General features: G+C 60.5%; 46 protein-coding genes, 1 tRNA gene, 14 pseudogenes and 1 other annotated feature (2 of these 62 cut by a window edge). Of the genes and pseudogenes, 26 read left to right on the top strand and 35 right to left on the bottom strand.

Annotated features, from left to right (window positions below; genetic code table 11):
• Positions 1-1291: pseudogene (locus N7E02_RS23020) on the bottom strand (GumC family protein); it reaches 996 nt to the left of the window's first position.
• Between the two features lie 160 nt (positions 1292-1451).
• On the opposite strand from N7E02_RS23020, the gene N7E02_RS23015 reads away from it, so the two are divergent.
• The 10 genes and pseudogenes from N7E02_RS23015 (at position 1452) to N7E02_RS22970 (ending at position 8155) form a co-directional block, all read left to right on the top strand.
• Positions 1452-2027 (top strand): polysaccharide biosynthesis/export family protein, encoded by a 576-nt coding sequence (locus N7E02_RS23015; protein WP_286579902.1) that lies wholly within the window; start codon positions 1452-1454, stop codon positions 2025-2027.
• Positions 2027-3186 (top strand): annotated as a pseudogene (locus tag N7E02_RS23010) (glycosyltransferase family 4 protein). Before N7E02_RS23015 ends, N7E02_RS23010 begins: the two are co-directional and overlap by 1 nt.
• Before the next feature lie 77 nt (positions 3187-3263).
• A pseudogene (locus N7E02_RS23005) lies at positions 3264-4812 on the top strand (undecaprenyl-phosphate glucose phosphotransferase).
• Positions 4809-6047, top strand: coding sequence for an O-antigen ligase family protein (locus tag N7E02_RS23000; RefSeq protein ID WP_286579900.1), 1239 nt, complete (start codon positions 4809-4811; stop codon positions 6045-6047). Before N7E02_RS23005 ends, N7E02_RS23000 begins: the two are co-directional and overlap by 4 nt.
• Before the next feature lie 45 nt (positions 6048-6092).
• Positions 6093-6383 carry a helix-turn-helix domain-containing protein gene (locus N7E02_RS22995; RefSeq protein WP_286579899.1) on the top strand — a complete coding sequence of 97 codons (291 nt, stop codon included), beginning with the start codon at positions 6093-6095 and terminating at the stop codon, positions 6381-6383.
• A 73-nt stretch (positions 6384-6456) separates the two neighbouring features.
• Positions 6457-6606, top strand: a complete 150-nt coding sequence (locus tag N7E02_RS22990) for a hypothetical protein (RefSeq protein ID WP_286579898.1) — start codon at positions 6457-6459, stop codon at positions 6604-6606.
• A gap of 91 nt (positions 6607-6697) precedes the next feature.
• Positions 6698-6886 carry a hypothetical protein gene (locus N7E02_RS22985; protein ID WP_286579896.1) on the top strand — a complete coding sequence of 63 codons (189 nt, stop codon included), beginning with the start codon at positions 6698-6700 and terminating at the stop codon, positions 6884-6886.
• 162 nt (positions 6887-7048) lie between these two features.
• Entirely contained in the window at positions 7049-7405 is a 357-nt protein-coding gene (locus N7E02_RS22980) for a hypothetical protein (RefSeq protein ID WP_286579895.1), read from the top strand.
• 189 nt (positions 7406-7594) lie between these two features.
• Positions 7595-7671 (top strand) — tRNA-Pro (locus N7E02_RS22975).
• Between the two features lie 97 nt (positions 7672-7768).
• Positions 7769-8155, top strand: a complete 387-nt coding sequence (locus tag N7E02_RS22970; RefSeq protein WP_286579893.1) for a c-type cytochrome — start codon at positions 7769-7771, stop codon at positions 8153-8155.
• 80 nt (positions 8156-8235) lie between these two features.
• On the opposite strand, the gene N7E02_RS22965 is transcribed toward N7E02_RS22970, so the two are convergent.
• The 7 genes and pseudogenes from N7E02_RS22965 to N7E02_RS22935 all read right to left on the bottom strand — a co-directional run bounded on the left by N7E02_RS22965 (position 8236) and on the right by N7E02_RS22935 (position 13274).
• Positions 8236-8706 carry a BA14K family protein gene (locus tag N7E02_RS22965; protein WP_286579892.1) on the bottom strand — a complete coding sequence of 157 codons (471 nt, stop codon included), beginning with the start codon at positions 8704-8706 and terminating at the stop codon, positions 8236-8238.
• Positions 8707-8812: 106 nt separating this feature from the next.
• Positions 8813-9349 carry a MerR family transcriptional regulator gene (locus N7E02_RS22960; RefSeq protein ID WP_286579890.1) on the bottom strand — a complete coding sequence of 179 codons (537 nt, stop codon included), beginning with the start codon at positions 9347-9349 and terminating at the stop codon, positions 8813-8815.
• Between the two features lie 158 nt (positions 9350-9507).
• Positions 9508-9845 (bottom strand): annotated as a pseudogene (locus N7E02_RS22955) (integration host factor subunit alpha).
• A 118-nt stretch (positions 9846-9963) separates the two neighbouring features.
• Positions 9964-10934 (bottom strand): annotated as a pseudogene (locus N7E02_RS22950) (beta-ketoacyl-ACP synthase III).
• 19 nt (positions 10935-10953) lie between these two features.
• Positions 10954-12000 (bottom strand): phosphate acyltransferase PlsX, encoded by a 1047-nt coding sequence (plsX, locus tag N7E02_RS22945; protein WP_286579889.1) that lies wholly within the window; start codon positions 11998-12000, stop codon positions 10954-10956.
• A 144-nt stretch (positions 12001-12144) separates the two neighbouring features.
• Complete coding sequence (locus N7E02_RS22940; protein WP_286583995.1) at positions 12145-12711, bottom strand: YceD family protein; 567 nt, start codon at positions 12709-12711, stop codon at positions 12145-12147.
• Positions 12698-13274, bottom strand: a pseudogene (locus N7E02_RS22935) (ubiquinol-cytochrome C chaperone family protein). The gene N7E02_RS22940 and the pseudogene N7E02_RS22935 overlap by 14 nt, the downstream one beginning before the upstream one ends.
• Positions 13275-13377: 103 nt before the next feature.
• Between N7E02_RS22935 and N7E02_RS22930 the strand changes: the two are divergent.
• Positions 13378-13689, top strand: a complete 312-nt coding sequence (locus N7E02_RS22930) for a hypothetical protein (protein WP_286584116.1) — start codon at positions 13378-13380, stop codon at positions 13687-13689.
• Positions 13592-14084 (top strand): annotated as a pseudogene (locus N7E02_RS22925) (outer membrane protein assembly factor BamE). The gene N7E02_RS22930 and the pseudogene N7E02_RS22925 overlap by 98 nt, the downstream one beginning before the upstream one ends.
• A 68-nt stretch (positions 14085-14152) precedes the next feature.
• Here N7E02_RS22925 and N7E02_RS22920 read toward each other — a convergent pair.
• From N7E02_RS22920 to N7E02_RS22850, 15 genes and pseudogenes are all read right to left on the bottom strand, one after another.
• Complete coding sequence (locus N7E02_RS22920; protein WP_286579887.1) at positions 14153-16294, bottom strand: sodium-translocating pyrophosphatase; 2142 nt, start codon at positions 16292-16294, stop codon at positions 14153-14155.
• A 244-nt stretch (positions 16295-16538) separates the two neighbouring features.
• On the bottom strand, positions 16539-17702 hold the full coding sequence (locus N7E02_RS22915; RefSeq protein WP_286579886.1) for an MFS transporter: 1164 nt from the start codon (positions 17700-17702) through the stop codon (positions 16539-16541).
• 17 nt (positions 17703-17719) lie between these two features.
• Entirely contained in the window at positions 17720-18214 is a 495-nt protein-coding gene (nusB, locus tag N7E02_RS22910; RefSeq protein WP_286579885.1) for a transcription antitermination factor NusB, read from the bottom strand.
• Positions 18214-18675, bottom strand: a complete 462-nt coding sequence (gene ribH, locus N7E02_RS22905) for a 6,7-dimethyl-8-ribityllumazine synthase (protein ID WP_286579884.1) — start codon at positions 18673-18675, stop codon at positions 18214-18216. Before ribH ends, nusB begins: the two co-directional genes overlap by 1 nt.
• A 170-nt stretch (positions 18676-18845) precedes the next feature.
• On the bottom strand, positions 18846-19460 hold the full coding sequence (locus N7E02_RS22900) for a riboflavin synthase (RefSeq protein ID WP_286579883.1): 615 nt from the start codon (positions 19458-19460) through the stop codon (positions 18846-18848).
• Positions 19460-20517, bottom strand: a pseudogene (ribD, locus tag N7E02_RS22895) (bifunctional diaminohydroxyphosphoribosylaminopyrimidine deaminase/5-amino-6-(5-phosphoribosylamino)uracil reductase RibD). The gene N7E02_RS22900 and the pseudogene ribD overlap by 1 nt, the downstream one beginning before the upstream one ends.
• Positions 20518-20543: 26 nt before the next feature.
• Positions 20544-21023, bottom strand: coding sequence for a transcriptional regulator NrdR (gene nrdR / locus N7E02_RS22890; protein WP_286579882.1), 480 nt, complete (start codon positions 21021-21023; stop codon positions 20544-20546).
• An 11-nt stretch (positions 21024-21034) separates the two neighbouring features.
• The gene (gene glyA / locus N7E02_RS22885) at positions 21035-22324 is read right to left on the bottom strand and encodes a serine hydroxymethyltransferase (RefSeq protein WP_286579881.1); all 1290 of its coding nucleotides are present in this window, start codon (positions 22322-22324) and stop codon (positions 21035-21037) included.
• A gap of 178 nt (positions 22325-22502) precedes the next feature.
• A pseudogene (locus N7E02_RS22880) lies at positions 22503-23832 on the bottom strand (L,D-transpeptidase family protein).
• 246 nt (positions 23833-24078) lie between these two features.
• Positions 24079-24723 (bottom strand): phosphoribosyltransferase family protein, encoded by a 645-nt coding sequence (locus tag N7E02_RS22875; protein WP_286579880.1) that lies wholly within the window; start codon positions 24721-24723, stop codon positions 24079-24081.
• Positions 24720-25394: an energy-coupling factor transporter transmembrane component T family protein gene (locus tag N7E02_RS22870; protein WP_286579879.1), complete on the bottom strand. Its 675-nt coding sequence runs from the start codon at positions 25392-25394 to the stop codon at positions 24720-24722. The genes N7E02_RS22875 and N7E02_RS22870 overlap by 4 nt, the downstream gene beginning before the upstream one ends.
• A complete protein-coding gene (locus N7E02_RS22865; RefSeq protein ID WP_286579878.1) occupies positions 25391-26779 on the bottom strand; it encodes an ATP-binding cassette domain-containing protein in 1389 nt (462 codons plus the stop codon). The genes N7E02_RS22870 and N7E02_RS22865 overlap by 4 nt, the downstream gene beginning before the upstream one ends.
• Before the next feature lie 146 nt (positions 26780-26925).
• The gene (locus N7E02_RS22860; RefSeq protein ID WP_286579877.1) at positions 26926-27495 is read right to left on the bottom strand and encodes an aminotriazole resistance protein; all 570 of its coding nucleotides are present in this window, start codon (positions 27493-27495) and stop codon (positions 26926-26928) included.
• Positions 27496-28090: 595 nt separating this feature from the next.
• Complete coding sequence (gene ldtR, locus N7E02_RS22855; RefSeq protein ID WP_286583994.1) at positions 28091-28603, bottom strand: transcriptional regulator LdtR; 513 nt, start codon at positions 28601-28603, stop codon at positions 28091-28093.
• 233 nt (positions 28604-28836) lie between these two features.
• A complete protein-coding gene (locus N7E02_RS22850; protein ID WP_286583993.1) occupies positions 28837-29274 on the bottom strand; it encodes a DUF6163 family protein in 438 nt (145 codons plus the stop codon).
• A 132-nt stretch (positions 29275-29406) separates the two neighbouring features.
• On the opposite strand from N7E02_RS22850, the gene hemB reads away from it, so the two are divergent.
• The 5 genes and pseudogenes from hemB (at position 29407) to N7E02_RS22825 (ending at position 33044) form a co-directional block, all read left to right on the top strand.
• Positions 29407-30417, top strand: a complete 1011-nt coding sequence (hemB, locus tag N7E02_RS22845; protein WP_286579875.1) for a porphobilinogen synthase — start codon at positions 29407-29409, stop codon at positions 30415-30417.
• A 64-nt stretch (positions 30418-30481) separates the two neighbouring features.
• A complete protein-coding gene (locus N7E02_RS22840) occupies positions 30482-30940 on the top strand; it encodes an RDD family protein (protein WP_286579874.1) in 459 nt (152 codons plus the stop codon).
• Positions 30941-31088: 148 nt separating this feature from the next.
• Positions 31089-31871, top strand: coding sequence for an arginyltransferase (locus N7E02_RS22835; RefSeq protein WP_286583992.1), 783 nt, complete (start codon positions 31089-31091; stop codon positions 31869-31871).
• A pseudogene (locus N7E02_RS22830) lies at positions 31864-32747 on the top strand (DMT family transporter). Before N7E02_RS22835 ends, N7E02_RS22830 begins: the two are co-directional and overlap by 8 nt.
• Before the next feature lie 60 nt (positions 32748-32807).
• Positions 32808-33044, top strand: a complete 237-nt coding sequence (locus tag N7E02_RS22825; RefSeq protein WP_286579873.1) for an AbrB/MazE/SpoVT family DNA-binding domain-containing protein — start codon at positions 32808-32810, stop codon at positions 33042-33044.
• 12 nt (positions 33045-33056) lie between these two features.
• Here N7E02_RS22825 and parC read toward each other — a convergent pair whose 3' ends face one another.
• Complete coding sequence (gene parC / locus N7E02_RS22820; protein ID WP_286579872.1) at positions 33057-35312, bottom strand: DNA topoisomerase IV subunit A; 2256 nt, start codon at positions 35310-35312, stop codon at positions 33057-33059.
• A gap of 206 nt (positions 35313-35518) precedes the next feature.
• Here parC and N7E02_RS22815 point away from each other — a divergent pair, with 206 nt between their 5' ends.
• Positions 35519-36709 carry an aq_1923 C-terminal domain gene (locus N7E02_RS22815; protein ID WP_286579871.1) on the top strand — a complete coding sequence of 397 codons (1191 nt, stop codon included), beginning with the start codon at positions 35519-35521 and terminating at the stop codon, positions 36707-36709.
• Between the two features lie 72 nt (positions 36710-36781).
• On the opposite strand, the gene N7E02_RS22810 is transcribed toward N7E02_RS22815, so the two are convergent.
• The 3 genes from N7E02_RS22810 to N7E02_RS22800 all read right to left on the bottom strand — a co-directional run bounded on the left by N7E02_RS22810 (position 36782) and on the right by N7E02_RS22800 (position 40930).
• Positions 36782-38269, bottom strand: a complete 1488-nt coding sequence (locus N7E02_RS22810) for a SulP family inorganic anion transporter (RefSeq protein ID WP_286579870.1) — start codon at positions 38267-38269, stop codon at positions 36782-36784.
• A 70-nt stretch (positions 38270-38339) separates the two neighbouring features.
• Positions 38340-38397, bottom strand: a sequence feature (sul1 is cis-regulatory element that is thought to sense ions involved in sulfur or methionine metabolism; They are found in Alphaproteobacteria).
• A 144-nt stretch (positions 38398-38541) separates the two neighbouring features.
• Complete coding sequence (locus tag N7E02_RS22805) at positions 38542-38862, bottom strand: DUF1236 domain-containing protein (RefSeq protein ID WP_286579869.1); 321 nt, start codon at positions 38860-38862, stop codon at positions 38542-38544.
• A 172-nt stretch (positions 38863-39034) separates the two neighbouring features.
• Positions 39035-40930: a methyl-accepting chemotaxis protein gene (locus N7E02_RS22800; RefSeq protein WP_286579868.1), complete on the bottom strand. Its 1896-nt coding sequence runs from the start codon at positions 40928-40930 to the stop codon at positions 39035-39037.
• A 6-nt stretch (positions 40931-40936) separates the two neighbouring features.
• Here N7E02_RS22800 and N7E02_RS22795 point away from each other — a divergent pair, with 6 nt between their 5' ends.
• Positions 40937-41185, top strand: a complete 249-nt coding sequence (locus N7E02_RS22795) for a hypothetical protein (protein ID WP_286579867.1) — start codon at positions 40937-40939, stop codon at positions 41183-41185.
• 173 nt (positions 41186-41358) lie between these two features.
• Here N7E02_RS22795 and aspS read toward each other — a convergent pair whose 3' ends face one another.
• Both aspS and N7E02_RS22785 read right to left on the bottom strand, forming a co-directional pair.
• Positions 41359-43149 carry an aspartate--tRNA ligase gene (aspS, locus tag N7E02_RS22790; RefSeq protein WP_286579866.1) on the bottom strand — a complete coding sequence of 597 codons (1791 nt, stop codon included), beginning with the start codon at positions 43147-43149 and terminating at the stop codon, positions 41359-41361.
• A 171-nt stretch (positions 43150-43320) separates the two neighbouring features.
• Positions 43321-44253, bottom strand: coding sequence for a hypothetical protein (locus tag N7E02_RS22785; protein ID WP_286579865.1), 933 nt, complete (start codon positions 44251-44253; stop codon positions 43321-43323).
• A 200-nt stretch (positions 44254-44453) separates the two neighbouring features.
• On the opposite strand from N7E02_RS22785, the gene N7E02_RS22780 reads away from it, so the two are divergent.
• The 3 genes from N7E02_RS22780 (at position 44454) to N7E02_RS22770 (ending at position 47924) form a co-directional block, all read left to right on the top strand.
• The gene (locus tag N7E02_RS22780) at positions 44454-45692 is read left to right on the top strand and encodes an MFS transporter (RefSeq protein ID WP_286579864.1); all 1239 of its coding nucleotides are present in this window, start codon (positions 44454-44456) and stop codon (positions 45690-45692) included.
• 81 nt (positions 45693-45773) lie between these two features.
• Positions 45774-46919, top strand: coding sequence for a ribonuclease D (rnd, locus tag N7E02_RS22775; protein ID WP_286579863.1), 1146 nt, complete (start codon positions 45774-45776; stop codon positions 46917-46919).
• Between the two features lie 24 nt (positions 46920-46943).
• Positions 46944-47924 carry a DUF2891 domain-containing protein gene (locus tag N7E02_RS22770; protein WP_286583991.1) on the top strand — a complete coding sequence of 327 codons (981 nt, stop codon included), beginning with the start codon at positions 46944-46946 and terminating at the stop codon, positions 47922-47924.
• Between the two features lie 10 nt (positions 47925-47934).
• Here the strand turns inward: N7E02_RS22770 and N7E02_RS22765 are convergent.
• Positions 47935-48117, bottom strand: a pseudogene (locus tag N7E02_RS22765) (DUF2000 family protein); the annotation flags it as partial.
• Between N7E02_RS22765 and N7E02_RS30125 the strand changes: the two are divergent.
• The 3 genes and pseudogenes from N7E02_RS30125 to N7E02_RS22755 all read left to right on the top strand — a co-directional run.
• Positions 48118-48207: pseudogene (locus N7E02_RS30125) on the top strand (AraC family transcriptional regulator); the annotation flags it as partial.
• 189 nt (positions 48208-48396) lie between these two features.
• A pseudogene (locus N7E02_RS22760) lies at positions 48397-49727 on the top strand (esterase-like activity of phytase family protein).
• Between the two features lie 184 nt (positions 49728-49911).
• Complete coding sequence (locus N7E02_RS22755) at positions 49912-50355, top strand: SRPBCC family protein (RefSeq protein ID WP_286579862.1); 444 nt, start codon at positions 49912-49914, stop codon at positions 50353-50355.
• 30 nt (positions 50356-50385) lie between these two features.
• Here N7E02_RS22755 and N7E02_RS22750 read toward each other — a convergent pair whose 3' ends face one another.
• From N7E02_RS22750 to N7E02_RS22730, 5 genes and pseudogenes are all read right to left on the bottom strand, one after another.
• A complete protein-coding gene (locus N7E02_RS22750; protein ID WP_286579861.1) occupies positions 50386-50976 on the bottom strand; it encodes an SMI1/KNR4 family protein in 591 nt (196 codons plus the stop codon).
• Between the two features lie 60 nt (positions 50977-51036).
• Positions 51037-52557, bottom strand: coding sequence for an exopolyphosphatase (gene ppx / locus N7E02_RS22745; protein ID WP_286579860.1), 1521 nt, complete (start codon positions 52555-52557; stop codon positions 51037-51039).
• A gap of 19 nt (positions 52558-52576) precedes the next feature.
• Positions 52577-54781, bottom strand: coding sequence for an RNA degradosome polyphosphate kinase (locus N7E02_RS22740; RefSeq protein WP_286579859.1), 2205 nt, complete (start codon positions 54779-54781; stop codon positions 52577-52579).
• Between the two features lie 19 nt (positions 54782-54800).
• Positions 54801-55566: pseudogene (gene hdaA, locus N7E02_RS22735) on the bottom strand (DnaA regulatory inactivator HdaA).
• Between the two features lie 6 nt (positions 55567-55572).
• The gene (locus N7E02_RS22730) at positions 55573-56760 is read right to left on the bottom strand and encodes an AI-2E family transporter (RefSeq protein WP_286579858.1); all 1188 of its coding nucleotides are present in this window, start codon (positions 56758-56760) and stop codon (positions 55573-55575) included.
• A gap of 197 nt (positions 56761-56957) precedes the next feature.
• Here N7E02_RS22730 and purM point away from each other — a divergent pair, with 197 nt between their 5' ends.
• A protein-coding gene (purM, locus tag N7E02_RS22725; protein ID WP_286579856.1) for a phosphoribosylformylglycinamidine cyclo-ligase crosses the window boundary here: on the top strand, positions 56958-57671 show its 5' portion. The gene runs 360 nt beyond the window's last position; only the first 714 of its 1074 coding nucleotides appear in the window; its start codon is at positions 56958-56960; its stop codon lies beyond the right edge, outside the window.

The following is a 57671-nucleotide window of genomic DNA, read 5'->3' as shown; positions in this document are numbered from 1 at the left end:
GAAATACGGTTCGGCAGGTTCGACCGCCTGCGACACGACACGCGCATCTGCAGGCGTCGCGTTGCTGTCGAGCCTCGATGTCGCCTCACGATAGCGGGCGAGATAGGTTTCCAGGAGTTGGCGCTGGGCGGCAGCTTCGCGCTCCAGTGCACGCAGACCGACTTCTTCTTCGCCCGCGCGGGCAGAATCGGCCTTCAGATTGTTGAGCTGCGTCATTAATTGACGCTCACGCAGCCGCGAGACCTCCGCCTCGCTATCGAGGCTACCGAGTACCTTACGCGTTTCAGCGTCGATCTGCTGACGAATACCGGCAAGCTGCGCTCTCAGCCCCCGCAGCCGAGGGTGATTATCGAGGAGCACGACGGACTGATCAGAAATTTGCGCCTGCAAATTGGCCTCGGCCTCCTTGAGGCGCTGGATCACCTGGGAACTCACGACATCAGAAAGAGTGTCGGAATCCCTGCCGGCAGCGAGCGCAGCGCGAACATTTTCCGCCCTCGCCTCCGCGTTTGCCCGTTCGCCGCGCACACGCGCGAGTTCGGTCGAGATGTCGTTCAGCTGCTGGGTGGAGAAGCTGTTCGTCTCGGTTGTCTGGAAAAGACCGTTTTGCGCCCGGTATTCCGCGACCTTCGTCTCGGCCTCTTTGACCCGCTGCGTCAGGTTGGCGATTTCCGGTTCCAGCCACTTGGCAGTTTCGGAGTGGTTGTCGAGCTTGGCACCGCTTTGCAGCCGTAGATAGACCGCAGCCATCCTGTTCGGGATCGCAGCCGCCAGCGCCGGATCATGCGACGAGAACTCGATGGCAATGACGCGGGAATTCTCGACCGCGTAGACATTCAGTTTCTCACGGAACTCCTTGATCACCCGGTCTTCCGGATCAAGCGCCATCGGATCGAGCTTCAGGCCGAGCATGACCAGGATATCTGGAAACAACGATTGGCCGGCCGGGTCGAATTCGGGGTATTGCGACAGCTTCAGATCACGCGCAACCTGCCGGATGAGATCGGTCGACTGCAGCAACTGAGCCTGGCTGGTGACGTTGAGCAGAATCCAGAACGGGATCGTTTGCAGCCGCGACCGCATCCCCGCTGTTCAGGTTCGGCGAGCGCGACTCGATCAGCAGTCTAGTCTCTGCGCGATAGCTCGGCTTCATCAAACTGGTAGAGCCGAGTGCGACCACTGCGGCCAAGGCGGTGATGGCAAGAACACGTCCCTTGCGCTCCCACACCGCTGCTATCACGCGGCCGAGATCGATATCCACGTCCTGATGATTGCCGTTTACGCCTGACATGACGATCTCCGCCTCTTTATCGCGAGAAACGTAAAGGACCGTAGTAACTCTCAGGTTAATGCCCGTCCAGATTTAGCACTCTCTGATTTTTACCGCCTATTAACCCTAACGGACCGATAATGCATCCGATTGGTATGAACAGCCGGAGCCTGCAGCGAAAATGGCCTTCGCACGACCCAACAGAGCCTTGGGGCTCGCCCTTGCTGCCGCTGTCGCCTTGCTCAGCGGATGCGCTGCACACGCGCCAGCCTCTAAGGGCTTCGATGACGCGGCCATCCAGCCCTACAGGCTCGACAGCGGCGACCGTCTCCGCGTTACGGTGTTCGAGCAGCCGGGCCTGAGCAACACCTACACGGTTGATCAGGCGGGCTATATCTCGTTCCCTCTCGTTGGTCAGGTTACCGCCCGTGGCCAGACTTTGCCGGCGCTGGAAGGTTCGATCGCAAGCCGCCTGAAGCAGGGCTACCTGCGCGACCCCGATGTCAGCATCGAGATCGACCGCTATCGTCCCGTCTTCGTGATGGGCGAAGTCGGCAGGCCGGGACAGTATTCCTATGTGCCGGGCATGACGGCGCAGAACGCCGTGGCGATCGCCGGCGGCTTCACCTCCCGCGGCAACCAGCAGGACGTCGATGTAACCCGCAAGATCAACGGCCGCGTCATCACCGGGCGGACCGGCACGACGGCGCCGGTGCTTGCCGGCGACACGATCTACGTCCGCGAGCGCCTGTTCTGATACTCGATGGCGGCCGCTCCCTGCGCATCCTGCATTGCTTTCGCTCTCCGGTGGGAGGGATCTTCAGGCATGTGCGGGATCTGGTGGAGGAACATCGCGCAGCCGGACACGACGTGGGCATTCTCTGCGACAGCTCTACGGGCGGCGCATATGAGGATGCATTGTTCGACAGCATCAGGCCGCAGCTCAGCCTCGGGCTGACGCGGCTGCCGATGCGCCGGGCGATTTCGCCCTCCGATATGGCGGCTCTCTACCGGAGCTACCAGCATATCAAGAGTTTGCAGCCGGATATTCTGCACGGTCATGGCGCCAAGGGCGGCGCAGTGGTGCGGATGATCGGCTCAGTGTTGCGGGTTGGTAAGTCTCGCGTCGCCCGCGTCTACTCCCCCATGGGGGCAGCCTGCACTTCTCGCGTTCGTCGCTCTCCGGTCAGGCCGTGCTGCGGCTCGAACGACTGCAGGAACGTTTCGCCGACGCGACCGTCTTCGTCTGCGACTATGAGCGACGGACCTATTCGGCGAAAATCGGCGAGCCCAGGAAGCGCACGCAGGTCATCTATAACGGGATCAAAGAGGCCGAGTTCATGCCGGTGGAAGCCGTGCCCGAGGCAGCGGATTTTCTCTACATCGGCATGATGCGGGATCTCAAAGGTCCCGATGTCTTCATCGACGCCTTCGCCCGCACCGAACGGGAAATCGGCCGCCCACTATCAGCCCTGATGGTGGGCGATGGTCCGGATACAGGGCGCTATCACCTGATGATCTCGCAGCTCGGTCTCAGTCGCAGGATCAAGATGATGCCGGCCATGCAAGCCCGAAAAGCCTTCGCGCTGGCAAACACGGTGGTCGTACCCTCGCGGGCGGAAGCAATGCCCTATATCGTTCTGGAGGCGCTGGCGGCCGACAAATCGGTGATCGCCTCACGCGTCGGAGGCATTCCGGAAGTTCTCGGAGAAGCCAGCAAAGCGCTTGCCATTCCAGGTGACGCCAAGGATCTCGCCCGCATCATGACCGCTGCGGCGACCGAACCTGACTGGCACGAGCGCGTCATGCCTGATCCGGCTGATTTCAAGGCCGTTTTCTCGGCACCGGTCATGGCGCGGGACATGCTGGCGCTCTACGAGAGCCTCGTTCGATCCGAGGTGATTGGGGCTCGCTAAAGGCTTCCTTAGCATCTATTTGTTATGGAAATACCATTGCCTTCCCGTCCTCGACCGGAAGAACAAGGGGCCGATGGATGAATCAGCAACGCAATTCCGATGATCTCGATCTCGAGTCGCTGCGCCGTAAGGTCTCCGAAATCCGAGCGCGCGGCGAAGATGTCCAGTCGTCGACGGAACTCAACCCTCTCGCAAAGCAGATCGCGGCACAGTTCAGCGACAGCAACTATTCGCCGACCATGCTGATCGGCCTCTTCCGGCTGTTCGAACTGATATCGCTGCTCATCATTGGCCTGATCGCCGGCTACGTCCTGTCTCCGCATCCGGAAGGCATGTTCGCCGCCCGTCTTGCGGTGGTCGCCGCAGGCTCGGCATTGACGGTTCTTCTGCTGCAGGTCGTGGACGCTTACCAGATCCCGTCGATCCGCGCCGCGAGAAGCACCGGGGCACGTGTGCTTGGGGCGTGGTTCGTCGGATTTGGCCTTATGCTCGCCGGCCTCAGCCTGTCGGAAGGCATCGCTCCCAGCACTGTCGGCGCGCTGTTATGGTTTGCGATTGGCGCGGCCTACCTCCTGGCCGAGCGCCTTCTCACAGCGTTCGTAATCCGCCACTGGGCACGCAACGGAGTTATGGAGCGACGGGCGGTCATCGTCGGCGGCGGCGAGCCCGCCAAGCTGTTCATCCGCCGGCTGGAAGAACAGCCGGACAACGACATCCGAGATCTGCGGCATCTTCGACGACCGCGGCCATGACCGTTCGCCGACCGTGGTCGCCGGCTATCCGAAACTCGGCACATTCGCCGAACTGGTCGAATTCGCCCGACTGGCGCGCATTGACATGCTGATCATCGCCCTGCCCCCGACAGCCGAGGCGCGCATTCTGCAGCTTCTGCGCAAGCTCTGGGTCCTGCCGGTCGACATCCGCCTTGCTGCCCATGCCCATCGCCTTCGCTTCCGGCCGCGTTCCTATTCCCATGTCGGCGCCGTGCCGATGTTCGATATTTTCGACAAGCCGATCCGCGATTGGGATTCGGTCGCCAAGCGCGTCTTCGACATTGCCTTCACGCTCATTTCCATCGTGCTGCTTTGGCCGATCATGCTGGCGGCGGCGGCGGCGGTGAAGTTCACGTCCGAAGGACCTGTCCTGTTCCGGCAGAAACGCCACGGCTTCAACAACGAGACCATCGAGGTTCTCAAATTCCGCTCGATGTATACCAACATGGGCGACCAGACGGCGGTCAAGGCGGTGACCAAGGGCGATCCGCGCGTCACGCCGGTCGGTCGTTTCCTGCGCAAGTCCTCAATCGACGAATTGCCGCAGCTCTTCAACGTCCTGAAGGGCGAGCTGTCGCTCGTCGGCCCTCGCCCGCATGCCGTCCACGCCCAGACCGGCGAGCGCAAATATGTCGATGTGGTCGAGAGCTATTTCGCCCGCCACCGGGTCAAGCCCGGCGTGACCGGCTGGGCGCAGATCAACGGGCTGCGCGGCGAGCTCGATTCAGACGACAAGATCCGCGCCCGTACCCAATATGACCTTGACTATATCGAGACTTGGTCGCTGCTTTTCGATCTGAAGATCCTGTTCCTGACGCCGATCAGGCTGTTGAACACGGACAATGCCTATTGACCGTCACGACCGCTGAAGATCGGGCACAGCGCCCCTCGACGACCGCCCTCCTCCGGCTCCTCGGGTCGGCGCTGATTGCGTTCGGCGTGTTTCTGTCCGGCTTCGTGATTTCGGAGCCTGCCCCCTATGAGCTGATCATGGTCATCCAGATCGCGATCTGGTTCCTGTTGGGCTTGCGCATTTCCCGCACCGTCTGCGCAATCCTGGTTCTATTACTGGTCTTCAACATCGGCGGCCTGTTCTCCATGACCATCATGGCGGACATGAGCGGCGCGCCGATGTATTTCGCCGTTTCCATTTTTTTGGCTCTGAGCTCGGTCTTCTATGCCGCAATCGTCGAGGACGATCCGAAGCGCCTGGACCTGATCTTCAAGGCATGGGTCGTCGCCGCACTGATTACCGCCATGCTCGGCATTCTCGGTTATCTGAATGCCTTTCCCGGCGCGCATGTATTCACAAGATACGACCGCGCCATGGGCGCCTTCCAGGATCCGAACGTCTTCGGCCCCTATCTCGTCGGCCCCATTCTCTATCTGCTCTATCGTCTGCTGAACGGTCGCGTCATGATGGCGCCGCTCCTGATCGGCGGCATTGTCGTTCTGGTCCTTGGCGTCTTTCTGTCATTCTCGCGCGCAGCCTGGGGCCTGTTGCTGTTCGGTGGTATTGCCCTTGTCATCGTCATGCTGCTCAAGGAGCGGACAACCGCATTCCGCCTGAAGATCCTGACGATTTCGATCGTCGCAGGGCTGATTCTCGTGCTTGCGCTCGCGATCGCCCTGCAGATCCCGCAGATCTCCGATCTCTTCATGAACCGCGCGAGGCTGGTGCAGGAATATGACGGGGCGCGGCTTGGCCGTTTCGAGCGCCACAAAATAGGCTTCCTCATGGCGCTGGAACGCCCGCTCGGCATGGGGCCGATGGCCTTCGGCAAGATCTACGGTGAGGACGAGCACAATATCTGGCTGAAATCGCTGACCACCTACGGCTGGCTAGGGGCTGTGACCTACCAGATCATGATATGGTCGACGATCGTGCTCGGCTTCCGCTACCTGCTGCGGGAACGCCCCTGGCAGCCCTATCTGATGATCGCCTGGGTCATGATTGTCGGCCACGCGCTGATCGGCAACGTCATCGATACCGATCACTGGCGCCATTTCTATCTGCTGCTGGGCGTGCTGTGGGGCTGTTTCGCGCTCGAACACCGCCATATGCGAAGGCAGCGCTTGCGCGCCTGATATCAGCTTGCTTGACATCGTCGGGCGTCACTCCAGATCATTCTCATGATTACGACAGCACAGCTTCGCGCCGCACGCGCCCTCATCGACATGACAGTAGACGAACTCGCCGGAATGTCCGGGCTGAGCGCAGACGCCATCCGCTCTGCGGAAGCGGGGGCTGGCACTCCTGATCAGAACGTAGGAGAGCGGTTGAAACGCTTATTTGAATCGAAAGGCGTGATCTTTGTCGCGGCGGGTCAGCAGGATGCCTCAGGCGCTGGCGTCAGGCTTCATGGCGTCCACCCCGACGAAGGGATCAGGCCACAATATCTCAACGCTACCAACGACGATTGAAATGTTTCGCATTACACGGAACCATTTGAGTTCTCACGCGTTTCCCGCCCGCAATTCAACAGTGGGACTACGCATGGCTCGCACCAATAGCCTCTATCTTATCATCGGCGCACTCATCGTCGTCATCGCCGGTTTCAGCTTCTACGCCTATCGCGAGGAAACCAAGCCGGAAGGCGTTTCTATAAGCATTGGACAGGATGGCGTAAAAGTCCAAGAAGAGTGACAGCCGAATGCGCATAGGTTTTTTAACGATAAAGGCGCAATATTAGTCAAAGCCTCCATAATACTTCCGTGGATGTAGTGAGGGGATTCACATGACTTCGCATTTGAATATTTCAGATATCGAGGACAAGGGCCTAAAGAAAGTCTGGAGCGTTACAGACTTTGCCAAGCGCTATCGCCTAGACGCCGAGGAGGAGACTCGCCTCGTGAAGCTCCTGGGCCCCTTCGCCACTCAGCAGGAACTTCTGATGAATGCCAGCCGAGCTCCGCGCTTCCGCTGAGCCGCTTCAAATAAATATAACTATCAATCACGTTGACTGTGGTGTTTGCGCGAACTTTTCTTAAGTATCGCAGCAGCGGAACCTTTTCCTTCTTTGGCAAGTTACGTAGTCGTTAACTTATGCTTGGCGCCGACAAGAACAATCGGCTCCGAAGGAGGAGATATGTTTCGCTTTGCATCAAAGGCTGGCGCTGCTGCCGCACTTTCTCTCGTCGCAGCGGCGACATTCATGACACCCGCAATCGCTCAGGACGTCGAGCTCCGGGTCGGACCTGACGGCATCCGTCCTGTGATACGTGATCGCGATCGTGACCGCGACCGCGACCGTGAATACGATAGGGTCGACGATCGCGGTCGCGGCTGCAGCCCGGGAGAGGCACGCGCTGCTGCTCGCGACGAAGGCTTGCGTAGCCCCGAAGTCGTGCGCGTGACATCGCGCAGCGTTACGGTAGAAGGCATGACCCGCCGCGGCCCGGATCGCGTTACATTTGCAAATCGTCGTGGTTGCCCGCTGATCTGACGGGCGCCAACATCACCGACAATGTTCGCCGCCCTGCCCTGTGTGCATCACGATATGTCTGCAGATGAGGCGGGTGGCGAGCTTTTAGTGACAGTCTGCGTGATCGTCATGAGCAATGCTACTCGCACCGATTTTTCGCTTGCACCCAACCGACCGCACCGGTAAGGAAGTCGTGCTCTCGAAGCAGGTCGGAATGTAGCGCAGCCCGGTAGCGCACTTGACTGGGGGTCAAGGGGTCGTGGGTTCGAATCCCGCCATTCCGACCATTTATCTCCCCCAATATTTTGATTTTTTACCGACACCGCATTCTCAACGCACCTACGCGCGTCAGCGTGAATTTTTAGACGGCGCATAAAACCATCAATGTCATATAGAGCCGCTGCAGCACTCCTATTGCTCTTCTTTCCGATGCTCGCAGGCGCGCGGTCTGCGGCTGGCGCGGATCTCGAGCATGGTGCACGCGTGTTTGAAACCTGCGCTGCGTGCCACGCGATCGACAGCGATGTGAACAAGATGGGCCCGCATCTGAAAGGGGTCTTCGGCCGTGCGGCGGGGAGCGTACCGGATTTTCGCTATTCGCAATCCATGCGCAAGGCGGGAACCGACGGGCTTGTCTGGGACGAGGCAGCGCTTGCCGCCTTTCTATCGAGCCCGAAGAAGATGGTGCCAGGTACAAGCATGCGATTTTGGGGACTGTGGTTTCAGTCCGAAATCGATGACGTGATCGCCTATATGAAGGCCAATCCCTGATCGTTGTCGTCTAAGAGATAGACGCTAAAAAAGAACTGCCCCAACGAGATAGGGCAGCTCCTGGATTTGATGCGCCTTAATCACCGGTAAGGCGAGTAGCACTGCCGGCGCGGACCGTTATAAGGCTGGAACGTGTTGTCGTAAGCCCTATAGGAACGATAGCGATTGTAGCACCATTCCGTATGGCTGCTCGCACCGACATAGCGGCGCGCTGGCGGTGCATGACGGGGCTGAGCGAGTGCGCCGCCGATGATGGCACCTGCTGCCAGCCCGCCAATGATGGCCCCGGCATTGGAGCCGTGGTAATGGCGGTGGCGATAATATCGTCCATAGTGCCGACCGCGATAGCCATCGCGATAGTGGCGACGATGGTGACGATAATAAGGGCCTGGACGGCCGCCATTGCGCCACACCTCACCGCGGTACTGGACCTTCTCGATCGGCTGCGAGGTCTCTACCTTCTGCACGCCGACCATCGGAAATGCCTGCGCCGGCGCGACGCCGGAGAACGCGGTGATTGCGGATACTACGATTATTGCGAGTTTTTTCATTTCATTCTCCTCGGAATGTCTCCCTGAGGGAAATGATCTAACTCTCGTTCTGAACCAGGGGTGAACGATAAAATTCTGGTGATGATTGTAATCAAACGAGAGCGGGTTAACGCACCTGATCGAGAAGCCGCTTGCATTCAAGGAGGTCGAACAGCGCTTCCTGAAGCAGGGCCCTGTCCTCCTTGCCGACGCTGGACTTGCCGATAGAGACCTCGGGGGATTCGCCGTCGCCGGATGATCCAAAACCGAAAAACCGGCCGCTTGGCTTCACCTTGGGGCGGCCGAGAACCTGGTCGTCTTCCGCGCCGCCGACCTTCGGATCCGACTGCCGCTCGTTGCTGGAGGCAATTATAGCATCCATGGTCGCCATGTCGCCGGAGGCGATGGCTGCCACGAACTTGTTGCCGTTGGTCTTCAGGAGCTTCTGTACACCCTTGATCGTGTAGCCGTGATCGTAGAGCAGATGACGGATGCCCTTGAGGAGTTCGACGTCTTCGGGGCGATAGTAGCGGCGACCACCGCCGCGTTTCATCGGCTTGATCTGGGTGAATCGGGTCTCCCAGAATCGCAGGACGTGTTGCGGCAGATCGAGATCGTCCGCTACCTCGCTGATGGTGCGAAATGCATCCGGGCTCTTGTCCACCGTTCAAACCTCCAGGCCGCGATTACAGGCAGGCTCCCGAGCGGCCGACCACGATCGCTTCGGTATATCCAAGGTACGCCACGAATCGCACCTATCTCAATGGGTTGAGACAGCGAATTGAAGCATGTTCACAGGAATGACGGAAGAGTGACATCGCCTCAGGCGACGGGCGTTACCGGCTTCAGCTTCGCTTTACGGCTGATATGGGCCTTCAGGATGCGCTGTTTCAGCACGTTGGAGGCCTTGAAGGTCATCACCCGCCGGGGGAAATCGGCACTTCCTCACCCGTCTTCGGGTTACGGCCGATGCGCTCGTTCTTGGAGCGAACCTGGAACGTCGCGAAGGAGGAAAGCTTAACCACCTCGCCGCGGACGATGGCATGGCAGATCTCGTCGATCACGGTCTCTACCAGTTCTGCCGATTCGGTGCGGGAGAGCCCAACCTTGCGAAATACCGATTCCGCCAAGTCAGCACGTGTCACTGTCTTTCCAGCCATGATCCCCGCCCATTTACCGAATTGATCTTACCAAAGCCGATAAAGACTATTTTGCTTGGCGACTAGGGTCAAGCACCTGCGCAAAATCAACTATTTGTTCAAGACGAACTCGCCCGCCTTACCAGCGGACGAGGACCGAGCCCCAGGTGAAGCCGCCGCCCATGGCTTCCAGCATCACCAGATCGCCCTTCTTGATGCGTCCATCGGCGCAGGCGACGGACAGCGCGAGCGGGATAGACGCAGCAGACGTGTTGCCATGCAGATCCACGGTAACGACCACCTTCTCCGACGGGATGCCGAGCTTCTTCGCGGAACCGTCGATGATGCGGCGATTTGCCTGGTGCGGCACCAGCCAGTCGAGATCGTCGGCCGTCGTCCCGGTCGCCTCGAAGGCGCCCTCGATGACGTCGGTGATCATGCCGACCGCATGCTTGAAGACTTCGCGGCCTTCCATGCGCAGATGGCCGACAGTCCCCGTGCTGGACGGGCCGCCATCGACATAGAGCTTGTCCTTGTGAGCGCCGTCGGACCGCAGCTGCGCCGTCAGGACGCCGCGATCCGCCGTCGTTCCTGCGCCCTCCTGAGCCTCCAGGATCAGCGCGCCGGCACCATCACCGAAAAGCACGCAGGTGGTGCGGTCCTTCCAGTCAAGGATGCGCGAGAAAGTCTCGGCGCCAATGACCAGTGCACGACGCGCCATGCCGCCGCGGATGTGGAGGTCGGCCGTCGCCATGGCATAGACGAAGCCGGAACAGACCGCCTGCATGTCGAAGCCGTAGCCGTGGCTCATGCCGAGCCGGCGCTGAATGTCGACAGCTGTCGCCGGGAAGGTGTTGTCGGGCGTCGAGGTCGCGACGAGAACGAGATCGATGTCGTCGGGCGTCAGGCCTGCATTGTCGAGAGCGGCACGCGCTGCCTGCTCACCGAGCGAGGCAGTCGTTTCCCCTCGCCCGCAATATATCGCTGGGTAATACCCGTGCGCTGGACGATCCATTCGTCGGTGGTCTCCACGATGCTTTCCAACTCGCGGTTGGTCATCACCCGCTTCGGGAGCGCTGCCCCGTAACCGCGAACTACTGAACGGATCATATTCACTCACATCCTATCGTCATGCAGCTTCAGGGCCAGCCGGCGGCTGACGCTTGGCATGATAAATCTTCAAATCCTGCGAGATCTTCGCATTGAGATCGTTGCGGGCCATATCGTAGCCGACGTCGATCGCGGCTGCGAAACCATCGGCATTGGTGCCACCATGGCTCTTGATGACGATGCCGTTCAGACCAAGGAACACGCCGCCATTGACCTTGTTAGGATCCATTTTTTCGCGCAGCCGATCGAAGGCCGGCTTCGCCAGCAGATAGCCGACCTTGGCAAGGAAGGTGCGCGACATGGATTCGCGCAGCAAAGTGGCGATCTGGCGCGCAGTGCCTTCTGCAGTCTTCAGCGCGATATTGCCGGTGAAGCCTTCGGTCACCACGACGTCGACTGTGCCCCGGCCGATATCGTCACCCTCGACGAAGCCTTGGTAGGCGATCGTCGGCAGATTGGCCTCGCGGATCAGCCGCCCGGCTTCCTTGACCTCTTCCTGACCCTTCACCTCTTCGACGCCGACATTGAGAAGGCCGACCGTCGGACGGTCCACCTCGAACAGAGCGCGCGCCATGGCGCCGCCCATAAGGGCGAAATCAAGCAGTTGCTGGCTGTCGGCACCGATCGTGGCGCCAATGTCGAGTACGATGCTCTCGCCCTTCAGGGTCGGCCAGATGCCGGCAATGGCGGGGCGTTCGATGCTGGCCATCGTCCGCAGACAGAATTTTGCCATGGCCATCAACGCGCCGGTATTTCCGGCAGACACGACGACATCGGCTTCGCCGAGCTTTACTGCTTCAATCGAACGCCACATGGTCGAGACGTAGCGACCGCGCCGCAGTGCCGCGCTTGGCTTTTCGTCCATGCCAACAGCAAGTTCGCAGTCGTGGAATACGGAGCGCTCACGCAGCTTCGGATATTTGGCGAGCCAGGGCTCGCACTGCGCCTTCAATCCATAGATGATGAAGGTCACGTCAGGATGGCGGTCGAGGGCCTTGGCGGCACCGGGTATGACTACCTCGGGACCGAAATCGCCCCCCATCGCATCCAGAGAAATTCTGATCACTCGTCTCTGATCCTTGTTCTCGGCCATCCGAACGACTTATTCAGCCATCCGGCGGTCGGTGCCAGCAGTCGGGCCATGCTCATGCTTGGCCCAGCCGGCGAAATCGTGGCCAAAATATAGTTTTCGCCGCCGCTTACAACAGGGCTAGTCTTTTTTCCAGTCTTTGAGGACCGCGAAGGGATTGGGCCTGTCGCTCTTGCTAGTCGCGTCGCTTTCGATGTGATCAGCGAAATCGACGTTTTTAGCGCGCGGATAGGGATCGATCGCGAGCGCTGCGAACTCCGTTACCGCCTCGCCGACATCGATCGTATCGCCGATAAACATCTCGGGAGCATCGGGACCATCCGGATCGAGCAGCATCTCGGCAGTATCACTGGCCACGATACGGGCAAGCTTGGATCCTTCGGGAACGAAGATTTGCTCGAAGGCTTCGTCAATGCGTGATTCGACCGGCTCGAGGGTCACCACGCAGGACTGCACGATCTCGGCGGAGACGCGCCCCTTCAATCTGACGCCATCCTTCTTCCAGCGCGACAGATAGACCTCCGCCTTCAGCGTCTTCACTTCGACGACATCCCAAAGCTCGGCGACAGCCTTCAGCTCGCTGGGGCTTGCCTCCACCTTAACGGTGACGGCGTTGGCGGAGATATTGCCGACCTTTACCGGATAGGAGAAAGGCGGTTTTTCCGTCGGGGTATTATGGTCCTTCATCATTCCTCACTTCTCCCGCCATGCCCTGATCCGGGCCGGGTGCCGCGATGACCGCGCCCCCACGGGAAATATCGTCTTCCGAAATCTCGGCGAGCTGCCGCTCCGCCTCGATCATCCAGGTTGCCAGCTGCGTCATGTCGACGCGCGCCTCACCATCCGGGTAGATATTGCGGGCAAGGCTTTCAGCCAGTTCATTCTCATTGCGGGCGTCGAGCGCACGCGCATAAGTCTCCAGACGTCCATAGAACATTCCGGCAAGCTTCTTCATCCGCTTCGGCACACCCTGGTCGCCGATGCCGAGTTCGCGGATCGAATGGTCGAGATCCTGGAAGAAGGCGTCGACGATCTCCTGCGCCAACTCCTGGCCGCTGGTTCCCGATTTCGCCGTGCGCCGGAAGAACAGGATCATTACGATCGAGAGCATCTCGTAGCGGCCCATGACCGTGTCCGGCACGCCGAGATCGCTATAAAGAAAGGAATGCGCGCCGCCGAAGTCAAGGTCGCGTATTGGCGCTCGACGATCGCCCGGTTTTGCTTTTCTTTTTGAACAAGCCGAAGATCATCGAAAGTCCCGCCAATGATCCATCAAAGGTTCGCGACGAAGAAATGAGCGATTTCCCGCCATATGCGATCCAAATCCTGATTGAGTTCTGCGCCTAATGTTGCATGGAAGCGAAAGCTGGTTTACCGAAGCATGCGCGAATTGCAATGCCGTTCGGCCATGGCCGCATTCGGGTTTCGATCGATCCGGGCAAGATGATGCCCTCACGATCCTTCGTCCCCGGAATAGCCACAATGGTAATGAACAGCAGATGCCCGGCGATGGCCGGATTTGATTACGTGGGGGATGCTGTTGAAGAAGCGGACTGCCGAGTACGGAATGACATTTTTGAAAAAGACCGCCATCAGCCTGATGCTTCTCGCCTCCGTCACCGCTTCGGGCTGCACGTCGATGAATATCGGCGACACGATGTATAACGGCTACGTTGTCGATGAACAGTCGCTGGCCCTCATCCCCGAAGGCTCCAGCCGCGAACAGGTTCTGCTGACGATGGGCACGCCATCAACGACAGCGACCTTCGATCTCGGAAGTGCTTTACTACATCTCCCAGCGCCGCGAGCGCGCTGTCGCTTTCATGAAGCCGAAGCTGGTGGAACAGTCGGTGCTGGCGATCTATCTCAACAAGGACGGCGTGGTCGAGCGCAAGGCCAACTACACGCTCCAGGACGGCAAGGTATTCGATACGATCTCGCGCACGACGCCGACCGGCGGCCGCGACCTGACTTTCCTGCAGCAGATCCTTGCCGGCGGCAGCGGCGCAGCCAGCAGCGGTGCGGCAGCCGTCCGCAGCATGCTCGGCGGTGCGCAGTAAAAGCAGCAGCCAGATATTTCAAGAAAGGCCCGCCGGCTTCCAATCCGGCGGGCCTTTCCGTTTGCGGTTCAACCGGCGAGAATCGCCAGTAGCAGCAGCGCTACGATATTGGTGATCTTGATCGCCGGATTGACTGCGGGACCTGCCGTATCCTTGTAGGGATCGCCGACCGTATCGCCGGTCACCGACGCCTTGTGAGCCTCGGATCCCTTAATGTGGCGAACACCGTCCTTGTCGACGAAACCGTCCTCGAAGCTTTTCTTCGCATTGTCCCAGGCACCACCACCCGAGGTCATGGAAATGGCAACGAAAAGGCCGTTGACGATGACGCCGAGAAGCGACGCACCGAGTGCGGCAAAGGCAGACGCCTTGTCGCCGCCGGAGATCAGCAGAACGCCGAAATAGACGACGATCGGCGCCAGCACCGGCAGCAGCGAGGGGATGATCATTTCCCTGATCGCGGCACGGGTGAGTATATCCACCGCCCGACCATAGTCGGGCCGGTCGGTTCCCTGCATGATGCCCGGCTTGTCGCGGAACTGTCGGCGCACTTCCTCGACGATCGATCCTGCCGCCTTGCCGACTGCCGTCATGGCAATGCCGCCAAAGAGATAGGGGATCAGCCCGCCAAAGATCAGACCAGCGACGACGTAAGGGTTGGACAGGCTGAAGGAGATCGGACCGACGCCCTGGAAGTATGGATACTGTTCCGCGTTGGCCGCGAAATACTGCAGGTCGTTTGAATAGGCGGCAAACAGCACCAGGGCGCCGAGACCGGCTGAGCCGATCGCGTAGCCCTTGGTGACCGCCTTGGTCGTGTTACCCACCGCATCGAGTGCATCGGTCGACTTGCGCACCTCCGGTGGCAGGTGCGACATCTCGGCGATGCCGCCGGCATTATCGGTGACAGGGCCAAAGGCGTCGAGTGCGACGATCATGCCGGCAAGACCGAGCATGGCGGTAACCGCGATGCCGGTGCCGAAGAGCCCGCCGAGCTGGTAGGTGGCGATGATGCCGCCGACGATGACGATCGCCGGAAGCGCCGTCGATTCGAGTGATACGGCAAGCCCCTGAATGACATTGGTACCGTGGCCGGTCACCGAGGCCTGGGCGATCGAATTCACAGGCCGCTTGTTGGTGCCGGTATAATATTCGGTAATCACCACGATCAGCGCCGTGACAACGAGGCCGACGAGGCCGCAGACGAAGAGGCTGCTGCCGGTGATCTCCTGCCCCGCGACTGTGCCGATGACACCCCAGCCGACGGTCATCGACGTGGCGATTGCCAAACCAAGAATGGACAGAAGACCGGTCACGATCAGCCCCTTGTAGAGCGCGCCCATGATCGAGCCGTTCGAGCCGAGCTTGACGAAGAAGGTACCGACGATCGAGGTGACGATGCAGGCGCCGCAGATTGCCAGCGGATAGAGCATGGCCGATTCGAGGATCGGAGCGCCGGCGAAGAAGATCGCGGCCAGCACCATGGTGGCGACGACCGAGACCGCATAGGTTTCGAACAAATCGGCCGCCATGCCGGCGCAATCGCCGACATTGTCACCGACGTTATCAGCGATTGTCGCGGGATTGCGCGGATCGTCTTCCGGAATGCCGGCCTCGACCTTGCCGACGAGGTCACCGCCGACATCTGCGCCCTTGGTGAAAATGCCGCCGCCGAGACGGGCGAAGATGGAAATGAGCGAGGCGCCGAAGCCAAGCGCCACGAGGGCATCGATGACCTCGCGCGAGCCGCTCGCATGGCCGAGGCCTGCGGTCAGTACCCAGTAGTAGATTGAGACGCCGAGCAGGGCGAGACCCGCGACAAGCATCCCTGTGATCGCACCCGATTTGAATGCGATATCGAGACCTGCGGCCAGACTATGGGACGAGGCCTGCGCCGTGCGGACATTGGCGCGGACGGAAACATGCATTCCGATAAAGCCTGCAGCGCCGGACAGAACCGCGCCGATTATAAAGCCTAAGGCAGCCGTGCCGGACAGAAGCAGCCATGCCAGGATGGTAACGACGACACCAACCATGGCGATCGTCATATACTGGCGCGTCAGATAAGCCTGCGCTCCTTCACGGATGTAGCCAGCAATCTCCTGCATGCGTTCATTGCCCTGATCGGCGGCAAGCACGGAGCGTGTCGCCCACACGGCATAGATGATCGATAGCAGACCGCATACGATCACACTCAAAATCACCAACATTCGCTTTTTCCTCTCCCAAATGCCGAGCCTAACGTCTCGGCCATGCATTCTCGTGCGGACGCCTCCTCCAAAGGATGTTTCCGCCATGCGGAGGCGAGATTGCGGTGGAGAAGAACTGTCGTCAACCCCTGCACAGGCAAGGGGACAAGGCGTCGCAGGTCAGGCGTCTCAGGTTGGGGCGTCGAAGGTCAGGCAGCCTTGGCCCTGGTACGGAAGAGCAGAGCAGCGATCAGAAGAAGGCAGATCACGGCCACCGGCCAGATGACCAGGTTGATAAAGGACCAGCCCCAGGTGACGAAGACCTTGCCCGACGAGAATGAGGACAGCGCAACGGTGCCGAAGAGCACGATGTCGTGGAAGCCCTGTACCTTGTCTGCTTCCTGCGGGCGATAGCTGGAGGCAACGATGGCAGTAGAGCCGATGAAGCCAAAGTTCCAGCCGATGCCGAGCAAAACGAGCGCCCCCAGAAATTCCAGAGTTCGATGCCGAGATGGGCGACGATGGCGCATGCCATCATGACAAACAGCCCGGCCGCGACGATCTTCTCCGCGCCGAAGCGCGCGATCAAACTGCCGGTCACGAAGCTCGGGCCGAACATGGCCAGCACGTGCCACTGGATGCCGAGCGTTGCCATTTCCGGCGGAAATCCGCAGCCTATGACCATGGCGAGCGGAGCGCCGGTCATGACGAAGGTCATCAATGCATAGATGCAGATGCCGCAGATCATGCCGGTCAGGAAACGGTGCGTCAGCACAATCTCCTTCAGCGGCCTCGCCGGTTCGGCGTGATGGAGGGCGGCTTTCTGGGCCGGCAGTCTGAGAAAGGCAAATGCGCCTATAGAGATGAGGAAAAGCGGGATCAGCGCAACAAAGGCACCGGCAAAGGTGATGGGCGCGAAAAGATCCTTTGCCACGATGACGATTTGCGGCCCGAGCACGGCGGAAACGATGCCGGCGCCGAGGATCCAGGAAATCGCCTTGGGCTTGTAACTGGAGGGAGAGACGTCGGCGGCAGCGAACCTAATCTTTTGAGTGAAGCCGGAGGATGTGCCGATCAGCACCAGCGAGAGAGCGAAGAGCCAGAAATCGCCGCGGAAAAGCGCGATCGCTGCCAGCGCACCGCCAGCCACACCGATCAGGCAGCCGAGCATGAAGGCTTCCCGCCGTCCCAGAAACCGCGAAGCAATCGCGATGACGACAGCGCCACAGGCCGTGCCGAGGTTGAACCCGGTGATCGGCGCCGTCGCCAGAGACTTGTCTTCGGCGAGAAGCTGATAACCGGCGAGCGAGCCGATGGAGATAGAGAGCGGCGCCGCAGCACCGGAAATGGCCTGAGCGGTAGCGAGAAGAGCTACGTTGCGGCGGGCGGAGCGCATCTGCGTCTGAAGTCCGTCCACCACGCCGTCCATGTCACTGCCCTATCTGCTTATTTCTTCGCGTCGCCGCGAACCTGCTTGGCGATGCGATCGAGAACGGCGTTGACGATGCGCGGCTCGTCCTCTTCGAAGAACGCGCGGGCGATCTCGACATATTCCGTGACGATAACCGGCACGGGAACGTCCTTGCGTTCGAGGATTTCGAACGTGCCGGCACGCAGGATGGCGCGAAGCGTAGAATCGAGACGCGACAGCGGCCAGTCTTCCTGCAGCGAGGAGCGGATGATCGGGTCGATCTTCTGCTGGTCGCGAACGACACCGGAGACGATCGAGCGGAACCAGGACGGGTCGGCCTTCAGATAGGTATCGCCATCCAGTTCCTGTCCGAGACGATGGGCCTCATATTCAGCGACGACTTCCAGCACGCCGGTACCGCCGATATCCATCTGATAAAGCGCCTGCACGGCCGCAAGACGGGCTGCGCCGCGCTGGTTGACGGATTTCACCAGCTTTTCCTGGCCCTGCTTTTCCTGCTCGTTAGACATCAGCGCGCACCATTCAGCTTTTCGCGGAGCGCGATCATGGTCAGCGCAGCACGGGCCGTGAAGCCGCCCTTATCCTTTTCCGAACGGCGAGCGCGAGCCCAAGCCTGTTCCTCGTTCTCGACGGTCATGATGCCGTTGCCGAGCGCAAGCGATTCCGACACGGCGAGATCCATCAGCGCACGGCAGGATCTGTTCGACACGATATCGAAGTGATAGGTCTCACCGCGGATGACCATGCCGAGCGCGACAAAACCGTCATATTCGGTGCCGCCCTGCTCGGCCGCATCAAGCGCCATGGCGATTGCCGGCGGAATCTCAAGCGCGCCCATAACGGTGATCACATCATAGGTTGCCCCTGCCTCCTTGAGGGCCGTCGTCGCGCCATCAAGCAATGCGTCGGCCATATCGTCGTAGAAGCGTGCTTCGACGATCAGGATGTGAGGAGCAGTTTCAAGCGACATGGATCACCTTCAAATATCGGGCCCTGAATAAACGGACCTCTTCATTGGCGCGGTCAAAACACGCAATGAGGCGGTTGGCAAGCGATTTTCAATAGACGCTGCATTGCCGGCCACGCATGACGGCAAGATAGGCTATCCCTTTAGGTACCGATACCCGACGAATGGCCGCGTCAGGCGCGCGCGGGGAATTCGGCAAGACGGGCAGCGTAGCGTGCCATCGTATCGACTTCGAAATTGACGAAATCGCCCGGCTTGCGGTCGCCCCAGGTGGTTACGGCTAGCGTGTGGCGGATCAGGAGCACGTCGAATTCGGCGCCATCGACCGCATTGACGGTGAGCGAGGCACCGTCGAGCGCAACCGAGCCCTTTGGCGCAACGAAGCGTGCCAGGCTTTCCGGCGCACGCAGCTTGATGCGGACGGCCTCGCCCTCATGCTCGACCGACAGGATTTCCGCCTTGCCATCGACATGGCCCGAGACAATGTGGCCGCCGAGTTCGTCGCCGATCTTCAGGGCCCGTTCGAGATTGATCCGCGTGCCCTTGGTCCAGGAGGCGATCGTCGTCAGACGCAGCGCCTCTTCCCAAGCCTCAACCTCGAACCAGCGCTCGTTGCTGCCATCCTCGGGAAGCGTCGTGACCGTCAGGCAGACACCGCCATGGGCAATAGAAGCGCCCATATCGATCGTCTTCGGATCATAATTCGTCGCGATGCGCAGTTTCACGCCCTCATCGAGAGCGGTCATCTCGGAAACGGTGCCGACGTCGGTGACAATACCTGTGAACATCAAAGGCCTCTTTCATATTCGAAGCAGCGGTCAGCGCCGAAACGGCTTTCACGAATGCGCTGGAATTCGGCTGGCATATCGTAAGGCGTCACCGGCGATTCAAGCCCGCCCTCGCCGACAGTAAGATCCGACTGGAAAAGCACGATATGGTCGACAAACCCGGCATCGAGGAAGCGCCGAGCCACCTCAGCCCCGCCTTCAATCATCAGCGATGAGACGCCGCGGGTGGCGAGATTGGTGAGCAGGTCGGCCGGCCCTTCGGCCTGTAGGATTTCCACGCCGGCCGACATCAGAGCCCGCAGCTTTGTTTCATTCGACGGATGCGTCTCGCAGAACGGATCGGTGACAGCGACGACCGGCACGGTTTCCGCGGATGTCACGAGCTTAGACGTCAACGGCAGTTCGAGGCGGCGATCAAGGATGATACGAAGCGGCGAGCGTTCTTCCAGTCCGGGCAAACGAACGTTCAGCTCGGGATCGTCGGCGAGTGCGGTGCCGATGCCGACCAGGATCGCGTCATTTTCGGCGCGCATGACATGCACCTGGGCGCGCGTCTCCGAGCCGGTAATTGCCAGCTCTTCGCCGCGGCGGCCGATCATTCCATCGGCGGAAACCGCAAGTTTCAGAGTCACATAGGGCGCCCCTTCGTCTGGCGTGAGAGGTATCCGGCAAGGACGCGCCGCCCCTCTTCCTCCAGAATGCCGGTCTCCACTTCGATGCCTGCCTCGCGCAGGATTGCGAGACCGCGGCCGGAAACACGCGGATCGGGATCGTTGAGGCAGACCACGACGCGCGCAACGCCCGCGGCCACCAGCGCGTTGGCACAAGGGGGCGTACGTCCATGATGAGAGCAGGGTTCGAGCGTCACATAGACGGTCGCTCCCCTCGCCTTTTCGCCCGCGACAGCCAGGGCCTGGGTTTCCGAATGGGGACGACCGCCCGGGGCCGTCACGGCCTGACCGACGATTGCGCCGTCCTTGACGACGATCGAGCCCACGGAAGGATTGGTCGCCGTCAGGCCGGTATTCCATCGCGACAGCCTGAGAGCCGCCGCCATGAAACGCCGGTCGTCGGCAGCGCTCGTCACGCGTCCAACCCCGGATCGCGGGCGATCTTGGCGCTGATCTCCTGGATAACCTTCTCGAAGTCATCCGCATGAGAGAAGTCGCGATAGACCGACGCGTAGCGGACGAAGCCGACATCATCGAGGCTTTTCAGCGCTTCGAGCACCTGCAGGCCGATCTGCTCGGACGAGATTTCCGCCTCGCCGGAGCTTTCCAGCCGTCGAACGATTCCGGACACGGCCCGCTCGATGCGCTCGGCATCGACGGGGCGCTTGCGCAGCGCGATCTGGAAGGAGCGCACCAGCTTGTCGCGGTTGAATGGCACCTTGCGGCCGGTCTTCTTCAGCACCATCAGCTCGCGCAGTTGCACGCGCTCGAAAGTGGTGAAGCGTCCGGCGCAATCCGGGCAGATACGACGCCGGCGGATGGAGGTGAAATCCTCCGCCGGGCGCAGATCCTTGACCTGGGTATCTTCAGAGCCGCAGAAGGGGCAGCGCATGCGACGTCCTTTTACATATACGGGTACATCGTGAAGCGGTTCGTCAGCGCGACGACCTTTTCACGAACACCGGCTTCGACGGCAGCATTGCCTTCATCGGAATTGGCAGCCTTGAGGCCATCGAGAACCTCGACGATCAGGTTGCCGATTTCCTTGAACTCGGCTTCCTTGAAGCCGCGGGTCGTGCCGGCCGGGGTGCCGAGACGGACGCCCGAAGTGACGAAGGGCTTTTCCGGATCGAAGGGGATGCCGTTCTTGTTGCAGGTGATATAGCCGCGACCAAGAGCAGCTTCCGCGCGCTTGCCGGTGGCGTTCTTCTTGCGCAGGTCGACCAGCATCAGGTGGTTGTCCGTGCCGCCGGAAACGATATCGAGGCCGCCGGCAACCAGCGTCTCGGAAAGCGCCTTCGCGTTCTTGACGATCTGGGCCGCGTAGTCCTTGAAGTCCGGCTGCAGTGCCTCGCCGAAGGCAACGGCCTTGGCGGCGATGATGTGCATGAGCGGACCACCCTGGAGGCCCGGGAATACGGCCGAGTTGAACTTCTTCGCCAGATCCTCGTCATTCGTCAGGATCACGCCGCCGCGCGGGCCGCGCAGCGACTTGTGGGTCGTGGTCGTGGCAACATGGCAATGCGGGAACGGCGACGGATGCTGGCCACCGGCGACGAGGCCGGCGATATGGGCCATGTCGACCATCAGGTAAGCACCGACTTCATCGGCGATCTCGCGAAAACGTTTCCAGTCCCAGATGCGGGAATAGGCGGTGCCGCCGGCGATGATCAGCTTCGGCTTGTGTTCGCGCGCCTTGGCGGCAACGTCGTCCATGTCGAGCAGGTTGTCGTCCTGGCGCACGCCGTAGGAGACGACGTTGAACCACTTGCCGGACATGTTGACCGGCGAACCGTGGGTCAGGTGGCCGCCCGAGTTGAGGTCGAGGCCCATGAACGTATCACCCGGCTGCAGCAGCGCGAGGAAGACGGCCTGGTTCATCTGCGAACCGGAGTTCGGCTGGACGTTGGCGAAGTTGACGCCGAACAGCTTCTTGGCGCGTTCGATCGCAAGTTCTTCGGCGATGTCGACGAACTGGCAGCCGCCGTAATAACGCTTGCCCGGATAGCCTTCCGCATACTTGTTGGTCATGATCGAGCCCTGGGCTTCGAGTACGGCGCGGGAGACGATGTTTTCCGATGCGATCAGCTCGATCTCATGGCGCTGGCGACCGAGCTCCTTCTCAATCGCGCCAAAGATTTCAGGATCGGTTTCGGCGAGCGTACGGGAGAAGAAGACTTCGGTATTCGACATGGACGAGGCTCCTGGAAAAGGATGTCAGGCGGTGTCACGCGTCTTAGCGCCCTGCCCGCACGAGGGCAATACGGAGAGCGACATTTGCTCGCCCGACTGAACCTTGTGCGCATTACAAATGCAAAGGCCGCACTCCCTGGGGAACACGGCCTTCGAATAACAACAGATCTAAACCGCCTTATTGCGGCAGCATGTCCTGTTCGGTGATCGGGCCAGATGCACGCTCGACGCCGGTCGTGGTCTGCAGCGCGAGCTCCTGATTGCCGTCGCGCTCGTAGATATCGTCGCGGAACTGCACGACCTGGTCCTTTGCCGACCAAGCGGTGACGTAGACGATGTAGACCGGTACTTCCTGGGACAGCTTGATCGGCGTGTTCTGGCGGGCAGCGATCACGCGCTCGATGTCCTGGCGCGACCAGCCGGGTGTGTCGCGCAGCAGCCAGGTGATCATGTCGCGCACGTTCTGAATACGCATGCAGCCCGAGGATTCTGAAACGCATCAGCTTGTTGAACAGGCCCTGCTGGGGCGTGTCGTGCATGTATTCGTTGTTCGGGTTGTGGAAGTTGATCTTCGTCGAGGCCATCGCGTTGATCTTGCCAGGATCCTGGCGGAACATGAAGTTCGGCGCCTTGGGTGCGAACCAGTCGACCGTTTCCGGCGACACTTCCTGGCCACGACCATCGATGAGACGGATGTTGTTGCGCGTCAGATAGGTCGGGTCCTTGCGCATCAGCGGCACAATGTCCTTTTCGACGATTGAGCGCGGCGCAGTCCAGTAAGGGTTGAGGATGACTTCGTAGATCTTCGAGTTGATCGCATGGGTCGGACGGTCGATGCGGCCGACGACGGCGTTGGTGCGCAATGCGACGCGGTCATTCTCGACGGCTTCGACGTAGGCGGCCGGAATGTTGACCATGACGTAGCGAGAACCGAGATCGCCGGACATGGACTGCAGGCGCACGAGGTTGGTCTCGAGCTGGGCAAGACGCGTCTGGGCCGGGATGTTCATCGCCTTGATGGAGAATTCGCCGAGCACGCCGTCAGCCGGCAGGCCATGACGGGCCTGGAAGCGCTTGACCGCGCCGTCGACGTAGCTGTCGAAGGAATTGGACATGCCGGCGGACTGATCGAGGTCACCCGCGATCATCAAACGCTGGCGCAAGAGCTGCACACCCTGATCGACTACGCCAAGCTGCAGGCGGGTGGACGAACGCACTTCCGGCCAGCCGCCGTTCGAAACGATCTGCTGGTAGGCGAAGATCGCCTGCTGTATGTTGGCGGGGCCTTCGGGGCCGAGAACGGGATTGTTGGAAACAACACCGACGGCCGAGCGCGAACCGCGCGCATCGAACTGATCGTCCCAGCTGCCGCGACGCGGCGCATTGATCAGCGAGTCGATGGGGCTCTGGGCGAGCGCCGGGGCGGCAAGAGCCGCGGCTCCGACGGAGACCGCCGACCGCAGGAGGGAACGGCGAGAGAGAGTTTCAGACCCGATCTTTTTCGACATCATCCTATCCATCTGTTCCCGGTCAACACATCAGCGCTACAGGGATATGGTTAAAAAGGCGCAAAAGCCAAGCGGACCCAGTCATTTAAAACCGTGCCCGTCGCAGCTTCGGAAGCCAATTTTACCAATTGCTTGAACACGCCGTGTCCGATAGCAATATGGCCAATTCGTGTCAGCAAACGATAGGTCACAAAGCCGTGTGGCCCTGTGACCTTTATGCCGACCTGGGCTCACGCCTACGGCATGTCAGAGAAAGGTCTCGGGGATAGGCTCCCACTTGCTGTCTGCCTGGTGAGCCACCTTGGTGAACTGGGGAATATGGGCGAGGCTGCGGATGAGCTTCGCGTCGTCACCGAGCACGTCCTGCCAGTCCTTGGCCTCGGTCAGGATGACGCCGATGCTGACGACATCGCCACCCGCGGCCCGCACGAGATCGACCGAGCCCTTGATGCTGGAACCGGAGGCCACGACGTCATCGACAACGACGACACGCTTGCCTGCGATCAGCGGAATTGCCTGACGGTCGAGAAGCAGACGCTGCTCGCCCTTGGAGGTGATCGACGAGATCGTCTGCACCAGCGCATCCCCAAGATGGATCTTCGGCGACTTCTGCAGGATGACATAGTTGTCGAGACCGAGCGCCCGCGTCACTTCCATGGCGACCGGAATGCCGAGCGTCGCGGCGCCGACGATCACGTCGGGTTTCAGAGGCGCCAGCTGCTCGGCAAGCTTCCTGCCGACATGCTCACCGAATTTGACGCCGAGATCGATCACCATCATCAGCGAGATGGCAAAATCGGGCTTGATCGCGACGATCGGCAGATCGACGTCATAACCGGCGACATCGAGTTTCCAGGTTTCGCCGGTGATGGGAGAGGTTTCGGAGGTCATTTTCTTTCATCCTTGATGGGAAGGCGCGGCTCCACGAGAAGGCCGACATTGCGCCATGTCGTGCGTTTTTTCTTCAGATCGAAGCCGTAGACGGAAAGCGAGAGTGAAATGGCGTGGGCAGTGCGGATGGCCTGCACCAGGAGCGGCACGCCGCGGGCAAGCGCGAAACGTAGCCGGGTCGGAAGCGACACGTCGTCAATTTCCATGCCGCGGGCACGCTGGGCATCTGCAATGCGTTCGAAATCTTCGCGCAGCATCGGGATCATGCCGAAGGTGAGCGATAGGACGAGCGTGACGATCGGCGGCAGGCGCAAAGCGCTGCAGGCCGCAAGAATAGAACCCGGCGTACTGGTCTCCATGACGAAAAAGAAGGCGGCCGTGGTCGTGACCAGCCGTGCCGCCATGCCGAGCGCGACGAGTGCCGCCTCCTCTATCGCCATGCCCTGTATCGAGAGATTGAGGACCCAGCTGGCGATGACGAGCAGCGTCAGCAGCGTCGCGCCTTTGAGATAGGCTTTGAAGCCGGGCGTGTCCGCAAAGCGCAAAAACAGCACGGCGGCGATCGCAAGCGGGACGCCATAGATCCAGCCCGGCACGAGCCAGGCCGCGAGCATGACGAGGAAGGCCAAAGCCAGCTTGACGAAGAAATTGAGGTCGTGAAGCATGGTCATGCCGCCGCCTCGCTTTCTGCATAGGGTGCCGGCCAGCCAAGTGCCGCAAAGGCCGCACTTTTCCACCCTTCAGCGGTGGAGCCATCGAAGGCGACCCGACCCTGTTCGAGGATCAACGTTCTAGAGGTGACATCGTCGATCAGTTCCAGATCATGCGAGATGAGCAGGACCGAGCGGCCTGACGCCGTCATGGTCGAGAGGAAGTTTTCCAGAAGCCGCCTGCCCTGCAGGTCGCGGGCGAGAAGCGGCTCGTCGAGAATGGCGATCTTCACCGAAGCCGCCTCGGCGCAGGCGAGTCCAAGCAGAGCCTGCTGGCGTGCCGAGAGCGCAAACGGGTTGGCCTCGGCCAGATCGGCAAGCCCGTAGCGGGCGAGAATCCCGATAGCCTTGTCGCGATTGTCATTGGACGCTCCGCTCGATGCCCCGCCGGTCATGGCAAACAGCACCTCTTCGACAACGGTCATGTTGAACAGGATACGCCGCATGTTCTGTGGCAGGTAGCCGATCGACCGCGCACGCCGCGCCGGCGTCCAGCCATTGGCCACCTCGCCGTCTATCGCAATCGTGCCGGCCTTCATTTTTGCCAGTCCGAGGATCGACTGGAACAGCGTCGTCTTGCCCGCACCGTTACGGCCGACCAGGCCGACGATCTCGCCGGCGCGCAATTCCAGGCCGACATCTTCCAGCACGGCGCGGCCATCCGCACGCTTAAGCTCGGTCTTCACGTCGCTGACTGATAAGAGCGAGCGACCCGCCATCACTTCAGCTTTCTGCGATCGCCGGCGCCGTGGCGGCAGAATACCTGCAGCCTCCCAGGGGGCGGTCTGAGCCATGATCGCCTCGTCCGCAACCGGAGCCGAGAGACTGCCGTCCTTCAGGAGTGCAACACGATCGACCACGGCCTGCAGCGAGGCAGGGTCCTGTTCGGCGATGACAACACCGGCAAGGTCGGTGGCGAGCTTTTCGATCAGTCGAACCAAGCGCTGGCGGGCCGCCGGATCAAGGCCGGTCGTCGGTTCGTCCAGCACCAGAATTTCAGGTTTTGCCGCGATGGCGGCGGCAATCGCGACCATCCGTCGCTCGCCGCCCGAGAGGGTCAGCACGCGGCGTCCGCGCAATTGTTCGATCTCAAGTTCGGTGATGAGTTCGGCGACGCGGGCGCGGATCTCGGTCTTCGGAACTCCGCGATTTTCCAGTGGAAAGGCAATCAGGTCCTCGACGCCGAGATCCCATAGCTGGTCCTCGGCATTCTGGGCAAGGCTTGCGACGGCCATGAACCAGTGGTCCTTGCCGAATTCGGCGAGCGTCTTGCCGCGCAGCCTCACCTCACCGGAATAGGCGGGCGGCGTGACCAGCGTCGGGACGATGCCGGCAATCACATTCATCAGGGTGGATTTGCCGCTACCGGCCGCGCCGCAGACGAGAAGCCGTGCCCCTTTTCGAGATTCAGATCGGTCCCGGTGATGACGGATACGTCACCACCGAAGCCAACATTCAGATTTTTGACATCAAGCACGAAACTGCGAAGTCCTTAGAAGCGGGTAAAACCGGCCGGATGGGCGCTCTTGAGGATCTTCAGCGCGGGAACGACCAGAAGCGGCGTTCCGATCAGCATCGGTACGATATCCGACAGGCCGAGATAGCCGACAGCCCACCAGAACGGGAAGATGCCGAGATAGGCAAGGCTCGCCGAAACTGCAACGACCATGACAAGGCCAACAATCAGGCAGGCTGCCGCAATTTTAATCAGCGTCGGGCGGTCGAAAGTGGTTTTGGCCGGGTCGAAAAGCAGACCCGGGATGAGACCGGTGAGGCCAACCATGAAGCCATCGATGATCAGCGAATGGGCGGGAATAAAGGTGCCGGCGAGCAGCGACCAGACGATGGTACCGAGATAGCCGCAGATGAAACCGCTCTTCCAGCCGAGCATGATGCCGACGAGCGGCGGAAGAAATGCGAAGATGCGCCACTGGATCACACCCGGAACGAGCTGGATCGGATTGGCATAGGCCCAGAGCACGCCGGTGGCCGCCGCCGCGACGATGGAGAGAACGATCGGGAAGAGCGTATTGCCTTCCGGCTTGGCGAGAGTTTGTTGCATGTGTCACCCCTTAAATTTGGTGGGTAACGCAAAGCAAAAGGCGTGCCGATCAGGATTAGCTCAGCCCTTTGGTTCGGCGAGTACGCTTTTTCTACGGCAGAAAGGATATTTGGCAACAGGACCACACTCTTTCCGAGTATTTCTTGACGTATATCGCGCACGCAATGGGCGATTTGAATCGACAGTTTCAAGCAAGCTGTCCGGATTATCCTTCGCGCTTCAAATATAAACGCGGGGGAACTTATGAAATGGAATCCAGTATCGACACTTCCGCCTGACAGGCTGGTTTTCCTGATGTTCAACCACTTGGCCAGTGCGCAATGGGTGGGCTACGTCAACAGGGACGGCATCTGCGAATGGCCGGAGAAGGTTCGGGGATACCGTCCAAGCGCTTGGCAGGAAGTCATCGTTGACCTGACGCGAGATCAAGGCCGTCGGCGGCTGATCGCTTCATCGCTATCGCCGCAACGCAAACGAGCGTAGCGGCCCGCATTTCTGCGTTCCGCTACGATCTCACGCGTCACTGCATTGACTGGAGGAAATGAAGTGTCGCCCGCCCCTGGTGGCTCAGGGGCTCATGCCGTCACTTCAGGGATTACATCCGGTAGGCGATCGAGTCGTTCCAGAAGCGATCGAGACGCTGCAGCAGCTTGTTCATCTGGGAGAACTCGCCTTCGCCGATGCCGCCGACCTTTTCGATCGAACCGATGTGGCGCTCATAGAGCTTCGAAACGGTCTCGGCGATTTCCTGGCCTTCCTTGGTCAGGCTGATACGAACCGAGCGACGATCGATGCGCGAACGGGCATGGTTGATGAAGCCCAGGTCGACCAGCTTCTTGACGTTGTAGGAAACGTTGGAGCCGAGGTAGTAACCGCGGGAGCGAAGTTCGCCGGCGGTCAGTTCGGAATTGCCGATATTGAAGAGAAGAAGTGCCTGGACGGCATTGACGTCGTCGCGCCCCTGGCGGTCGAACTCGTCCTTGATAACGTCGAGAAGGCGGCGGTGGAGACGTTCCACCAGGTGCAGGGATTCCATGTAGAGACCGCGGATCGTGTCTTCCTGCTGGTCTGCGATTGCCGGTGCCTGCGGCTTGAGCTTCGTATTCATCATGACTGCCTCACTGTTTTGTTTGGCGGTGTGTTTGTTTCTTCCCGCCTTGAGACAGACCCTATCGAATGCGCATAAAATTCGACTTAAAACACTTGCTTAACAAATACCTACCTGCATTTTCGCTTTTGCCCGACCTGTGGACCGCTCTCTCCCATCATCGAATACGACCCATAAAAATCAATTACTTACGGTGATTTTTCGCGTCAATTTCGGGGCAAAAGCCTTTAACGTCATGGTAAATCAATCCTTATCCGCTCCTCCTTGCGGCGCTCCTCAAGCCATAGGGACAGCCTGAAAACGATGTAAAGGCTCGCCACCAGCATATGCAAAATCGGCACAAGCCGGTTGTGTCCGAACAGATCAGGCCAGACGACATACATCAGAATCTGGATGATTGCGGCGATCGCCCAGAGCACCGCGCCCCATGACGTCACCAGCCAGAGCCCAAGTGACGCGACCGGGAAAAGTACGGCCAACGCGGGTGCGGTGACGCGCCAGGGAAGGTTCAGGAGATCGAAGCGGGCTCGCCCGTCTAGCGAATAGCCGACCAGCATCGCCCAATATTGCAAGCCGAACCAGAAGCATGTGACGGCGATCATCCTCAGAAAGAGGACGAAGAGGATCTCAGTCAGCGAGCGCCTGGGCGCCGAGGGTGAATCAGGTTCCATGACGGAGATCCTATATGTGCTGCTCGCGAGCCGCCAGCGGAACGCATGGCTGCAATGCAGGCCTTGGGTCATTCATAAACAACTTGTCGCGTGCTAATGACCCGACCAACACGAAATATTGGAGTATCCGCCATGGACAAGACCCATATCGTCGATGAAGTCACCGGCCACCGCCGCATGCGCCGCAATCGCAAGGCCGACTGGACCCGTCGCATGGTACAGGAAAACCGGCTGACGGCGGACGACTTCATCTGGCCGATCTTCATCGTGCCGGGCAACGGCATCGTCGACCCGATCAAGGCCATGCCCGGCGTCAACCGGATGAGCATCGACAAGGCTGTCGAGGCGGTCAAGGAAGCGGCCGATCTCGGCATACCGGCGATCGCCACCTTCCCCGATATCGAGATGGAGCTTCGCGACGTCACCGGTTCCCAGAGCCTCGTCGCTGACAACCTGATCAACAAAGCGACGGCCGCGATCAAGAAGGCCGTGCCCAATATCGGCGTCATCACCGACGTGGCGCTCGACCCGTTCACCAGCCATGGCCATGACGGCATTCTGCGCGACGGCATCATCGTCAATGACGAGACGGTCGATCAGGTGGTCCGAGCCGCGATCCTGCAGGCGGATGCGGGCGCCGATATCATCGCTCCGTCGGAAATGATGGATGGCAGGATCGGCGCGATCCGCCGCGGGCTCGACGCCGCCGGCCACCAGGATGTCGGCATCATGTCTTATGCAACGAAGTTTTCGTCCGGCTATTACGGCCCTTATCGCGAGGCGATAAACACAAGCGGCCTCCTGAAGGGCGACAAGAACACCTATTACGTCTCGCCGGCCAACGGCACCGAAGCGCTGCGCGATGCAGCGCTCGATGTCGAGGAAGGCGCCGACATGATGATGGTGAAGCCGGGCATCGCCTATCTCGATATCTGTTGGCGCGTGAAGGAGGCTTTTGGCCTGCCCACCTATGCTTATCAGGTCTCGGGCGAATATTCGCAGATCAAGGCGGCGGCCATGAACGGCTGGATCGATGGCGAGCGGATCATGATGGAGACGCTGCTCTGCTTCAAGCGCGCCGGCTGCGACGGCATTCTCACCTATTTCGCAGTTGAGGCGGCCAAGAAGCTCGCCAAGGGCTGACGAGGCTTGTGGATCCTGCTTCTCTTCACCATATCCTTACAGAGAAGCAGGAGAACTTGAGCCGATGAGCATCGACCCGAACCCGACCTATACCGCACCGGAGGACTGGCGCGCCTATAGCGGCGTTCTTTCGCGTCGCGTCTTCGCCTTCATCCTGGACTATCTGATCGTGCTGCTGCTGTGCATTCCGGCAGCGGTGATCGTGTTCTTTCTCGGCATCCTGACACTTGGCCTCGGCTTCATGCTCTATCCGGCGCTCTTCGTCATCGTGGCGCTTCTTTACTTTGGCATGACGCTTGGCGGACCTTCGCAGGCTTCTCCCGGCATGCGCGCCATGGGTATCACCCTGATGCGGACGGACGGGCGGCGCATGGATTTCATGACCGCCATGGTGCATACGGTGCTGTTTTGGGTGATCAATTCGTTCCTGACGCCGCTCATCCTGCTCGTCGGCCTGTTCACCGAGCGGTCGCGGCTTGTACATGATATGCTGCTCGGAACCGTCATCGTCCGCACAGGATGATTGCGGCACCAATTTGTCGCAACACACAGCTTTGTTGGCCGCGAAGCGCCTCTCAGGACGGGCGCTTCGCGCATATGGTTGACGTTTTCCATAGATGCGCCATGGTATTGCAAAATATCACAACGATGACGGGATCGGCCGCTACTCGATGAATACCCAGACGACGCCATCACCGCAGTTCTATCTGACGGCACCGGCAGTTTGTCCCTATCTTTCGGGTGAGATGGAACGCAAGGTGTTCACTCATCTGGTCGGGCCGCGAGCCGCCGAGATGAACGACCTTTTGACCCAGGGCGGTTTCAGGCGTTCGCAGAACATCGCCTACCGTCCTGCTTGTGAGGCCTGCCGCGCCTGCGTTTCCGTTCGCATCCTCGCCAACGAGTTCGAGCCGACGAAATCGATGAAGCGCGTGATCGCCGGAAATCGGGACATCGTCTCCACCATACAGCCCGCGCAGCCTTCGACAGAACAATTCGGCCTTTTCCGTCGCTACCTGGACGACCGCCACCAGCATGGTGGCATGTCGGATATGTCGGCGCTCGACTACGCGATCATGGTGGAAGATACCCATGTGAATACCCGACTGATCGAATACCGTATGCGCGTACCGGGTTCCGGGATCAGCGACCAGCCGAAGGGCGAGCTGATTGCCGTCGCCCTCACCGATATGATGAGCGATGGGCTCTCGATGGTCTATTCCTTCTTCAATCCGAAGCTGGAAAAGCGCTCGCTCGGCACCTTTATGATATTGGACCATATCAATAGAACGAGATCTCTCGGGCTCCCGCATGTCTATCTCGGCTATTGGGTGAAGGGATCGCCCAAGATGGACTACAAGACCCGCTACCAGCCGCAGGAGCAACTGACGGCGCGAGGCTGGGAACGTTCCGTTCCGCATCCCAATCCCATTGCAGCCATGCTTGATGAGTGATCACAAGAAGGGGCTATTGCTCGCGACGATCGGCGGCCTGGCACTGTCCTTCGACGTGCCGCTCGTCCGGCTCGGCGGTGGTGAATTGTGGGAAACGCTGGCGCTGCGCAGCCTGTCCACCTTCATCCTCGGGGCGATCGTCTGGCTGGCGATCCATCGCATTCACCCGCGCAATCCGGCGCTCAGACCCGGCAAGGCGGGCCTTGTCGCCGGCCTGTTCTACGGCCTCTCGACAATCACCTTCCTCGGCGGCGTCTTCAACACTGCGACAGCGAATGTCGTCTTCATCGTCGCCTTCACGCCGATGTTCGCGGCACTGTTCGGCTGGTTGATGCTGAAGGAGCGTCTATCCCGATCAACGGGGATTACGATGCTGCTGATGGTGTTCGGTGTCGGCCTGATCGTCTCCGGCGGTCTGGCCGCCGGCGAGTTGCTGGGCAACCTGTCCGCCATCGCAACCGCCGTGTTGCTGGCAGGCGCAATCACCATCGGTCGCAAGAGCCGCGTCAATCTTGGCCTTGTGCCGCTGGCTGCGACCATCATCCCGGGCCTCGTCGGCTTTGCGATGATGGCACCGGGCGGGCTGTCGACCGTCCCCTCCCGCAATGGGTGCTGCTGGACGGGCTTGTCGTGCTGCCGCTTGCCTTCTGGTGCCTTGCGACCGGTCCCAAGTACCTGTCCGGCCCCGAGGTCGGGATGTTCTACCTGTTGGAGACCGTGCTCGCGCCGATCTGGATGTGGATGATCTTCGGTGAAGAAATCCACATCAGCGTCCTCCTCGGCGGCGCGGTGCTGGTCCTCGCTCTGATCGGCCATGCCCTGTGGCAGATGCGAGCACGAGGCCGCACCGAATCGATAACCGTACAGTCCGGCTGAGTCCGTATATCTCAATCCTCGGATGTGATACCTTATCACCTCTATCGTTGGAGGACGGCGATGAGTGAGAAGGTCAGCATCCAGAAGATCGGTAATGGCTACGGCATCATCCTGCCGGAGAAGCATCTCGATAAAGTCGGATGGAAAGAGGGCGATCTGGTCGAGATCCGCTCGGATTCTGAACATATCGAGTTCATCGAACCACGCGGCAATGATGAGCGAGAGCGGGAAAGCCTCATCGCCGGTACAGCGATGAGGAATTATTACGCCGCGCTCAAGCAGCTAGCCAGAATCTGACCTCGTCCGAGGTCAGCCGGCAAACTTGCCGCTTCTCGGAAAGCCCTTCGGAACCGTGCGGCCGGCGGCGGCGCGATCGCCCATCCATTCCAGCAACTCGTCCTTGGTGCGGTTGAACGCACGGCCGGCGCTGTCTTCCCAGGAAAGCCCGGTCTCCATGGCGAAGCACTTAATGTCGGAAATGCCGCCATCCTTGTAGCGCTGCAGGCGCACGCCTTTGCCGCGGGTCATTTCCGGCAGTTGCTCAAGCGGGAAGACAAGCATCTTGCGGTTTTCGCCGACGATCGCGACGTGATCGCCGGAGACCGGCACCACGAGCTTTGCCTCGTCCGGCATCGACACGTTCATCACCTGCTTGCCCTTGCGGGTATTGGCGATCATCTCGCTTTCCGCGACGATGAAGCCGTAACCGGCCGTCGAGGAGACAATCATCTTACGGCTCGCATCGTGAACGAAGGCGGTCAGGATGTCCTGGTCGTTCTCCATGTCCACCATGATGCGGACGGGCTCGCCATGGCCGCGGCCGCCCGGCAGCTTGTCGGCGCCGAGCGTGTAGGCCTTGCCGCCGGTCGTGACGAGCAGCAGCTTGTCGGTCGTCTGCGCCGGGAAGGCGAGCTTCAGGCCGTCGCCTTCCTTGAAGGTGAGCCCCGACGTGTCGGCGACATGGCCCTTCAGCGCACGGATCCAGCCCTTCTGCGAGATGACGACCGTGATCGGTTCCTTCTCGATCATCGCCTGCTGGATGGCTTCCAAATCCGCTTCCGGCGCTTCGGCAAACTGGGTGCGGCGGCGGCCGAGCTCGGTCGCCTTGGCATAGGTCTTCTTGACGTCCTGGATCTCGACCTCGATCATCCGCCACTGCTTGTCGTCGGACGCGAGCAGCGCTTCGATGTCGGCCTTTTCCTTGGTCAGATTATCGTGCTCGGTGCGGATCTCGAATTCCTCGAGCTTGCGCAAATTGCGCAGCCGCATGTTGAGGATCGATTCCACCTGGAGATCGGTGAGCGACCAGCGCTCCACCATAACCTGCTTCGGCTCATCCTCTTCGCGGATGATGCGGATCACCTCGTCGATATTGAGATAGGCGATCAGCAGGCCGCCGAGGATTTCCAGGCGACGGTCGATGGCGGCCAAACGATGACGCGAGCGGCGGACGAGAACGTCCTTGCGATGCGCCAGCCATTCGACCAGCACTTCGTTGAGCGCCATGACCTTGGGCACGCGGCCCATGGACAGGACGTTCATGTTGAGCGGAATGCGGCTTTCAAGCTCGGTCAGCTTGAACATCGATTCCATCAGCAGCGTCGCATCGACCGTACGGCTCTTCGGCACGATGACGACGCGGACGTCTTCGGCGGATTCGTCACGGATATCGTCGAGCAGCGGCAGCTTGCGGGCGATCAGCAGTTCGGCGATCTTTTCGATCAGTCGCGACTTCTGGACCTGATAGGGAATTTCGGTGACGACGATCTGGTAACCGCCACGGCCGAGATCCTCGATCTCCCACTTGGCGCGAACACGGAAACCGCCGCGGCCGGTACGATAGCTTTCGATAATGCTTTCGCGGCTGTCGATGATGATGCCACCGGTCGGCAGGTCCGGCCCAGGCACGAATTCGACAAGCTTTTCGACCGTCGCATCCGGATGCCGGATCAGGTGCAGTGCTGCGTCGCAGAGCTCATGGGCGTTATGCGGCGGGATCGACGTCGCCATGCCGACCGCGATGCCTGTAGCGCCATTGGCGAGCAGGTTCGGGAAGGCGCCGGGCAGGACGACCGGCTCGGAATTGGATTCGTCGTACGTATCGCGGAAATCGACCGCATCCTCGCCGATGCCTTCGAGCAGGAGTTCGGCCACTGCCGTCATCTTGCTTTCGGTGTAACGCATCGCGGCGGGACTATCGCCGTCGATATTGCCGAAATTGCCCTGCCCGTTGACCAGCGGATATCGCAGCGAGAAATCCTGGGCCAGACGCGCCAGCGCGTCATAGATCGCCTGGTCGCCGTGCGGGTGATAGTTACCCATCACTTCGCCGACGATCTTCGCGCATTTGCGGAAGGCGGTGTTCGGGCGAAGTCCCATCTCGCTCATCGCGTAGACGATGCGGCGGTGGACCGGCTTCAGGCCGTCGCGCACGTCCGGCAGGGCGCGGTGCATGATGGTGGATAGAGCATAGGCAAGATAACGCTCTTCGAGCGCTGCCTTCAGGTCTACCGGTTGAATATTGTCGCCGCCGTCGTCGCCGGGCGGATTCACGATCTGTCCCATGCCCTCTTGCTAGCGGAAAGCCCGGTTTTCAGCAAGAAAGCCGGGAGATCTGGCTGTGGAGAACCTCGGTTGCCAGACACGCTCCATCGGGCTCGCCACAAAAACGCCGGCAACGGCTTCTCACAAAGCCATGGACGTTTTATTAGCCCGACCTATAAATGCCATTGATTTCACGGGCAGATCGTTGCTCTCCCAGGAGGATATTCATGCGTTACACTCCCTCGGCCAAATTGTTTGCGGCCGGAACGGCTCTCATTTCTTTTGCGACGCCTGCATTGGCGCTTGATGGAAACGACCTCGTCAACAAGCTCAACCGCGCACTCTACGTCCAGGAAGGCTCCGGGATCGTTGCCGGATCGGTCGAAGTTGACGGATCGGACGTGACGCTGACCAACAGCCGCTTCGAACTCGGCGGCGACCAGGGCAGCCTGCCGCTCGGCACCATCGAGATGCAAGGCGTTGAGGAAGATGCCGGCGGCTACACGATCGAGAGCGTGACGTTCCAGAATGTCGACTTCAAGCAGGAAAATGCCGAAGTCACGGCCTCGAATATCGCACTCAGCGGCGTGACCGTGCCGGCCGATATCAACGGCAACACGCTCGACTCCGTTCTTCTTTACGACGAGGCGACGGCCGGTCCTCTCGAAGTGAAGATCGATGGCAAGAGCATTGCGTCGATCGGTTCGTCGAAGCTGACAAGCGAAGTCTCCGACGACAACAAGTCCGTCGACTTCGACCTGCAGGTTTCCGACGTCAAGGGTGATCTCAACGCGATCCAGGATCCCAAGACGCGCCAGATGGTATCCGATCTCGGCATCAGCTCGCTCGACGGCAAGATCAGCATGGTCGGCAGCTGGGACATGGAGCCGGGCACGCTGGCAATCGAGGAATATGCCTTCGACTTCGCCAATATCGGCCGCCTGAACATGGCGTTCAGCCTGTCGGGCTACACGCTCGACTTCGTCCGCTCGGCCAACGAGACGGCACGCGCCATGGAAGCCAACCCGAACAAGGAAGAAGCGGCGCAGGCTGCAAACCTCGCCATGCTCGGCCTGATGCAGCGCCTGACCTTCAACAGCGCCATGGTTCGCTTCGAAGACGCCGGCATCACGGAAAAGGCGCTGGATGTCGCGGCCAAGCAGCAGAACACGACGGCCGACCAGCTGGCTCAGATGATCAAGGCGATGACGCCGATGATCCTTGCCCAGTACAACATTCCGGAACTGCAGAACGCGCTCAGCCAGGCGGTCAACACCTATCTCGACAAGCCGGGCAGCTTCACCCTGACCGCACAGCCGCAGAATGCAGTGCCTTTCCCGATGATCATGGGCGCGGCCATGGGAGCGCCGAACACGCTGCCACAGGTTCTGGGCGTCACGGTCACTGCCAACGACTGAGAACAGCACAGTTCCAGACATGAAAAAAGCCCGGCAAGCGACGCCGGGCTTTCTTCTTTATTGGCAAGACCGTCAGTGAGCCGACGAGGCAGCCAGGGAGGCGTGTTCCTTGTCGTGCAGGGCAAAACGGTCAATCATACTGGCACTCGCCTCGTTCGCCCCGTTCACCTCCACCTCAACGCCGCGGCGGCGGAATTTCAGGACGACCTGATCGAGTGCGCCAACTGCCGAGATATCCCAGAGATGGGCACGCGTAACGTCGATCAGCACGCGATCCAGCTTCTCCTCGAAATCGAAGGCCTGGAGCAGGCTATGGGTCGAGGCAAAGAACAGCTGCCCCTCGATCTCATAGCTGCGTGATTTTCCGTCGATGGAAAGCCTGGACGAGACCTTGAACATGCGTGCCACCTTGCCGGCGAAGAAGACACCCGAGAGCAGCACGCCGACGATAACGCCCTTGGACAGGTCGTGGGTGGCGAGAACGGTGGCAACTGTGGCGAGCATGACGATCGACGACGTTCCCGGATGACGCTTGAGATCGAGGATCGACTTCCACGAAAACGTGCCGATCGAGACCATGATCATGATTGCCACCAGCGCCGCGACGGGCACAATGCGCAGGATGTCATCGAGCACGAGCAGCAGGATGAGCAGGAATGCGCCGGCCACAAAGGTCGACAGCCGGCCGCGGCCGCCGGAAGACACGTTGATCACCGACTGGCCGATCATGGCGCAGCCGCCCATGCCGCCGAAAAGACCGGAAACGATATTGCCGGTCCCCTGCCCCACGCATTCGCGGCTCTTGCTGCTGGTCGTGTCGGTCATGTCGTCGACGATCTGTGCCGTCAGCAGCGATTCCAGCAGTCCGACGGCGGCGAGCGCCAGCGAATAGGGGAAGATGATCCGCAGCGTTTCGAATGTCAGAGGCACCTGCGGCAGGGCAAAGATCGGCAGTGCCGTCGGCATTTCGCCCAAATCGGCCACTGTCGGCACATGGATACCGAAGCTTAACGTGATGATCGTGATGACGATGATCGCGATCAGCGGTGACGGCACCGCCTTGGTGATGCGCGGGAAGAGATAGATGACGGCGAGCGCCACCGCGATCAGCGCATAGGTGACATTGGGCACATTGGTGAGCTGCGGCAGCTGCGCCATGAAGATCAGGATCGCCAGCGAATTGACGAAGCCGGTCATCACCGACTTCGAGACGAAGCGCATCAGCCGCCCGAGCTTCAGCATGCCGGCAATGATCTGGATAAGGCCCATCAGGAGGGTTGCGGCAAAGAGATATTCGATGCCGTGGTCGCGCACGAGCGGGCCCATAAGGACGGCGGTCGCGGCTGTGGCGGCGGAGATCATCGCGGGCCGGCCACCGGTGATCGCCGTGGTGCAGGCGATGGCGACGGAGGCGAACAGCCCCACTTTCGGATCGACACCGGCGATGATCGAAAAGCCGACGGCCTCGGGGATTAGGGCAAGGGCAACGACGATGCCCGACAGGACATCGCCACGGATGTTGGAAAACCACTCACGGCGGTAATTCGCAAAGCTGTTCATGGAAAATCGCACAAATTGACGCATCGCCGGAGGAGGAAATCCAGTGGGGAAAAATGCGGCTGATGCTTTGTGTTGTCCGGCGGATCGGCGGCCGGAAGAGCCACCCGGGGGTCTCACCCGAGTCCTTGTGATGCGCGAGCTATAGCGGGGAAAACCGAATCCCGCAACATGAAGGCAGTAATGGCACGGTTTCGGATCCACCACACAAACATATAAGGCCGGAACCGCTAAGCGGCCCCGGCCTTATTCAATACTTTCAGACCAAATTCAGTTTATTCGAGAACCTGGATCACGGTGTGGGTCTGCGGATCAACGATCACGCGACGCTCGTTGATGACTGTGTAGCCATACTGGTCATATCCCTCGACAGGGCGAACCTCGACCGTATCTGGCAGGACGCGACCGACGAGCACATCGCCTTCATAAGGCACGGATTCCACCGGCTGTTCCATCACATAGGTGCGGACTTCGCCTGGCATGACGACCGTCGAATTGGTTGTCACCGGATCCTGAGTGATCACGGTCGTCTGGGCGAACGCCACGCCGGAAAAGGCCATAAGAGCCGCAGAGGCGGCCAGCAGGTGCTTACGCATGTTGTTTCTCCCTTGCTTCTGCTGGCAGTAACAACACGGTCGGTCAAAGATGGTTCCGTCTTTTTACCCGCCTTAATTGTGGCATCAAATGCGGCAAACCTTAGAAATACATCCCGCATACACCAGCGGCTGCATCTTAGACATGCTAGAGGTCACGATCAGTCGGCGGCAGCTACGCGGCCCTGACGTGCCGAGCTTCATCGCTGTGGGACCGTGCCGTCGGCCGAGCGTGTTCCGACTGCAACTTGAACATGCCGACCAGCTCGCGCAGGCGCCGCGCCTCTTCCATCAACAATGCACTCGCTGCATTGTTCTCCTCAACCATCGCGGCATTCTGCTGGGTACCCTGGTCGAGCAGATTGACGGCGCTGTTGATCTCGCCGAGGCCGACCGACTGTTCGCGGGCCGAAAGCGCGATCGCTTCCACCTGGCCGTTGATGGCCTCGACGCGGCTGCCGATTTCGGTCAGCGCATCACCGGTTTCGCGCACGGAACGCACGCCGTCCTTCACTTCCTGACCGGACACATGGATCAACTGCTTGATCTCACGCGCCGCATCGGCGGAGCGGCCGGCAAGCGCACGCACTTCCTGAGCGACGACGGCAAAGCCGCGGCCTGCCTCCCCTGCGCGTGCCGCCTCGACGCCGGCGTTGAGGGCGAGCAGGTTGGTCTGGAAAGCGATCTCATCGATGACGCCGATAATTCCGGATATCTTCTCTGACGATCCCTCGATACGGCGCATGGCATCCAAGGCCTTGCCGACGAGCGCACGCGTGTGGACTGCGGCGCCATTGGCATCACTGGCAAGATGATGGGCCTCCTGAGATCGCTTGGAGGAATTGGCGACATTGGCCGTGATCTGCTCAAGCGCTGCAGCAGTTTCCTCCAGCGAAGCGGCCTGCTGCTCGGTGCGGCGGGAAAGATCGTCGGCGCTGCCGGCGATTTCCTGGCTGCCGCCCTGGATCGAATTGCTGGCCTGGGCGATCGACGCCATGACATCGGCCAGCCGCGCGACCGTCTGGTTGAGGTCACTACGCAGGACCTCGAAGTCAGGGGCGAAAGGCTCGGTCAGTTCGAAAGCGAGATCACCGGCAGCAAGACGGCGCAGGCCCTCGGCGAGACCTTCGGTCGCCTGCATCAGCCGTTGGCGGGCGTCCGCCTCGGCCTGACGCTGCAGGCGCAGGCGCTCGCCTTCGGCATTGGCACGCGCTTCGGCCGCTTCTTCCTCGAGACGCCTATTGGCGATGGCAGCCTGGCGAAACGTATCGAGGGCACCAGCCATGGCACCGAATTCGTTGCGACAGTTCAGCGAGGGAATGGTGATGTCCGTCTGGCCATCCGCAAGTTCGCGCATGGCACCGGTCATGGCAACGACCGGACGTGTGATCGAGCGGCCGATCAGCCAGACACCGGCAGCGAGCGCCGCCATGGCAGCGACGACGAGACCGGCGGCAATCATCAAGTTACGCTCGGCGACGCGTGCGTTCTCGGCCAAAGTCGCGGCACGCTGTGTCTCATAAGCATTGCTGACGGCCGCGACCTGCGGCTCCAGGGCCTGATAGGCTGCGGAAACGGCCTGTTCCGACGCCGCCTCCTTGAGGCTGCCCTCGGCATAGAGCTTGAAGGCCATGCGATAGACTTCCAACGCGTCCGTGACGCGGCTGCGCTGTGCGCCGGGGCGAAACGCCTGCTTGACGAGTGCGGTAAAGACCTCGGCTTCCGCCGAATGCTTTTCGAGATAGGAAGGGTCGCGGCGAAGGATAAAGTCCTTCTCATGTCGACGCATCATCAGCATGCTGGCGCGAATGTCGATCTGTTCGACCGACTGGAGCCGTTCCTCGATGGAATGGACGGCCGAGCGCATGGCGCCCTCAAGACCGTTGTTCTGATCAAGACCGAGATTCTGATTATCTGCGACCAGCGTCGCGAAGGCCGCCTCGTATGTCGTCAGACCGCTGCTCAACTGGTCCAGCTGACCGGCAAGATCGGTGTCGGCAGACGTCTTCAAGCCTTCGAGACTAGCGCGCACGCCCGTGATGGCGGCCTGAAACTTTTCAGTTGCGGCCATGTCTTTGTGCAGAAGAAAATATTGTTCCCAGAGCAGTGTGTCACGCACGCCAGCAGACATCTGGGCAACTTCGATCTGGCTCCGGGTCAGCGCTTCCGCCGTCGCCCGGTAACCTGCCTCGACCTGCCTTTGCGCCAGAAAGATCGCAGCGATCGTGATGATCCCGGCAAGAGCAAGGATTGCAAGGAGGAGAACACGGTGGGAGATCCGAAGATCTCGAAAAGAAAGCCAAGAGAGCAGTCCCGGGTAGGTTGAATTTTTCCGGATAAGTGCCCGCAAAGACTTAAATAAGGATCAAACCGAACACGAAATTTCGGTGACAGTTTCGTGACGCCCGATGCAATTCCAAATTGCACAGCCATGCAAAACGGCGACCCGAGGGTCGCCGTCGAAATGTTCCAGAACCTCGCGTTGAAAAGGACCGAAAATCAGTCCTTCTTCACCGGCGGGATCGGGCGGATCGCCAGTTCGCGAAGTTGCGTCGGGGTGGCTTCCGACGGTGCGCCCATCAGAAGGTCCTGTGCCTGCTGGTTCATCGGGAACAGCGTGATTTCGCGCAGGTTCTTTGCACCGGTCAGCAGCATGACGACACGGTCGACGCCCGCTGCCATGCCACCATGCGGAGGTGCACCGTACTGGAAGGCGCGGTAGAGGCCGCCGAAGCGGTCTTCCACGTCCTGCTGGGAAAGGCCAACCATTTCGAAGGCCTTGACCATGACTTCCGGCAGCTGGTTACGGATCGAGCCCGAAGCGATTTCGAAGCCGTTGCAGACCATATCGTACTGGTAGGCCTTGATCGTCAGCGGGTCCTGGCCTTCGAGGGCTTCAAGACCGCCCTGCGGCATCGAAAACGGGTTGTGGGCGAAATCGATCTTCTTTTCGTCTTCGTTGTATTCGAAGAACGGGAAGTCGACGATCCAGCACAGCGCGAACTGGTCCTTGTTAGCGAGACCGAGTTCGTCGGCAGCGCGGTTACGGGCTTCGCCTGCGAACTTGTAGAACTTTTCCGGTTCGCCGGCGACGAAGAAGCAGGCATCGCCCGCTTCGAGGCCGAGCTGCACGCGGAGTGCTTCGGTGCGCTCTTCGCCGATGTTCTTGGCGAGCGGACCCGAACCTGCAACCTTACCCTCTTCTTCCTTCCAGAAGATGTAGCCGAGGCCCGGCTGGCCCTGTTGCTGAGCCCAGGCGTTCATGCGGTCGCAGAATGCGCGGCTACCACCGGTCTTGGCCGGGATCGCCCATACTTCGACCTTCGGGTTCGACGCGATCATGCCGGCGAACACCTTGAAGCCGGAACCGGCAAAGTGCTCGGTGACGGCCTGCATTTCGATCGGGTTGCGCAGGTCCGGCTTGTCGGAACCATACTTGCGGATCGCGACGTCATACGGGATGCGCGGGAATTCCTTGGTGACCGGCTTGCCTTCGGCGAACTCTTCGAAGATGCCGCGCATGACCGGCTCCATCGTTTCCCAAACTTCTTCCTGGGTAACGAAGCTCATTTCGAGGTCGAGCTGGTAGAATTCGCCCGGCAGGCGGTCGGCACGCGGGTCTTCATCGCGGAAGCACGGTGCGATCTGGAAATAACGGTCGAAACCGGCGACCATCATCAGCTGCTTATACTGCTGCGGTGCCTGCGGCAGGGCGAAGAACTTGCCGGGATGGATACGCGACGGCACGAGGAAGTCGCGCGCGCCTTCCGGCGAGGACGCGGTCAGGATCGGCGTCGAATACTCGGTGAAACCACCGGCGGTCATTTCGCGGCGCATGGCGGCGATGATCTGGGTGCGCTTGACAATGTTCTTGTGCAGCGTCTCGCGACGCAGGTCGAGGAAGCGATACTTCAGGCGCACGTCTTCCGGATATTCCGGCTCGCCGAAGACCGGCAGCGGCAATTCCTTGGCAGCCGAGAGAACTTCGATTTCCTTGGCGTAGAGTTCGATTTCGCCGGTCGCCATGTTCTTGTTGACGGTGTCTTCCGAACGCGCCTTGACGGTACCGTCGATGCGGATGACCCATTCGCCACGGACGACTTCGGCGGTCTTGAAGGCCGGGCTGTCCGGGTCGCAGACGACCTGGGTCATGCCGTAATGGTCACGCAGGTCGACGAACAGGACGCCGCCATGATCTCGCACGCGATGGACCCAGCCGGAAATGCGTACATTGGAGCCGACATCCGACTTGCGGAGGGCTGCACAGGTGTGGCTGCGGTAACGATGCATGTCTTTTATCCTGGACTGATGCTTTTGAACGGCATTTCGAGCGCACGAAGCAGCCCGGCCGATATCATGGAAAATCGGCGCGAAAAGCGCATGGGTGGTCCGATTTGTCAAGGCTTTGACGGGCTATCGAGGCATGAAGACCACCGAAACCCCACGAGACGGCATGACCGACTAATCGAACCGGTGGAAATAGGCATGCACCTTGGCCTCATGCCCGGACGTCATTCCGCCGCCGAAGCCGAAAGCCTGGAGGCAACCTTCCGGCAGTCGAACCGGCGCGAGATAACTGGCGACCGCCCGATACGCGCTGATGTCTTCATCCGCCTCGACGTCACCCCAAATCGGAACTTCCCCTGCCGTCACGCTGAGGACTCGTTCTGATTTTTCCATAGTGACACCAGATCCGGATGGCAGTTGCTTCGGAGCGGGAAGACGGGCCCAGAATTCAGCCCCCACCAGCGTTCGCCAGCCGATGTCGGCGACGCCCGGCAACTCGCCGGCCTTCCACCGATAGGCAGAACCTTCGGTCCGAATGCCATCGTAGATCATATCCGGGGAGATCTCGATCGCGGCCCTATAGCGTTCGACTTTGCCGCCGAGCAGGAAATTCAAGCTGCTGTTATGGTGGGGCAGGAAAAAGCCCATGCCCATCACGCCGGTGATGACCGGTGCATTCAGAAGCTCGGCCGTTACGAAATCCGCGAACTCGACGATGGAGCTAGCGTCCTCGGGAAGCGCGATGTCGAGAAAATGGAAGTAACTGCGCTGTTCCACGCCGAAGAACGGGATGCCGGGATGCCCGAATTCCTCAAGCGCGTAGCCATAGCGCCGAATACCCTCGCTATATTCCGTTGCCTCCCGCAGGAAGAATTCTCGGCCTTCCTCCAGCAGTTTCGCGTTCGCTTTCCGGATCTTTCCGCGATGGCCGGGGAAATTGTAGGAGACGTCGCCGGCGCCCTTGCCATGGAGTTCCTCGAACTTCTGGTAGATTCGGCCAAGAATATCCCGGGCGGGCGCGGCATGTATGTCGCCGTCGATGATGGCAAGGATGCGGAAAGCGGGAACAGCAGACGGCGTCCCCTCCCATAATATCATTTCCGTCATTCAAATTTCCTGTCGCAATAGATCTGAATACCGGCTTTGACCTATGGCGGCTGTCGTCTACGGCAAGCCCGTTCGCCACGCATTTGACACTGCTCAAGGTCGCCTCTGCGATCGCATTTTTGCGGTTTTAACCCTGTCGCCCTGCAACCTGCTGAGCTAGAGATTGGTCGACATCACGCGCAGCGATTCCCCTGGCAGCCATGAACCATATCAAGCCACTCGTGCCCCTTCTCGTCACCGCCGGCATCCTGATCGGCGGCAACGGCCTGCAGGGCACCTACATTGCACTGCGCGGCACGGCGGAAGGATTTTCGCCCTCGGTGATCGGCATGATCGGCGCGGGCTACAGCATCGGCTTTGCGATCGGCTGCATCTATGTCGGCCGGCTTCTGCGCTCAATCGGGCATATCCGCGTGTTCGCGGCGATGGCGGCGATTACCGCGGCTGCCTCGCTTGCCATGTCGATGTTCGTCGATGCCGCCTTCTGGCTCGCCATGCGCTTCATCATCGGACTTGCAGTCGCATGCCTGTTCGCGACGGTGGAAAGCTGGATCAATGCCAAGGTCACCAACGAGAACCGGGCGCGCACGCTGTCGGTCTATCGCTTCGTCGATCTCGGCTCGGTGACCATTGCGCAATACATGATCCCGACCTTCGGTATCGACGGGCCGGTGATCTTCAATATCATCGTCTTCGCGCTGATCCTGTCGCTCGTGCCGATTTCGCTCGCCGATAAATCGAGCCCCACGGCACCGGAGGCGATCGCCTTCGATCTCAAGGCCGTCTGGCGCATCTCGCCGCTCGCCGTCGTCGGCGTCGTGGCGGTCGGGCTCTCCATGGCCGCCTTCCGCAATATCGGGCCGATCTATGCCGCCGAACTCGGCATGAGCATCACCTCGATCGCTACCTTCATGAGCGCCGGCATCATCGGCGGAGTAGTGCTGCAATACCCGCTCGGCCTCTATTCCGACAAGCTCGACCGGCGGCGCGTCATCCTGTGGGCAACGGCGGGATCGATCCTCACCGGGGCCTATCTCTCCTTCGGAGCCGGGACCAGCGAGACTGCCAATATCATCGCCGTCTTCCTATTCGGCGCCTTTTCCATGCCGCTCTATTCGCTCTGCTCGGCCCACGGAAACGATCATGCCGGCCCCGGCCAATATGCGCTGATCGCGGCGGGACTGCTGTTCTTCTGGTCGGTCGGTGCAACGATCGGGCCGTTGCTCGCCGCAACTCTGCTCGAGCATTACGGACCGCGGGCCTTCTTCGCCTATACCTCGTTCATCTTCATCGGGTTCTTTATCTTCACGCTGCGACGCATGGGTGTCCGCCCGCCGGTGCCGCCATCCGAGCGTCATTCGCGTTTCCGGGCGCTGCTGCGGACCTCCGCCTATTTCAACCGCCTTGCCGAACCGCCGAAGAAGGATGGCCGGGAGTAAGCCGTGCGGAATCCCCTTCGCGCTATTGACTCGACGGGCCTAAAGCGAAAGGAAGGTTGATCACCTACCGCGAACGGACCAATGATCGACACAACCGCAGCCCTCGAGAAAGCCTGCGCCGAACTGGCTCAGTCAGACTTCATCACCATCGATACGGAATTCCTCCGCGAGACGACGTTCTGGCCGGAACTCTGCCTCATCCAGATGGCAAGTCCCACGGTTGAAGTGCTGGTCGATCCGCTGGCAAAAGGGCTGGACCTGAAGCCCTTCTTCGAGCTGATGGCGAACCCCGCCGTGGTGAAGGTATTCCATGCCGCACGGCAGGATATCGAGATCATCCACCATCTCGGCAATCTCGTGCCGCATCCGATCTTCGACACGCAGGTCGCCGCCATGGTTTGCGGCTTCGGCGACAGCGTCTCCTATGACCAGCTCGTCAACCGCATCAAGAACGTCCATATCGACAAGTCTTCGCGCTTCACCGACTGGAGCCGCCGTCCCCTGTCCGAAAAGCAGCTCGAATACGCGCTGGCTGACGTCACCCATCTGCGCGACGTCTACCAGCATCTGAAGACCGAGCTGGAGCGCGAAGGCCGTGCCCTGTGGCTGACCGAGGAAATGGCGATCCTGGAAAACCCGGGCACCTACGACCTGCATCCGGACGATGCCTGGCAGCGCCTCAAGGCCCGCCTGCGCAAGCCGACGGAACTGGCGATCCTCAAATTCGTCGCCGCCTGGCGCGAACGGGAGGCTCGCAGCCGCAACGTGCCGCGCTCGCGCGTGCTGAAGGACGATGCAATCTACGAGATCGCCCAGCAGCAGCCGAAGGATACGGAAGCGCTCGGCCGGCTGCGCACCATCCCGAAGGGCTGGGAGCGTTCGTCCTCAGGTGCCGCGATCGTAGAAGCCGTCAATGCGGCGCTCGCCCTGCCCAAGGCCGACATGCCGCATCCGCCCAAGCACAGCCATGTTCCGGAAGGCACGGCCGCAGCTGTCGAACTGCTCAAGGTGCTTTTGAAGCTCATCTCCGACAAGCAGGGCGTCGCCGCCAAGGTGATCGCTAATACGGACGATCTCGAAAAGATCGCGGCAGAAGGCGAGAACGCGACAGTTGCGGCGCTCTCCGGCTGGCGCCGCGAGCTGTTCGGCGATACGGCGCTGAAGCTGATCGAAGGCGGCGTCGCGCTGCGCTTCGTCAACAAGAAGGTCGAGGCGGTCGAACTCTAAGATGCGCCCTTCCTCACCTCCGACATTGCCCAGAGCTTCGCGACAATCGCACTCGGGCATGTCAGGCGGGAATATCCCAACAAGCCGGGCAACGTGCTTGCCGGGCTAGAGGACCCAAAAACGCCGAGCGGGCTCTACCCGATCTTCTACGGCAGTTTCGACTGGCATTCCTGCGTCCACGGCTACTGGATGCTTGCCCATATGCTGCGCAGGTTCCCAGACCTTCCGGCAGCGGATCAGATCCGGGCGCTCTTCGACACGATGCTGGTGCCGGACAAGGTGGCTGGCGAATGCGCAACGATGAACGCGCCGATGATGCGCGGCTTCGAGCGGCCCTATGGCTGGGGATGGCTCCTGAAGCTCGCAGCCGAGCTGGAAGACCTGGAAGATGGCCGTTGGGCCGAGGCGCTTCGCCCACTGACCGAGATCTTCGTCCACCGTTTTCGCGATTTCCTGCCGATCGCCACCTATCCCGTCCGCGTCGGCACCCATTTCAACACGGCCTTCGCGCTGCGCTTGGCGGCAGACTATGCCGAAACAGTTGGTGACAGCACGTTCGGTGAATTGCTTCAGGAAACGGCTCTGCGCTGGTACGGCAAGGACGAAGCCTGCCCGGCCTGGGGCGAACCTTCCGGCGACGATTTTCTTTCCTCGGCCCTGATCGAGGCGGAATGCATGCGCCGGCTGATGCCGGAAACGGATTTCTTGCCGTGGTTCGACGCATTCCTGCCGGAGATCACGCGCCTGAAGCCCGCAACGCTTTTCGCCCCGGCCTCCGTCGCTGATCGTACCGACGGCAAGATTGCCCATCTCGACGGGTTGAACCTGTCACGCGCCTGGTGCTGGCGGTCTCTTGCCAAGGCATTGTCGGACAGCGACCCGCGCAGGGCGATTATGGAAAAGGCGGCCGACGAACACCTGGCGAGCGGCCTCGCCCATGTCGCCGGCGACTATATGGGCGAGCACTGGCTTGCCAGTTTCGCGACGGTTGCCCTGGAGGCCTGAATCCCGGCGATCAAGTGTGCATTTTCGCGCCCTTGGTGATCTTGTCGACCATCTTCCTGTCGGCCCGTAGTGCAATCCCGACGAGACGTGCGTCTTCCAGGCCGAATTGCGAAAACACCTCTCGATTGGCGGCATCATGCCCTGTCGCAAACATTTCCTCGATATAGGCCGAGGTGACGACATCGCGGTCGAGCGTTTTGCCGACCAGGCACATTTCACCCGACATTTCCGTCGCGCATTCGGGATGACACCCGGCCGCTGGATGGCACTTCGGCGAAGTTAGCAGCCCGTTTCGCACAGCTGTTCACCATGCAACGAGCCTTGTAATATTTCTGTCTTCAAATCTTCATTCAGCCGTCGCCATTCCATCACCTGTCCGTCATGCAGGCCTCCTATCGACGTCGCGTGTTTCAAGCGACATTGAAAGGTGTTTCATGACCAAAACCTTTTCTCTTCCGTTGCGCTCGCCGCGATCATCGCTGCCTCCGCATTTTCCGGCCAGGCTCTGGCGGATGACAAGGAATTCCCGGCGAAGCTCGCAGGCCAGGCCATTCTTCCGGCCAACACCGTGACCCCCGCTCCGGCTGATGCTCCGGATTTCCTAAAGACCTCCGGCAAGTTCACCACCCCGGACCGCAAGCGCACCGAAAAGCTCGGCACCGTCGACGGCAAGGACGGCGCTCGCATCACCGACGTGAAGCTGCCGCTCGACGGCCAGCCGATCCAGGGTTTTTCCGGCATCAAGGCCATGGCCGACGGCACGTTCTGGACGCTGTCCGACAACGGCTTCGGCTCCAAGGCCAATTCGTCCGACGCCATGCTATTCCTGCACCAGGTGAAGTTCGACTGGGCGACCAACGAGGTCGAAGTCGTCAAGAACATCTTCCTTTCGGACCCGAACAAGATCGCTCCTTCCCGATCGCCATGGAAGGCACTGAGAAGCGCTATCTGACGGGCGCCGACTTCGATATCGAGTCGATCCAGCCGGTCGGCGACGGTTTCTGGCTCGGCGAAGAATTCGGTCCCTACCTGATGAAGGTCGATGCGCTCGGCCAGCTGACAGACGTCGTCGCAACCACGGTAGACGGCAAGCCGGTCACCTCGCCCGACAATCCGACGATTTCCATGCCCGGCAACCCGACAGCAAAAATGCCGGTCTTCAATCTGAAGCGCTCCGGCGGCTTTGAAGGCATGGCCATGTCGAAGGACGGCACGAAGCTCTACGGCCTGCTCGAAGGCCCGCTTTATGTCGACGGTCAGGTCGAACAGGCTGATGGCAAGACCGCCATCCGCGTCATCGAGTTCGACATCGCCTCCAAGAAGTGGACGGGCCGTTCGTGGCTCTATCCGTTCGCAGACAAGGGCGTCGCGATCGGCGACTTCAACATGCTGGACGAGACGACCGCCCTCGTGATCGAGCGCGACAACGGCGCCGGCTCCAAGGACAAGGCCTGCGCCGATCCGAAGCAGCCGAAGCCGGATTGCTTCGAGGCCCCTGCCGAACTGAAGCGGGTCTACAAGATCGAGTTCAACGACGCCAATGTCGGCAAGGCCGTCCGCAAGATCGGTTATATCGACCTTCTCAATATCCAGGACCCGGATAACAAGAAGAAGGCCGGCTCCAAGGATGGCGTTTACGACATGCCCTTCGTGACGATCGAAAACGTCGACCAGATCGACGCGACGCACCTGATCATCGGCAACGACAACAACCTGCCCTTCTCGGCCGGCCGCGCCGTCGACAAGGCAGACGACAACGAATTCAGCCTGATCGAAGCCGGCGAATTCCTGTCGGCCAAGTAAGATAAATCACGCGACATGAGGAGACGCGGTCAGCACCTGCCGGCCGCGTTTCTCGTTTTCGCGGTCTGCTCCGGCCCGACGCCCGACAGATCCATAATTTCGATCGAAATAAATCCGTGACTGTCGGAACGTGCAACGCTCGTTCGTCCTTGGGACATCAAATGACAATCGGAGGAGATCGACCATGCCAAGCACGATCAAACTGCACCGCGTCCTCGCCACCAGCCCCGATAAGGTCTACCGCGCCTACGTCGAGGCCGATGCGCTTGCCAAATGGCTTCCGCCGAACGGCTTTGCCTGCACCGTCCACTCTTTCGAACCATCGGTTGGAGGCAAGTTCCGGATGTCGTTCCGCAATTTCACGACAAGCGAGCAACATGCTTTCGGCGGCGAGTTTCTCGAACTCCAGCCAGGTGAGCGCATCCGATATACTGACCGTTTCGACGATCCGAACCTGCCGGGCGAAATGGAAGTAACGGTTATCCTGAAGGAGGTATCGGTTGGCACCGATATGGAAATCACCCAGGCCGGCATCCCCGACCTCATTCCGGCGGAAGCCTGCTATCTCGGCTGGCAGGAATCGCTGCGCAATCTGGCTAGGCTGGTTGAGCCGAATATCGAAGAGTAGCGCTGCAGGGCACGCTGCCGCGACATAAGCTCAAATGAAACGTGCGTATTTCGCGATCAGGTCGCAAACGTCGCTTGCGATTGGTGAGTAGTAGCCGGCCTCGACGAGATAATCGACGGCCTCGTCCGTGGACTTGTTCGCGATGCCGGCTTCCCTGAATCCGCTGAAAAGCTCACCATCCGTATACATGATGTGGCCGTCGTAACGCCCACCGGAGATCTCCACCAGGGTGCAAAAATCTCCGCCCAGGCCGATTACGTGAGCGAATGGCGTGAAGTCGTAGTCGTGGAAATCCATTTTCGGCGCGAGCTTTTCCAGATCATAATAGGGATGACCGTTACCGATACCGAAAAGGGTGTTGATGTCGGACAGGACGAACCGGTCGCGCCTGTCATCGTCCACAACGGTCTGGTCCCCTTCCGGCGAGAGATCGTAGTCCAGGCCGTTTTCCCGCATCAGGAAGCTTCGATACCTGTCTGAAAAATGGATGCCGTAGCGTTCTTCGAAAGCTGAAAGACGGGCGGCATCCGCAGCGCCGTAACGTCTGTTGACAGAACTGGAGGTGGCAAATTTGGAGAGCGCATCCGGCCGTCGAAATGGAATGACGTTGTCGCTACTCATACACTTGCCTTCATTTTGGATCCGGTCCCCGGACCCGGAGTTATCTACAAGGGCGCTATCCTATTCGAACCTGAAAGCCAGGCGCTTGCCAGTGAGTTTTGCCAGTTGCTGCAGTCGGCCATCGAGCCTCTCGCCCGCAAAATTGCGATAGGCATGGGGCACGACGAATTCGAGATCGAGATCGGGCGACATGGACTGCCGGAACGTCAGGTGATTGACCAGACCGGGCATCGATGCCGAGAAAAGGTAGACGACGCGCAGCAGCCCGCCAAGTAGCTTAGCCAAATCCAGCAATCGCTGGGTGGTGATCTTGGCAAGCGGGTCGGTCGCACCGTTATCTGCCAAACCTTCAAAGCGATAGTAATTCGCCAGCGCCAGATAGGCGCGGCCGGGATGGGTGATGCCGACAAAGGACGAATGGGCAATGACGTTCAGCGCCTGAGCGCCGCGATAGTCGGGGTGCGCGCGCCAGCTGATATCGGCAACGAGGCAGGCAGCCTGTCGGTAGCGGCTCTCTTCTTCCGTCTCTGTGATACCGAAGAAGGGCACCATGCGGCCGGTCCAGTCCGCCAGTTCGCGCGCGTGCTCGGGCGAGCGGGCGCGCAGGATCGCCAACTGATCGGCAGCGACGAGCAGCGGGTCAGATGTGCGCTCATCCTCGGGAAGCAGCGAATAGAGATAACCTTCGCGCACGCCCTGCGCCGAGAAAGTGATGCGGGCCGGTTTCATTACCGTCAGTACTTCCTGCATGGCGATGGCACCAAAGGGAAGAAGCGCGCGGCGGCTCTTGGAAACCGCCTGCCAGGCACCATCCTTGGAATCCTTGGCCGCAATGACTTCCTCGAGGAACTTCTGCATCTCTTCGAGAGACAGCTCGTATTCCTGCATCATGTGCAGCGGGTATTTGGTGATTTCCATGTGCAGCTTGGCGATGTTTCGCCAGGTGCCGCCAACGGCGTAGAAGGTACGTCCCTCACCCTTCTCCAGGAAGCGGGCGGTGTTTACCTGCTTGCGCGCGAAGCTGCGGGCTTTTGTAAGCGAATTGCCGGAGGATTCCGACAGTCTGAGGCCGCCGAGCGGCAACGTGATGCCGCGACCGAACTCGTGTCCCTTGATGTCAATCAGTTCCAGCGAACCACCACCAAGGTCACCCGCGATGCCGTCCACGTCGTGGAAGCCGCTGATGACGCCGAGCGCGGAATAATGCGCTTCCTGCTCGCCGGACAGAACCTGGATTTCCTGGCCGAGGATTTCCTCCGCCTTGCGGATGAAATCCGGACCATTGCTCGCCTCGCGGGCGGCGGCCGTCGCCAGGACGTAGATATGCGTGGCACGGGCCTGATCTGACAGAGCCTTGAAACGCTTCAGCGCCTCGAGCGCGCGCGCGACACCCTCGTCATCCATGCGGCCGTTAGAGCCGAGGCCCTTGCCCAGGCCGCAAAGAACCTTTTCGTTGAAAAGGACCGTCGGCGCACGGGTGAGACCTTCGTAGATGACGACTCGAACGGAATTCGATCCGATGTCGATGACGGAAACAGGGGCGATGCCGGGCAGCCGCCCCTGGGCTTCAGATCGTACCATACTGCCTATTCTTGCCTGACTACTTCTTGCGGCCTGACATCACGCCTGCAATCAGTTTCGGTGCACTCGACTTCAAGGCTTCGCCCCGGCCGGAAAGGCTCGGATTGGTCATGAAATAGTGCTGGGCGTTGAATGGTTCCTCACCCTGCCGCACCTCCATGCGCCTTGACGTCCCGTCGGGCAGTATCTCGTAGCTCTGCTGGTTGTCAATCAGATTGCCGAGCATAATCTGTGATAGAACCTGTTCATGCACGGTCGGGTTGAGCAGCGGTACCAGCGTTTCGACGCGGCGATCGAGGTTGCGCGGCATCATGTCGGCCGAGCCGATATAGACGAGCGCCTTGTCGGACGGCAGGCCCTGGCCGTTGCCGAAGCAGAAGATTCGGCTGTGTTCCAGGAAGCGGCCAACGATCGACTTGACCCGGATATTGTCGGAAAGACCCGCCACCTGCGGGCGCAAGCAGCAGATGCCGCGGATGACCAGATCGACTTCGACACCGGCATTGCTCGCGCGATAAAGCGCGTCGATAATTTCCGGATCGACGAGCGAGTTCATCTTCATCCAGATCGCCGCCGGTCGCCCAGCCTTGGCGTGGGCGATCTCTTCCTCGATGTGGCGGAGAATGCGCGGGCGCAGCGTATAGGGCGAGACGGCAAGCTTCATGCTTTCCTTCGGCTCGCCATAGCCGGTGATGAAGTTGAAGATGTTCGCCATGTCATGGGCGATCTTCGGATTGCAGGTGAAGAAGGACAGGTCGGTGTAGATCTTCGCGGTGATCGGGTGGTAGTTGCCGGTGCCGAGATGGCAATAGGTACGCAACTTGCCGTCTTCGCGGCGCACGACCATGGACATCTTCGCGTGGGTCTTCAGTTCGATGAAGCCGAAAACGACCTGTACGCCGGCACGCTCCAGGTCGCGTGCCCAGCGAATATTCGCTTCTTCGTCGAAGCGCGCCTTGAGCTCGACCAGTGCGGTGACCGACTTGCCGGCTTCCGCGGCATCGATCAGGGCTCGGACGATGGGGCTGTCGTTGGAGGTTCTGTAGAGGGTCTGCTTGATGGCGAGGACGTCGGGGTCGCGCGCCGCCTGCAGAAGAAACTGCACAACAACGTCGAAGCTCTCGTAAGGATGGTGGACCACCATGTCCTTTTCGCGGATGGCGGCGAGGCAGTCTCCAGCGTGTTCGCGGACGCGTTCGGGAAATCGGGCATTGTAGCTTTCAAAGCGCAGGTCTTCACGCGGCGCCTTGGTGATTTCCGACATGGTGTTGAGTGCGAGCAGTCCGGGCAGAACCGCCACGCGGTTTTCCGGCACTCCGAGTTCCTGCACCACAAACTGGCGCAGCGACGCGGGCATTTCACTGTCGGTCTCGATGCGGATGACCTTGCCGCGGCGGCGGCGCTTCAGCGCGGTTTCGAAGAAACGAACCAGGTCTTCGGCTTCTTCTTCTACTTCCAGATCGCTGTCGCGAATGATGCGGAACGTGCCGGCACCCCTGACCTCATAGCCAGGGAACAGCCGATCCGTGAACATGCCGACCACATCTTCGAGCGTGATGTAGCGGATCGTAGTCCCATCGTCCGGCAGGCGTACGAAGCGGTCGAGTGTCGTTGGCAGGCGCAGCAGGCCGGTCATCGGCTCCTTGCCGTGCAGGCTGTGCAGCTGCAGGCCCATGGTGAAGCCGAGGTTCGGAATGAACGGGAACGGGTGCGCCGGATCGATGGCAAGCGGCGTCAGAACGGGGAAGAGGTCTTCTTCGAAATCGGTCGCCAGCCAGGCGCGATCGTCAGCCGACAGCGCGCCGGGGCGGACGATAAGGATATCTTCCTGCGCCAGATACTGCTGCAGGACCGCAAGAGACGCCTGCTGCTCCATCTGCAGATTGTCGATTTCCTGCAGGATGGAATCGAGCTGCTCGGCCGGCGTCTTGCCGTCGGGGCTGCGCACGACGATGTTCTGGCGGACCTGGCCTTCTAGACCGGCAACGCGCACCATGAAGAATTCGTCGAGGTTGGCGGCAGAAATGGACAGGAACCGAACGCGCTCCAGCAGCGGGTGCGCGGTATTCAGGGTCTCTTCCAGAACGCGCCGATTGAACTGCAGCCAGGAAAATTCGCGGTTGATGAAGCGCTCGGGGCTCGCAAGCTGTTCCTCGAAGCTCGGGACCGTCTCCACTTCCTTGATTTCCGGCTTATTTTCCTGCGGTTCGGCGATCTGGTCCATGGGTCCGTCCTCTTATCCTCTATGCCTTGCGGCGGTATAACTTTTTGACGACGGAACTGTGACAGTCAATCTCCTCGCCGGCACCGCCATCGACTTGCCCGAGGCTTTCCAGAACCTCGGCAGCCAGGTTGCGATTGATACGCACGCCGCGCGCCAGCGCCAGTCTGTCGAGCTGGTCAACAACGTTCTGCGCCGTCTCCAGCGACCGTTCCATCCGGTTGACGATATAGCCGACAATCTTGTCATCGATATTAAGCTGTCGGTCGGCAAACAGTTTTACGATCACCTGGGCCAGAAGCTCTTCATCGGGCTCGCCGATTTCCACCACCGTGGCGGCCTTCAGCCGGGATTTCAGATCCGGCAGCGCGACCTGCCAGGAAGCCGGCCAGAGGCGCGACGTTATCAGCAGCGTGTGGCCATGCTGACGCACCGCATTGATGACGTGGAAGAGCTCGGTTTCGTCGAAGCCGCGGCGATCAGCGTCCTCGAACAGCACCGGGCCGTCCGCGGCGATGGCGGAAACATTCGAGCCGGCGACGGGATGAATTTCGGCGGCGCTCTGCCCGCTCGCCCCAGATGTGGGCGAGATGGGATTTGCCGGAGCCGACGGGCCCCGCCAGGATGACGACCGGCGACGGCCAGTTCGGCCACTCGTCGACGACGGAGACGGCGGCGGCCAGTCTGGCGGACACCATGAGGTCATCGCGGCCGCGGGCAGCGTCATGGGTAAAATGCAGCGGCAATTGCTCGCCCTTGCGCCGCGGGCGTTCGTTCGTATCGGTCATTCGTTCTTAGGGGCGCTCGTTCTCAGGTGCGCTCTTGGGGGCCTCGATCTGCTGCTGCACGCTGCCCGTGGTTTCCACGGCATGCGGCTCAGCCTCCTCCCACGGAAGATCGACGGATCGTCCATAGTAGATATCGCTGTCAAGATACCGCGACAGGGCGAAGCGGACAAGCACGCCCACCATGGCTGCAGCCGGCACCGCAATCAGAAGACCGACGAAGCCAAACAGGGCGCCGAAGGCAAACAAGGCGAACATCAGCCAGACCGGATGCAGGCCGACGCTCTGGCCGACCAGCTTTGGTTGCAGGATATTGCCCTCGATGAACTGACCCGAGAAGAACACGGCAGCGACGGCGATGATCCAGGGAAAGTCCGGCCAGAACTGTACGAGCGCGACACCGATCGCCATCACCAGGCCGATCAGCGAGCCGATATAGGGGATGAAGGAGATCATGCCGGCAACGAAGCCGATCAGCAGGCCGAAGTTCAGGCCGACCAGCGACAGGCCGACCGCATAATAGATGCCGAGGATGAGGCAGAGCGAGCCCTGCCCGCGGATGAAGCCGGCAACCGAGCGGTCCATCTCGCGCGCCAGTTCACGCACGACCTGGACCTGATCACGCGGAACCCAGCTGTCGACCTTGGAGACCATGCGGTCCCAGTCGAGCAGGATGTAGAAGGCGACGACCGGGGTGACGACCAGCAGCGACATGACGTCGACGATCGCCTTGCCCGAATTCCAGATCTGCCCGAGCAGCGAACCGATGAAGCCGGCGCCCTGGCTCAGGACCTGGGAGAAATTCTCCTTCACGGTCTCGATCTGGGACGAAATCCAGGGCGGCAGGAAGGAGGTCTGCGGGCTCGAGATGATCTGCTGCAACTCAGTGATATAGCCCGGCAGCGCTGCGGCGAACTGGGTGAACTGGCTGATGATGATCGGAATGACCAGCATCAACGCCAGCGCGAATATAGTGACGAAGCATACGAGGATGACGATCGTCGCCATGGTGCGGCTCAAGCCGCGGCGCTCCAGCCAGTCGGCGACGGGATCGAGGAAATAGGCGAGCGCCATGCCGGCGACGAAGGGCAGCAGGATCGACGAGAAGAACCAGAGAAACAGGATGAAGCCGATAAGGACGCCGATCCAGAACAGGATGTGGCGCCTCAGGCTGGCACCACTGACGTGATATGGCATGTCTGCTCCTTCTTCGTGTCGGCTGCCGTACATGGGGCATATGAGCGGCTTGGCGGGCGAGGTCAAGTTCACGTCTGCGTTTGCCGCAAGACCTGTGAAATACCTGCAAATCCAGCCGGAACGCTTGCATATCCGGGCAGGTCATGCAATTGGCGGCAGCTTATAGTTCCCCATTGGATCCGGACTGGAGATGGATGATGAGCGAGGCGGGCAAGAACGGTCTCACCTATAGCGATGCAGGCGTCGATATCGATGCGGGCAACCTGATGGTCGAGAAGATCAAGCCGGCGGTGCGCTCGACCCGTCGCCCCGGTGCGGACGGAGAGATCGGCGGCTTTGGCGGCCTGTTCGACCTGAAGGCGGCCGGTTTCAACGATCCGATCCTGGTTGCCGCCAATGACGGCGTCGGCACCAAGCTGAAGATCGCGATCGACGCTGACTTCCACGACACGGTCGGCATCGACCTCGTCGCCATGTGCGTCAACGACCTCGTCGTGCAGGGTGCCGAGCCGCTGCTCTTCCTCGACTATTACGCCACCGGCAAGCTCGATCCTGACCAGGGCGCTGCGATCGTCAAGGGCATCGCGGCGGGCTGCGTCGAATCCGGCTGCGCGCTGATCGGCGGCGAGACGGCCGAAATGCCGGGCATGTATTCCGATGGCGATTATGACCTCGCGGGCTTTGCGGTCGGCGCTGCCGAGCGCGGCCAGCTTCTGCCGGCCGGCGATATCGCTCCCGGCGACGTCATCCTCGGCCTCACGTCTTCAGGCGTTCATTCCAACGGTTTTTCGCTGGTGCGCAAGATTGTTTCGCTGTCCGGCCTCGATTGGGATGCCCCTGCCCCGTTCGCGGACGGCAAAAAGCTCGGCGAAGCGCTGCTGACCCCGACCCGTATCTACGTAAAGCCGCTG

The organism is Terrirhizobium terrae (genome assembly GCF_030323265.1).
In the GTDB taxonomy this organism is placed as follows: Bacteria; Pseudomonadota; Alphaproteobacteria; order Rhizobiales; family Rhizobiaceae; genus Neorhizobium.
This window is presented reverse-complemented; position numbering and strand designations above follow the sequence as displayed.

Coding starts and splice junctions, on each gene's coding strand:
- N7E02_RS22915 (WP_286579886.1), bottom strand. CDS start 17,702: ATGGACGGCGTGGTGGACGGACTTCAGACGCAGATGCGCTCCGCCCGC.
- N7E02_RS22970 (WP_286579893.1), top strand. CDS start 7,769: ATGTCATATAGAGCCGCTGCAGCACTCCTATTGCTCTTCTTTCCGATG.
- aspS (WP_286579866.1), bottom strand. CDS start 43,149: ATGCATCGTTACCGCAGCCACACCTGTGCAGCCCTCCGCAAGTCGGAT.
- ppx (WP_286579860.1), bottom strand. CDS start 52,557: ATGGTACGATCTGAAGCCCAGGGGCGGCTGCCCGGCATCGCCCCTGTT.
- N7E02_RS22980 (WP_286579895.1), top strand. CDS start 7,049: ATGTTTCGCTTTGCATCAAAGGCTGGCGCTGCTGCCGCACTTTCTCTC.
- ribH (WP_286579884.1), bottom strand. CDS start 18,675: ATGTCGCTTGAAACTGCTCCTCACATCCTGATCGTCGAAGCACGCTTC.
- N7E02_RS22835 (WP_286583992.1), top strand. CDS start 31,089: ATGAATACCCAGACGACGCCATCACCGCAGTTCTATCTGACGGCACCG.
- N7E02_RS22740 (WP_286579859.1), bottom strand. CDS start 54,781: ATGGACCAGATCGCCGAACCGCAGGAAAATAAGCCGGAAATCAAGGAA.
- N7E02_RS22815 (WP_286579871.1), top strand. CDS start 35,519: ATGCGTTACACTCCCTCGGCCAAATTGTTTGCGGCCGGAACGGCTCTC.
- N7E02_RS22755 (WP_286579862.1), top strand. CDS start 49,912: ATGCCAAGCACGATCAAACTGCACCGCGTCCTCGCCACCAGCCCCGAT.
- rnd (WP_286579863.1), top strand. CDS start 45,774: ATGATCGACACAACCGCAGCCCTCGAGAAAGCCTGCGCCGAACTGGCT.
- N7E02_RS22875 (WP_286579880.1), bottom strand. CDS start 24,723: ATGACCTCCGAAACCTCTCCCATCACCGGCGAAACCTGGAAACTCGAT.
- N7E02_RS22900 (WP_286579883.1), bottom strand. CDS start 19,460: ATGTTCACAGGTATTGTCACCGACGTCGGCACCGTTTCCGAGATGACC.
- N7E02_RS22985 (WP_286579896.1), top strand. CDS start 6,698: ATGACTTCGCATTTGAATATTTCAGATATCGAGGACAAGGGCCTAAAG.
- N7E02_RS22785 (WP_286579865.1), bottom strand. CDS start 44,253: ATGACGGAAATGATATTATGGGAGGGGACGCCGTCTGCTGTTCCCGCT.
- ldtR (WP_286583994.1), bottom strand. CDS start 28,603: ATGAATACGAAGCTCAAGCCGCAGGCACCGGCAATCGCAGACCAGCAG.
- N7E02_RS22730 (WP_286579858.1), bottom strand. CDS start 56,760: ATGCCATATCACGTCAGTGGTGCCAGCCTGAGGCGCCACATCCTGTTC.
- N7E02_RS22805 (WP_286579869.1), bottom strand. CDS start 38,862: ATGCGTAAGCACCTGCTGGCCGCCTCTGCGGCTCTTATGGCCTTTTCC.
- glyA (WP_286579881.1), bottom strand. CDS start 22,324: ATGTCGAATACCGAAGTCTTCTTCTCCCGTACGCTCGCCGAAACCGAT.
- N7E02_RS22850 (WP_286583993.1), bottom strand. CDS start 29,274: ATGGAACCTGATTCACCCTCGGCGCCCAGGCGCTCGCTGACTGAGATC.
- N7E02_RS22870 (WP_286579879.1), bottom strand. CDS start 25,394: ATGACCATGCTTCACGACCTCAATTTCTTCGTCAAGCTGGCTTTGGCC.
- N7E02_RS22780 (WP_286579864.1), top strand. CDS start 44,454: ATGAACCATATCAAGCCACTCGTGCCCCTTCTCGTCACCGCCGGCATC.
- N7E02_RS22800 (WP_286579868.1), bottom strand. CDS start 40,930: ATGGCCGCAACTGAAAAGTTTCAGGCCGCCATCACGGGCGTGCGCGCT.
- N7E02_RS22930 (WP_286584116.1), top strand. CDS start 13,378: ATGGAAGCGAAAGCTGGTTTACCGAAGCATGCGCGAATTGCAATGCCG.
- N7E02_RS22865 (WP_286579878.1), bottom strand. CDS start 26,779: ATGAATGTGATTGCCGGCATCGTCCCGACGCTGGTCACGCCGCCCGCC.
- N7E02_RS22860 (WP_286579877.1), bottom strand. CDS start 27,495: ATGCAACAAACTCTCGCCAAGCCGGAAGGCAATACGCTCTTCCCGATC.
- N7E02_RS22990 (WP_286579898.1), top strand. CDS start 6,457: ATGGCTCGCACCAATAGCCTCTATCTTATCATCGGCGCACTCATCGTC.
- parC (WP_286579872.1), bottom strand. CDS start 35,312: ATGGGACAGATCGTGAATCCGCCCGGCGACGACGGCGGCGACAATATT.
- hemB (WP_286579875.1), top strand. CDS start 29,407: ATGGACAAGACCCATATCGTCGATGAAGTCACCGGCCACCGCCGCATG.
- N7E02_RS22840 (WP_286579874.1), top strand. CDS start 30,482: ATGAGCATCGACCCGAACCCGACCTATACCGCACCGGAGGACTGGCGC.
- N7E02_RS22995 (WP_286579899.1), top strand. CDS start 6,093: ATGATTACGACAGCACAGCTTCGCGCCGCACGCGCCCTCATCGACATG.
- N7E02_RS22940 (WP_286583995.1), bottom strand. CDS start 12,711: ATGAAGGACCATAATACCCCGACGGAAAAACCGCCTTTCTCCTATCCG.
- nusB (WP_286579885.1), bottom strand. CDS start 18,214: ATGTCTAACGAGCAGGAAAAGCAGGGCCAGGAAAAGCTGGTGAAATCC.
- N7E02_RS22825 (WP_286579873.1), top strand. CDS start 32,808: ATGAGTGAGAAGGTCAGCATCCAGAAGATCGGTAATGGCTACGGCATC.
- N7E02_RS22810 (WP_286579870.1), bottom strand. CDS start 38,269: ATGAACAGCTTTGCGAATTACCGCCGTGAGTGGTTTTCCAACATCCGT.
- N7E02_RS23015 (WP_286579902.1), top strand. CDS start 1,452: ATGGCCTTCGCACGACCCAACAGAGCCTTGGGGCTCGCCCTTGCTGCC.
- N7E02_RS22750 (WP_286579861.1), bottom strand. CDS start 50,976: ATGAGTAGCGACAACGTCATTCCATTTCGACGGCCGGATGCGCTCTCC.
- nrdR (WP_286579882.1), bottom strand. CDS start 21,023: ATGCGCTGCCCCTTCTGCGGCTCTGAAGATACCCAGGTCAAGGATCTG.
- N7E02_RS22920 (WP_286579887.1), bottom strand. CDS start 16,294: ATGTTGGTGATTTTGAGTGTGATCGTATGCGGTCTGCTATCGATCATC.
- N7E02_RS22965 (WP_286579892.1), bottom strand. CDS start 8,706: ATGAAAAAACTCGCAATAATCGTAGTATCCGCAATCACCGCGTTCTCC.